Origin of the sequence: Massilia sp. (assembly GCF_032106685.1) — a bacterium.
Taxonomy (GTDB): Bacteria; Pseudomonadota; Gammaproteobacteria; order Burkholderiales; family Burkholderiaceae_D; genus Telluria.
In genome coordinates, this window is the sequence record NZ_DAMCPG010000038.1 from 7,405 (window position 1) to 59,918 (window position 52,514).

Annotated in this window: 44 protein-coding genes; 20 read left to right on the forward strand and 24 right to left on the reverse strand. The window is 69.1% G+C overall.

The features are described 5' to 3' along the window. Window positions 1–223: 223 nt before the first annotated feature. A complete protein-coding gene (locus tag RT688_RS18260) occupies window positions 224–3,310 on the reverse strand; it encodes an efflux RND transporter permease subunit (protein ID WP_313706269.1) in 3,087 nt (1,028 codons plus the stop codon). Next, the gene (locus RT688_RS18265; RefSeq protein ID WP_313706270.1) at window positions 3,307–4,578 is read right to left on the reverse strand and encodes an efflux RND transporter periplasmic adaptor subunit; all 1,272 of its coding nucleotides are present in this window, start codon (window positions 4,576–4,578) and stop codon (window positions 3,307–3,309) included. The genes RT688_RS18260 and RT688_RS18265 overlap by 4 nt, the downstream gene beginning before the upstream one ends. A gap of 180 nt (window positions 4,579–4,758) precedes the next feature. On the opposite strand from RT688_RS18265, the gene hpnC reads away from it, so the two are divergent. The 6 genes from hpnC (at window position 4,759) to RT688_RS18295 (ending at window position 9,802) form a co-directional block, all read left to right on the forward strand. Next, a complete protein-coding gene (gene hpnC / locus RT688_RS18270) occupies window positions 4,759–5,568 on the forward strand; it encodes a squalene synthase HpnC (protein WP_313706271.1) in 810 nt (269 codons plus the stop codon). 121 nt (window positions 5,569–5,689) lie between these two features. Continuing rightward, complete coding sequence (gene hpnD / locus RT688_RS18275; protein ID WP_313706272.1) at window positions 5,690–6,523, forward strand: presqualene diphosphate synthase HpnD; 834 nt, start codon at window positions 5,690–5,692, stop codon at window positions 6,521–6,523. Beyond that, a complete protein-coding gene (hpnE, locus tag RT688_RS18280; RefSeq protein ID WP_313706273.1) occupies window positions 6,510–7,943 on the forward strand; it encodes a hydroxysqualene dehydroxylase HpnE in 1,434 nt (477 codons plus the stop codon). Before hpnD ends, hpnE begins: the two co-directional genes overlap by 14 nt. 70 nt (window positions 7,944–8,013) lie before the next feature. Next, on the forward strand, window positions 8,014–8,163 hold the full coding sequence (locus RT688_RS18285; RefSeq protein WP_313706274.1) for a hypothetical protein: 150 nt from the start codon (window positions 8,014–8,016) through the stop codon (window positions 8,161–8,163). 10 nt (window positions 8,164–8,173) lie between these two features. Beyond that, a complete protein-coding gene (locus tag RT688_RS18290) occupies window positions 8,174–8,989 on the forward strand; it encodes an HAAS signaling domain-containing protein (protein WP_313706275.1) in 816 nt (271 codons plus the stop codon). 3 nt (window positions 8,990–8,992) lie between these two features. Further along, complete coding sequence (locus RT688_RS18295; protein WP_313706276.1) at window positions 8,993–9,802, forward strand: head GIN domain-containing protein; 810 nt, start codon at window positions 8,993–8,995, stop codon at window positions 9,800–9,802. Between the two features lie 26 nt (window positions 9,803–9,828). On the opposite strand, the gene RT688_RS18300 is transcribed toward RT688_RS18295, so the two are convergent. Together RT688_RS18300 and RT688_RS18305 are read right to left on the reverse strand one after the other, a co-directional pair. Continuing rightward, window positions 9,829–10,164 carry a hypothetical protein gene (locus RT688_RS18300; RefSeq protein WP_313706277.1) on the reverse strand — a complete coding sequence of 112 codons (336 nt, stop codon included), beginning with the start codon at window positions 10,162–10,164 and terminating at the stop codon, window positions 9,829–9,831. A 53-nt stretch (window positions 10,165–10,217) separates the two neighbouring features. After that, on the reverse strand, window positions 10,218–11,459 hold the full coding sequence (locus tag RT688_RS18305) for a TIGR03862 family flavoprotein (RefSeq protein WP_313706278.1): 1,242 nt from the start codon (window positions 11,457–11,459) through the stop codon (window positions 10,218–10,220). Window positions 11,460–11,603: 144 nt separating this feature from the next. Between RT688_RS18305 and RT688_RS18310 the strand changes: the two genes are divergently transcribed. The 5 genes from RT688_RS18310 (at window position 11,604) to dctP (ending at window position 14,655) form a co-directional block, all read left to right on the forward strand. Beyond that, window positions 11,604–11,990 carry a hypothetical protein gene (locus RT688_RS18310; protein WP_313706279.1) on the forward strand — a complete coding sequence of 129 codons (387 nt, stop codon included), beginning with the start codon at window positions 11,604–11,606 and terminating at the stop codon, window positions 11,988–11,990. Then, window positions 11,987–12,190: a helix-turn-helix transcriptional regulator gene (locus RT688_RS18315; RefSeq protein WP_313706280.1), complete on the forward strand. Its 204-nt coding sequence runs from the start codon at window positions 11,987–11,989 to the stop codon at window positions 12,188–12,190. Before RT688_RS18310 ends, RT688_RS18315 begins: the two co-directional genes overlap by 4 nt. After that, window positions 12,187–13,137 (forward strand): alpha/beta hydrolase, encoded by a 951-nt coding sequence (locus tag RT688_RS18320; RefSeq protein WP_313706281.1) that lies wholly within the window; start codon window positions 12,187–12,189, stop codon window positions 13,135–13,137. Before RT688_RS18315 ends, RT688_RS18320 begins: the two co-directional genes overlap by 4 nt. Before the next feature lie 10 nt (window positions 13,138–13,147). Next, entirely contained in the window at window positions 13,148–13,378 is a 231-nt protein-coding gene (locus tag RT688_RS18325; RefSeq protein WP_313706282.1) for a hypothetical protein, read from the forward strand. 305 nt (window positions 13,379–13,683) lie between these two features. After that, the gene (gene dctP, locus RT688_RS18330; RefSeq protein WP_313706283.1) at window positions 13,684–14,655 is read left to right on the forward strand and encodes a TRAP transporter substrate-binding protein DctP; all 972 of its coding nucleotides are present in this window, start codon (window positions 13,684–13,686) and stop codon (window positions 14,653–14,655) included. Between the two features lie 190 nt (window positions 14,656–14,845). Here the strand turns inward: dctP and moaD are convergent, their stop codons facing one another. From moaD to RT688_RS18360, 6 genes are all read right to left on the reverse strand, one after another. Further along, the gene (gene moaD, locus RT688_RS18335; RefSeq protein WP_313706284.1) at window positions 14,846–15,103 is read right to left on the reverse strand and encodes a molybdopterin converting factor subunit 1; all 258 of its coding nucleotides are present in this window, start codon (window positions 15,101–15,103) and stop codon (window positions 14,846–14,848) included. Window positions 15,104–15,109: 6 nt separating this feature from the next. Further along, on the reverse strand, window positions 15,110–16,330 hold the full coding sequence (glp, locus tag RT688_RS18340; RefSeq protein WP_313706312.1) for a gephyrin-like molybdotransferase Glp: 1,221 nt from the start codon (window positions 16,328–16,330) through the stop codon (window positions 15,110–15,112). An 86-nt stretch (window positions 16,331–16,416) separates the two neighbouring features. After that, entirely contained in the window at window positions 16,417–17,892 is a 1,476-nt protein-coding gene (gene thrC / locus RT688_RS18345; protein WP_313706285.1) for a threonine synthase, read from the reverse strand. Between the two features lie 354 nt (window positions 17,893–18,246). Further along, complete coding sequence (locus RT688_RS18350; RefSeq protein ID WP_313706286.1) at window positions 18,247–19,653, reverse strand: L-serine ammonia-lyase; 1,407 nt, start codon at window positions 19,651–19,653, stop codon at window positions 18,247–18,249. A gap of 39 nt (window positions 19,654–19,692) precedes the next feature. Continuing rightward, window positions 19,693–20,649 (reverse strand): NAD-dependent epimerase/dehydratase family protein, encoded by a 957-nt coding sequence (locus RT688_RS18355; protein ID WP_313706287.1) that lies wholly within the window; start codon window positions 20,647–20,649, stop codon window positions 19,693–19,695. Between the two features lie 26 nt (window positions 20,650–20,675). Continuing rightward, window positions 20,676–21,890: a glycine C-acetyltransferase gene (locus RT688_RS18360; RefSeq protein ID WP_313706288.1), complete on the reverse strand. Its 1,215-nt coding sequence runs from the start codon at window positions 21,888–21,890 to the stop codon at window positions 20,676–20,678. 221 nt (window positions 21,891–22,111) lie between these two features. On the opposite strand from RT688_RS18360, the gene RT688_RS18365 reads away from it, so the two are divergent. Next, entirely contained in the window at window positions 22,112–22,690 is a 579-nt protein-coding gene (locus tag RT688_RS18365; RefSeq protein ID WP_313706289.1) for an XRE family transcriptional regulator, read from the forward strand. A 414-nt stretch (window positions 22,691–23,104) separates the two neighbouring features. On the opposite strand, the gene RT688_RS18370 is transcribed toward RT688_RS18365, so the two are convergent. The 8 genes from RT688_RS18370 to RT688_RS18405 form a co-directional block, all read right to left on the reverse strand. Further along, window positions 23,105–25,237 carry a prolyl oligopeptidase family serine peptidase gene (locus RT688_RS18370; protein WP_313706290.1) on the reverse strand — a complete coding sequence of 711 codons (2,133 nt, stop codon included), beginning with the start codon at window positions 25,235–25,237 and terminating at the stop codon, window positions 23,105–23,107. Window positions 25,238–25,348: 111 nt separating this feature from the next. Next, window positions 25,349–26,764, reverse strand: a complete 1,416-nt coding sequence (locus RT688_RS18375; RefSeq protein ID WP_313706291.1) for an SEL1-like repeat protein — start codon at window positions 26,762–26,764, stop codon at window positions 25,349–25,351. 220 nt (window positions 26,765–26,984) lie between these two features. Continuing rightward, window positions 26,985–27,746 carry a metal ABC transporter permease gene (locus tag RT688_RS18380; RefSeq protein ID WP_313706292.1) on the reverse strand — a complete coding sequence of 254 codons (762 nt, stop codon included), beginning with the start codon at window positions 27,744–27,746 and terminating at the stop codon, window positions 26,985–26,987. After that, window positions 27,747–28,658 (reverse strand): metal ABC transporter substrate-binding protein, encoded by a 912-nt coding sequence (locus RT688_RS18385; protein ID WP_313706293.1) that lies wholly within the window; start codon window positions 28,656–28,658, stop codon window positions 27,747–27,749. It lies immediately after the preceding gene. Between the two features lie 10 nt (window positions 28,659–28,668). Next, window positions 28,669–30,159, reverse strand: a complete 1,491-nt coding sequence (locus RT688_RS18390) for a hypothetical protein (protein ID WP_313706294.1) — start codon at window positions 30,157–30,159, stop codon at window positions 28,669–28,671. A 75-nt stretch (window positions 30,160–30,234) separates the two neighbouring features. Continuing rightward, entirely contained in the window at window positions 30,235–30,573 is a 339-nt protein-coding gene (locus RT688_RS18395) for a hypothetical protein (RefSeq protein WP_313706295.1), read from the reverse strand. Between the two features lie 21 nt (window positions 30,574–30,594). Then, window positions 30,595–31,242 carry a 3'-5' exonuclease gene (locus RT688_RS18400; protein ID WP_313706296.1) on the reverse strand — a complete coding sequence of 216 codons (648 nt, stop codon included), beginning with the start codon at window positions 31,240–31,242 and terminating at the stop codon, window positions 30,595–30,597. Between the two features lie 22 nt (window positions 31,243–31,264). Then, window positions 31,265–32,533 (reverse strand): Hsp70 family protein, encoded by a 1,269-nt coding sequence (locus RT688_RS18405; RefSeq protein ID WP_313706297.1) that lies wholly within the window; start codon window positions 32,531–32,533, stop codon window positions 31,265–31,267. Between the two features lie 248 nt (window positions 32,534–32,781). Between RT688_RS18405 and RT688_RS18410 the strand changes: the two genes are divergently transcribed. From RT688_RS18410 to cphA (RT688_RS18425), 4 genes are all read left to right on the forward strand, one after another. Further along, window positions 32,782–33,237: a DUF2244 domain-containing protein gene (locus tag RT688_RS18410; RefSeq protein ID WP_313706298.1), complete on the forward strand. Its 456-nt coding sequence runs from the start codon at window positions 32,782–32,784 to the stop codon at window positions 33,235–33,237. A gap of 139 nt (window positions 33,238–33,376) precedes the next feature. Beyond that, window positions 33,377–34,291 (forward strand): isoaspartyl peptidase/L-asparaginase, encoded by a 915-nt coding sequence (locus tag RT688_RS18415; RefSeq protein WP_313706299.1) that lies wholly within the window; start codon window positions 33,377–33,379, stop codon window positions 34,289–34,291. Next, window positions 34,292–35,176, forward strand: a complete 885-nt coding sequence (locus RT688_RS18420; RefSeq protein ID WP_313706300.1) for a cyanophycinase — start codon at window positions 34,292–34,294, stop codon at window positions 35,174–35,176. Next, window positions 35,173–37,764 carry a cyanophycin synthetase gene (gene cphA, locus RT688_RS18425; RefSeq protein WP_313706301.1) on the forward strand — a complete coding sequence of 864 codons (2,592 nt, stop codon included), beginning with the start codon at window positions 35,173–35,175 and terminating at the stop codon, window positions 37,762–37,764. The genes RT688_RS18420 and cphA (RT688_RS18425) overlap by 4 nt, the downstream gene beginning before the upstream one ends. Before the next feature lie 316 nt (window positions 37,765–38,080). Here the strand turns inward: cphA (RT688_RS18425) and cphA (RT688_RS18430) are convergent, their stop codons facing one another. The 3 genes from cphA (RT688_RS18430) to RT688_RS18440 form a co-directional block, all read right to left on the reverse strand. Beyond that, on the reverse strand, window positions 38,081–40,714 hold the full coding sequence (gene cphA / locus RT688_RS18430; protein WP_313706302.1) for a cyanophycin synthetase: 2,634 nt from the start codon (window positions 40,712–40,714) through the stop codon (window positions 38,081–38,083). 140 nt (window positions 40,715–40,854) lie between these two features. Continuing rightward, window positions 40,855–42,339, reverse strand: coding sequence for an iron-containing redox enzyme family protein (locus RT688_RS18435; RefSeq protein ID WP_313706303.1), 1,485 nt, complete (start codon window positions 42,337–42,339; stop codon window positions 40,855–40,857). Window positions 42,340–42,494: 155 nt separating this feature from the next. Further along, window positions 42,495–43,640: an ATP-dependent 6-phosphofructokinase gene (locus RT688_RS18440; RefSeq protein WP_313706304.1), complete on the reverse strand. Its 1,146-nt coding sequence runs from the start codon at window positions 43,638–43,640 to the stop codon at window positions 42,495–42,497. 250 nt (window positions 43,641–43,890) lie between these two features. Between RT688_RS18440 and RT688_RS18445 the strand changes: the two genes are divergently transcribed. Further along, on the forward strand, window positions 43,891–45,411 hold the full coding sequence (locus RT688_RS18445; RefSeq protein ID WP_313706305.1) for an FAD-dependent monooxygenase: 1,521 nt from the start codon (window positions 43,891–43,893) through the stop codon (window positions 45,409–45,411). A gap of 48 nt (window positions 45,412–45,459) precedes the next feature. Here RT688_RS18445 and RT688_RS18450 read toward each other — a convergent pair whose 3' ends face one another. Next, window positions 45,460–45,618 (reverse strand): hypothetical protein, encoded by a 159-nt coding sequence (locus RT688_RS18450; RefSeq protein ID WP_313706306.1) that lies wholly within the window; start codon window positions 45,616–45,618, stop codon window positions 45,460–45,462. A 250-nt stretch (window positions 45,619–45,868) separates the two neighbouring features. Between RT688_RS18450 and RT688_RS18455 the strand changes: the two genes are divergently transcribed. Together RT688_RS18455 and RT688_RS18460 are read left to right on the forward strand one after the other, a co-directional pair. Beyond that, window positions 45,869–46,147, forward strand: coding sequence for a hypothetical protein (locus tag RT688_RS18455; RefSeq protein ID WP_313706307.1), 279 nt, complete (start codon window positions 45,869–45,871; stop codon window positions 46,145–46,147). A 14-nt stretch (window positions 46,148–46,161) separates the two neighbouring features. Further along, window positions 46,162–47,712, forward strand: coding sequence for an FAD-dependent oxidoreductase (locus RT688_RS18460; RefSeq protein ID WP_313706308.1), 1,551 nt, complete (start codon window positions 46,162–46,164; stop codon window positions 47,710–47,712). A gap of 85 nt (window positions 47,713–47,797) precedes the next feature. Here the strand turns inward: RT688_RS18460 and RT688_RS18465 are convergent, their stop codons facing one another. Continuing rightward, window positions 47,798–49,351 (reverse strand): TerC family protein, encoded by a 1,554-nt coding sequence (locus tag RT688_RS18465; RefSeq protein WP_313706309.1) that lies wholly within the window; start codon window positions 49,349–49,351, stop codon window positions 47,798–47,800. Window positions 49,352–49,514: 163 nt separating this feature from the next. On the opposite strand from RT688_RS18465, the gene RT688_RS18470 reads away from it, so the two are divergent. Then, entirely contained in the window at window positions 49,515–51,944 is a 2,430-nt protein-coding gene (locus RT688_RS18470; RefSeq protein WP_313706310.1) for an ATP-binding protein, read from the forward strand. Here RT688_RS18470 and RT688_RS18475 read toward each other — a convergent pair. Further along, on the reverse strand, window positions 51,945–52,514 hold a 570-nt coding region (locus RT688_RS18475; protein WP_313706311.1), incomplete at its 5' end, for a DNA polymerase domain-containing protein. It lies immediately after the preceding gene.

Consider the following 52,514-nt stretch of genomic DNA (forward strand, 5'->3'; position numbering starts at 1 on the left):
GTTTTGCCTTTGTTCTGGCGATGAAACCGCGTGGACACGGGTGTCCACCCTACCAGAGCGGCGGTTCGTAGGTGGGTTCGAGAACCCACCCTACGTTTTGCCTTTGTTCTGGCGATGAAACCGCGTGGACACGGGTGTCCACCCTACCAAGGCGGGTTCGTAGGGTGGGTTCTCGAACCCACCGCATGCGCGCCCGAATCGACAAGGCGCGCCCTCCCTGCAGTCACGCCACCGGCTTCTTGACCCGGAACCACGCCGCATACAGCGCCGGCAGGAACAGCAGCGTCAAGGCCGTCGCCACCAGCAGCCCGCCCATGATCGCCACCGCCATCGGCCCCCAGAACACCGAGCGCGACAGCGGGATCATGGCCAGCGCCGCGGCGGCGGCCGTCAGCAGGATCGGGCGGCAGCGCCGCACCGCGGCTTCGACGATCGCGTCCCAGGCCTCGGCCCCGCCCTTGATGTCCTGTTCGATCTGGTCGACCAGGATCACCGAGTTCCGGATGATCATGCCGAACAGCGCGATCACGCCGAGATTCGCCACGAAACCGAAAGGCCGGTCGAGGATCAGGAGCGCCATCGCCGCGCCGGCCACGCCCAGCGGGCCGGTCAGGAACACCAGCAGCGAACGCGAGAAGCTGTGCAGCTGCAGCATCAGCAGCGTGAAGACGATGAACAGCACCAGCGGCACGTTGGCCGAGATCGAGGCCTCGGCTTCCGAGCTGTCGGCAGCCGCGCCTTCGAGCGTGATGCGGTAGCCGGCCGGCAGCTTGGCGCGCAGGGCCGCCAGCTGTTCGCCGACCTGGCTTGAGACGGTCGGTCCCTGGATGCCGTCGACCACGTCCGACTGGACCATGATCGCCCACTCGCGGCCCTCGCGCCAGACCACGCCCGGTTCCCACACGAACTCGACGCGCGCCACCTGGCCGATCGTCACCGAACGGCCCGAGGCGGTCGGGATGTTCGTATCGCGCAGCACCGTGATGGTGGAACGCTCCTCGACCGGCTGGCGCACCACGATGTCGATCAATTCGTTGGTCTCGCGGAACTGGCCGACGGTGGTGCCCGACAGGACGGTGTTCACGGCGCGCCGCACCGACTGCGAGGTCACGCCCAGGGCGCGCAATTTATCCTGGTCGAGGTCGAGGCGCAGCACCTTGACCGATTCGTTCCAGTTGTCGTTCACGCCGACCGCGTTCGGGTTCGCGCGCAGCACGTCCTTGACCTGGTCGGCCAGGCCGCGCACCACGCCGATGTCGGGACCGGCCACCTGGAACTGCACCGGGTACGGCACCGGCGGCCCGTTCGGCAGCAGCTTGACGCGGCCGCGCACTTCGGGGAATGCATTCTTGAAGACGTCCTGGATCTTCACGCGCAGGGCTTCGCGCTGGGCGACGTCCTTCGGCAGCACCACGAACTGCGAGACGTTCGACTGCGGGAAGATCTGGTCCAGCGGCAGGTAGAAGCGCGGGCTGCCGGTACCGACGTAGCTCGTGATGCTCTCGGTTTCCGGCTGCTTGCGGACGAATGCCTCGAACTTCTTCACCAATGCCTCGTTGGCGGCGAAGCTGGTCCCTTCCGGCAGCCACATCTCGACCATCAGCTCGGGGCGGCTCGAATCGGGGAAGAACTGCTTCTCGATGAACTTGAAGCCGAACACGCCCAGGAAGAACACCGCGAGGCTCAGCACGATGGTGGTCCAGCGGAACTCGACGCACCAACTGACCAGGCGGCGGAAACGGCGAAAGCCCGGGGTGTCGAACACGTCGTGCGAGGACTGCCCATGGCCGTGCGGCGTCACCTTCAGCAGCAGGAAACCGATGTAGGGCGTGAAGGTCACCGCCACCACCCACGACACGATGAGGGCGATCGCGTTCACCGAGAACATCGAGAAGGTGTATTCGCCGGCCGCCGATTTCGCCAGGCCGATCGGCAGGAAGCCGGCGGCCGTGATCAGGGTCCCGGTCAGCATCGGGATCGCGGTCGAGGTATAGGCGAAGGTGGCCGCCTCGAAGCGCGACAGGCCCTCTTCCATCTTCCTGACCATCATCTCGACCGCGATGATGGCGTCGTCCACCAGCAGGCCAAGGGCGATGATCAGGGCGCCCAGCGAGACCTTGTGCAGCGAGATGTCGAGCATGCGCATGAAGAGGAAGGTGATCGCCAGCACCAGCGGGATGGTCAGCGCCACCACCATGCCGGGCCGGACGTCGATCCGCAGCGTCGGCTTGGTATGCAGGCCGAGCGCCAGGAAGCTCACCGCCAGCACGATCACCACGGCCTCGACCAGCACGTGCATGAATTCGTCGACCGAGGCGGTGACGGCCTGGGGCTGGTTCGACACGCGTTCGAGCTCGATGCCGACCGGAAGCTGGGCGCGGATGCGCGCCACGGTCTCGTCCAGCGACTCGCCGAGCGCGATGATGTTCCCGCCCTTTTCCATCGACACGCCCAGGCCGATCACCTCCTTGCCGTTGAAGCGCATCTTGTCCGTCGGCGGGTCCTGGTACTCGCGCTTCACTTGCGCGAAGTCGCCCAGGCGGAAGGTCGTGTTCCCGGCGCGCAGCTGCAGGTCTTCCAGCTCGCGCGTGGTGCGGATCGCGCCGCTGACGCGTACCTGCAGATTGTCGGTCGGCGTGACCAGCACGCCGGCCGCCTCGACCCCGTTCTGGGTCGCGATCTGGTTGACGATCTGCTCGAACGGCACGCCCAGCTGGGCGAACTTCTTGTTCGAGAACAGGATGTTGACCTTCTCGTTCTGCACCCCGAACTGCTCGACTTTCGCCACCAGCGGTACGCCGAGCAGCTGCTGGCGCACGAAGTCGGCGTAATCCTTCATCTCGGCATAGGTGAAGCCGTCGCCCGAGAGCGCGAAGATCGAGCCGTAGGTGTCGCCGAATTCGTCGTTGAAGAAGGGACCGATCACGCCCTGCGGCAGGGTGCCGGCGATGTCGCCGATCTTCTTTCTCACCTGGTACCAGGACTCCGGCACCTCCTGCGGAGGCGTCGACTCGCGCAGCGCGACCAGGATCGTGGTTTCGCCGGGCTTGGAGAAGCTGCGGATCTTGTCGATGTGGGGCGTTTCCTGCAGCTTGCGCTCGAGCTTGTCGGTGACCTGCTCGGCCATCTGCACCGCCGTCGCGCCCGGCCAGATGGCGCGCACCACCATCACGCGGAAGGTGAATGGCGGGTCCTCGTCCTGGCCCAGGTTCTGGTAACTGAAGATCCCGCCGAGCAAGAGTGCGGCAATCAGGAAGCGCGTCAGCGGGATGTTCTCGAGCGCCCAGCGCGACAGGTTGAAGCCCCTCATTTGGCGCCCCCGCCGTCAGCGGGAGCGGAAGACGCGGGGGACGCCGGCGCAGGCGTCGGGGCAGGCGTCGGGGCAGGCGTCGGCGCAGGCGTCGGGGCAGGCGTCGGCGCAGGCGTCGGCGCACCTACGGGCACCGGCGCAGGCGCACCCGCCGCGGCGGCCTCGGTGTCGCCGCGGCGCGCCACGTCGGCCGTCAGGATGCGCACCTTCTGGCCGTTCCGAAGCAGGTTGACGCCGGCCGTCACCACCGTCTGGCCGGGCTGGACGCCGGCGCCGAGCAGCACGTCGTTGCCGGCCTGGCCGGCGATCTGCACGGGCACCAGCTTGACCGCGCCGTTCTCGACGATCCAGACGCTGGTCACGCCTTTCTCGTGGTGCAGCGCGGTGAGCGGCGCGCGCAGGCCGCCCGTGCCCGAGCGTCCGGCGAACTGCACGGCGGCCGTCATCCCCAGGCGCACCTCGGGGCGCGGCGGGATCGCCACCTTGGCGGTATAGGTGCGGGTCGCCGGATCGGCGACCGGCGACACCTCGCGCACGCGGCCGGGAATCGCCTCGCCTGGATTGGCCCACAGACGCACGTTGACCGACGCGATGCGACGGATCTCGTCGACCCGGTCTTCGGGAATGCCGATCACGACCTCCATCTCGTCGGTGCGCGCCACCCGCACCACCGGGGTGCCGGCGTTCACCACCTGGCCGACCTCGGCATCGATGCCGGTGACGACGCCGTCGATGTCCGACACCAGATTGCTGTAGCCGGCCTGGTTGGCCTGGCCGCGGAAGGCGGCGCGCGCGGCGTCGGCTTCGGCCTGGGCCGCGCGCAGGGCGGCGCGCTTGGAATCGAGCACCGACTGGCTGACGAAGTTCTTGGCGCGCAGTTCCTGGTAGCGCTTGTAGTCGGAGCTGGCCAGGTCGCGGTTGGTCTCGGCCGCGCGCAGGCTGGCCTGGGCCTGGCTGGCGGCCAGCTTCAGGTCCTGGGGGTCGAGCTGCATCAGCACGTCGCCCTTCCTGACGACCGCGCCGACGTCGACCTTGCGCTCGACGATCTTGCCGGCCACCCGGAAGCCCAGGCGCGACTCGATGCGCGGGCGCACTTCGCCCGAGAACTCGGCGTTCACGCCCAGTTCGTCCTGGGCCAGGACGATGGCGCGCACCGGACGCACGTCTTCGGGTTTCTTTTCGTCCTTCGAGCAGGACGACAGGAGCAGCGCGCAGAATGGCAGGGCAAGCACGGCCAGCGGCCGGCGCAGTCGGATCGGGGCGAACACGGGTGGTTATTCCTCTTTATTTCGTTCTTGGATACGGACGGCTGTCGAGCGAGCGCTAAGCCGTGCGCCATATCTCGTCGGGAAGCCCTGCATTATTCCACGCAAAGGGGCTGCCTCAAGGCCCGGCAATTATAATCATGCAAATAATTAGCGTAAATGACCTACGAGTCATTGATTTGCATGCCAGTCGACCATTACGAAAACTTCCCCGTCGCCTCCATCCTCATGCCGCGCCGCCTGGTGCCGGCCGTCGAAGCCATCTACGCCTTTGCCCGCGGCGCCGACGACGTCGCCGACGAAGGCGACGCCGCACCCGAGGAACGCCTGGCCGGCCTGGCCGAGTACGCCGCGGCGCTGGACGCCATCGTACGCGGGGAAACGCCCGCGCGCCCGATGTTCGCGCGCCTGGCCGGCGTGGCGAGAACGTTCGCCCTGCCCCTGCAACCGCTGCGCGACCTGCTGTCGGCCTTCCGCCAGGACGTGGTCACCACCCGCTACCCGGACTACGCCTCGCTGCTCGACTATTGCCGGCGCTCGGCCGATCCGGTCGGACACCTGATGCTGGCCCTCTATGGCGCGGTCGACGCGCGCAACCTGGCGGACTCGCATGCGATCTGCACCGCCCTGCAGCTGATCAACTTCTGGCAGGACGTGGCGATCGATATCCGGAAAGGCCGCATCTACCTGCCGCAGGAAGACCTGGCGCGGTTCGGGGTCGGCGAGCACGACCTGCTTAGCGGCGCGGACACCCCGGCCTGGCGCGCGCTGATGGCCTTCGAGGTCGAGCGGGCGCGCGCGCTGATGCACAGCGGCGCGCCGCTGGCCAGGCGCCTGCCGGGACGCATCGGCTGGGAACTGCGCCTGATCGTCCAGGGCGGCCTGCGCATCCTGGAGCGCATCGAGCGCGCCGACTACGACGTGTTCCGGCGCCGGCCGGAGCTCGGCAAGGGCGATTACCTGGTCATGGCCTGGCGCGCACTGCGGATGTAGATGCGGCGCCTCATGCCCTGCCTGGACCCGAATACGGCCGAGAAACACCGATTGACGGCCCCTGCCGTGCGCGCTTCGGCTAAGATAGCGGATTCGCATCGCCTAACATTGCAATTTTTACATGTCTCCTGACGAATACTGCCAGCAAAAGACTGTCCAGAGCGGTTCCAGCTTCTACTACAGCTTCCTGTTCCTCGAACCGGCGCGCCGGCGCGCGATCACCGCGCTGTACGCCTTCTGCCGCGAGGTCGACGACACCGTCGACGAGGCGACCGACGGCTCGGTCGCACGCATCAAGCTGGCCTGGTGGCGCACCGAGGTGTCGACCATGTACAAGGGTACGCCGACCCATCCGGTGACCCAGGCCCTGCAACCCCACATCGCGACCTACCGCCTGGAAGAGCAGCACCTGCAGGCGATCATCGACGGCATGGAGATGGACCTGGACCAGAGCCGCTACCTCGACTACGCGGGCTTGACGCGCTACTGCTGGCACGTGGCCGGCGTGGTCGGCATCCTCTCGGCCAGCATCTTCGGCTACACCCAGCCCCAGACCCTGGCCTATGCCGAGAAGCTGGGCCTGGCCTTCCAGCTGACCAACATCATCCGCGACGTCGGCGAGGACGCGCGCAAGGGCCGCATCTACCTGCCGGTCAACGAGCTGCAGCAGTTCGGGGTGACGGCCGCCGACCTGCTCAATTCGCGCCACAGCGAGAAGTTCGAGGCGCTGATGCGCTTCCAGACCGAGCGCGCGCAGAAGATGTACGACGAGGCCCTGGCCCTGCTGCCGAAGGAGGACCGGCGCGCCCAGCGGCCCGGCCTGATGATGGCGGCGATCTACCGCACCCTGCTCGACGAGATCGCGCGCGACGGTTACCACGTCCTGAGCCAGCGCATCTCGCTCACGCCGCTGCGCAAGCTCTGGCTGGCGTGGAAGACCTATGTGCGCAGCTAAAGCGGGCAAAGGCGCCGGTCTCGATGTCGCCGTCGTCGGCGGCGGCTGGGCCGGCTGCGCCGCCGCCGTCGAATTGGCCGACAAGCGCGCGCGCGTCACGCTGTTCGAAGCGGCGCGCACCCTCGGCGGGCGCGCCCGCGGCGTCGAACTTCAGGGCAAGATGCTCGACAACGGCCAGCACATCCTGCTCGGCGCCTACGACCAGACCCTGAAGCTCATCAAGCGCGTCGGCGTCGATCCGGCCGCGGCCCTGCTGCGCCTGCCGCTGCAGATGCGCTATCCGGCGGGCGCCGGCGGCATGGACTTTGTCGCCCCGCGCCTGCCCGCGCCCTGGCACATGATCGTCGCCCTGTGGCGCGCGAAGGGCCTGGGGCGCGAGGACAAGATGGCGCTGGCGCGCTTCACCACCAGCGCGCGCTGGATGGGCTGGCGCCTGAACGACGACGTGCCGGTGAGCGTGCTGCTGGCGCGCTTCGACCAGACCCCGCGCTTGAACCGCCTGATGTGGCAGCCGCTGTGCCTGGCGGCGCTGAACACTCCGCCAGAGCGCGCCTCCAGCAACGTCTTCCTGGCGGTGCTGCGCGACAGCCTGGGCGCCCACCGCGCCGCCTCCGACATGCTGGTCCCGCGCCTGGAACTGGGCGCCCTGTTCCCGCGGGCCGCCGCGCGCCACATCGAGCAGCGCGGCGGCGCCGTGCATGCTGGCGCCAAGGTCGGCGCCATCGCCCGCACCGCGGCCGGCTGGGAAGTGCAGGCCAGCGGCCAGGCGTGCGGCGGCGACCGGCAGCGTTTCGACGCGCTGGTGCTGGCCACGCCGCCGGCCGCCGCCGCGGGCCTGATTGCCGCGCTGCCCGGCGCCGGCGACCTCGCGGCCCGGCTCGACGCCTTCGACTACGAGCCGATCTCGACCTGCTACCTGCAGTACGACGCGGCGCTGCGCCTGCCGCTGCCCTTCTGCGCCCTGCTGGAAGACCCGGCGGCGCGGCGCTTCGGCCAGTTCGTGTTCGACCGCGGCCAGCTCGACCCCGGCCAGGGCGGCCTGCTGGCGGTCGTGATCAGCGCCGCCGGCGCCGCCGCCGCGCTCGACCAGGACACCCTGGCGAGCCTGGTGGCAAACCAGCTGGCGCAGGCCTTCGGCCAGCCGGCCCTGGCCACGCCGCGCTGGAGCCGGGTCATCACCGACAAGCGCGCCACCTTCGCCTGTGTCCCCGGCCTGTCCCGTCCGGGCAACGCCACCGATCTGCCGGGCCTGGTCCTGGCCGGCGACTACACGGCCAGCGACTACCCCGCCACCCTCGAGTCGGCGGTGCGCAGCGGCCAGGGCGCCGCGACGGCCATCCTCGCCCATGGCCGGCTGGCCCGCGAAAACGGCAGCCTGTCGCACGGCGGTGGCGCCACGCCGGCCGGATCCGTACAGTAGCACCATCGCGCAGTGACACCGCGCGGTGACATCGCGTAGTTACATGGAAAACCGGATCGTGGACATGGACATGACTTACCAACTTGGATTTCGCTTGCTGGGCCTGCTTGCCCTGGTTGCCGCCAGCACGGCGGTGCTGGTCGCCCCCGAACTGATCGGCGGGCACCCCGGCGCCACGGTGCCGGCGCTCGGCTCGATGTTATCGTTCGGGCACCCCTGAGGCGGTCCGGATGGGCAAACTGGAATACCTCGACGCGCTCAAGCGGGCCATGCTCGGCCTGCCGCCGGAGCTGCAGGCGAAGACCCTGGCCTGGTACGAGCAGCGCTTCGTCGACGGCACGGCCACCGGTCGGCAGGAAGCCGACATCGCGCGCGAACTCGACGACCCGAAGAAGGTCGCGCTGACCCTGCGCGCTAACAGCCACATGGCCGCCTTCGCCGAACAGAAGAATCCCGCCAACCTGCTGCGCGTGTGCGCCTCGGCCATCGGGCTGCTGGTCTTCAACCTGTTCATGGCGATCCCGGCCGCCGTCTTCGGCTCGCTGCTGGCCGCGCTCTACGTCGCCGCGCTGGGCTTCTACGTGAGCGGGATCGCGATCACCGCCAGCGGCCTGTCGGGCGCCAACGAACTCGTGCTCGACGGTCCGCTGCGCCACGTCAGCATCGGCGACGGCGCGCCCGAACGCGTGCGCGCGCGCATCTCGATCAGCGAGACCGGCATCACGATCGACGAAGGCGACGACACCCTGGACCGGCCCGCGACCGATGCCGGCACGGCAATCGATGCCGGCCCCGAGGCAGGCGTGGAGGCCGATCCTGACGACAGCTCGCGCGTGGTGCGCGGCGCCGAACGCATGGCCGGCAGCAGCGTGCGCATCTCGACCGAGATGGACGAGGATTCGCGCATGACCCAGGCCGTGCTCGGACTGGGCATGGTGCTGGGCGGGATCGTGCTGTTCCTGGTCTCGATCGTGGTCACGCGCTACGCCGCCCTCGGCGTGAAGCGCTACCTGCAGATGAACCTGTCGCTGCTGCGGGGAGCCTGAACGATGTCGATGCGCGCCCTGATCCGGATCGGCCTGAGCCTGCTGATCCTCGCTTTCGTGTTGATCGGCCTGTCCTACACCATGCTGCGCGCCCAGGGCACGGCCGCGCGCCCGGAAGGCCGGATGGTCACCACGGAGACCCGCCCGCTCGAGCGCCGCGTGCGCGCGATCGAACTGAACGCCCCGGTCGACCTGAACGTGCGCTACGGCCCCCAGCCCGCGCTGGTGGTGCGCGGCGAGCAGCGCCTGCTGCAGAACATCGAGACCGTCGCCAGCGGCGACACCCTGCGTATCGCCACCCGCGGCCTCATGCTGCGCCACCGCCAGCCGCTGGAAGTGGAAGTGACGCTGCCGATGCTCGATTCCCTGAGCGTCGACGGAAGCGGCGCCACGCGGGTCAACGGCTTCTCGGGCGAGCGTATCGCCCTGTCGCTGAACGGCTCGGGCAGCCTGCAGTTCGTCGGCCGCTACCGCGAGGCGCGGGCGACGCTGCACGGCAGCGGCGAACTGAGCCTCGACGCCGGCAACAGCGACAGCATCGAGGCGGAGCTGATGGGATCGGGCGCGATGCGCCTGGCCGGCGCCACGCGCCAGCTCAAGCTCGAGGCCAGCGGCTCGGGCATGCTCGACGCCCAGCGCCTGCGCGCCGACCAGGCGCAACTGCGCCAGACCGGCTCGGGCAACGCCACCATCACCGTCCGGGAGAAGGTGACGGCCTCGGTCAGCGGCAGCGGCGACATCGAGGTGCACGGCGAGCCGTCGCAGCGCAGCGTCAACCGCACCGGCAGCGGCGCCGTGCACTTCGTCGACTAAGCGCCGCCAGCGGCGCAGCGGTCCGGTCAGCCCTGGGCGGGCGTGCGCGGCGCCTGCGCGATCAGGCGCTCCAGGCGCTCGCTCGGCGAGGGCCGGATGGTCGCAGCCGAGGAGCGCAGGCAGTCGATCACCTCGGCGCGGACCGGCTCGCGGTCGACCACGTTGCAAGTGAGGGCCAGCTCGACGAGCAGGTTGCGGTCGTCCTGCGGAATGGTCTCGATGGCGGGCCAGACCACCGCCAGCTGGCTCATGGTGGACGCGGAATGCCGGTTGAGCATGAACTTCGCGCCGACGGCGCCGAACAGCGCGAGGACCACCAGGATCACGACCAGTAGAAGGATGCTCGGTTGTTGCTTGGACATGGTATTCCCTTGGTATTTCCAGTTGCGGCGCAAGGCCGGTCTTATGTAAACAATCAGGCGCGGCCGAGCCAGCGCAGCACGCCCGCCCCGGCCGCGCGCCCGCTGCCGAAGCAGGCGGTGAGCAGGTAGCCGCCGGTGGGCGCTTCCCAGTCGATCATCTCGCCGGCGGCGAACACGCCGGGGAGCACCTTGATCATGGCGTTGCCGTCGAGCGCCTCGAAGCGCAGGCCGCCGGCGCTGCTGATGGCCTCGTCGATGGGACGAGTCCGCTTCAGGACCAGCGGCAGCGCCTTGATCGCCGCCGCCAGCCGCTCGGGGTCGTTGTAGGCCGCGGCGTCGAGGCATTCGCGCAGCAGCCCCGCCTTCACGCCCTTGATGCCGAGCCGGCTTTGCAGGTGGCTGGACATCGAGCGCGAGCCGCGCGGGCGCAGCACCTCGGCCCGCACCCGCTCGCCGTCGTGGTCGGGCGCCAGGTCGAGCCAGATGGTGGTCTCACCGCGCGCGGCGATCTGGTCGCGCAGCGGCGCCGACAAGGCATACACCAGGCTGCCCTCGATGCCGGTGGCGGTGACCACGAACTGGCCCTGGCGCCGCGCGCGGCGGCCGTCGCGGTCCTCGTAGCCGATGGCCACGGTGGTGAGCGGCGCGCCCGCGTGTTTCTCGCTGAAGTGGGCGCTCCAGCCGGTATCGAAGCCGCAGTTCGAGGGCACCAGCGGCGCGACCTCGGCGCCGCGCGCGGCCAGCAAGGGCGCCCAGGCGCCGTCCGAACCGAGCCTGGCCCAGCTGGCGCCGCCCAGGGCCAGGACGGTGGCGTCGGCCTCGACGGCCAGCTCGCCCTCGGGCGTGGCGAACAGCAGCTGTCCGTCGCGCCAGCCCTGCCAGCGGTGGCGCATGTGGAAGCGCACGCCGGCTTCGCGCAGGCGGTGCAGCCAGGCGCGCAGCAGCGGCGCGGCCTTCATGTCGGTCGGGAACACGCGCCCCGAGGTGCCGACGAAGGTGTCGATGCCCAGACCGTGGATCCAGTCGCGCACCTGCCCCGGCGTGAAGTCCCCGAGCCAGCGCGCCACGTCGCCGCTGCGCGCGCCGTAGCGCGCCACGAAGGCATCGATGGGCTCGGAATGCGTGATGTTCATGCCGCCCTTCCCGGCCAGCAGGAACTTGCGCCCGACCGAGGCCATGGCGTCGTAGACGTCGACCGCCGCGCCACCCGCGGCCAGGACTTCGGCCGCCATCAGGCCGGCGGGGCCGCCTCCGATGATGGCGACGCGGGGCTGGGACGGGCTGGATGCGGACATGCTGGCTGGCTGGTGGAATCGAAGAGCGGCATTGTAGCCGGGATTGGGTCCGGCCGGACAATGTAAAGGGTGCTTGACATCGCCGGGGCGCGGGCATAGCATGTAAAGGCTACTTTACATTGCAGTCCAACCGGGGAGCATGAGATGCACGAAAAACGCGTCACCAGGGCCTACCACCGCGAGCTGTTCGGCGCGCTGGCGCTCTACACGGCCTTGCTGTTTGCCGCCATCCATTACGGCCGGCCGATGCCGGACGGCGTCCTGCGCACCCTGGTGCTGGTCAGCCCGATGATCGGCTTCGGCGCCGGTATCTGGGCCATCGCGCGCCACCTGGCGCGCATCGACGAATACCTGCGCCGTCAGATGCTGGAGAACATCGCGCTCGCCGCGGCCATCACCGCCGGCCTGAGCTTCACCTACGGCTTCCTCGAGAACGCGGGCTTTCCGCGCGTGTCGATGTTCACCGTCTGGTGCGTGCTCTGCGGCGCGACCGGCGTTGTCGCGCTCGTGCGCAAGTTGATCGATCAATGAAGAACCTGATCCGCGACCTGCGCGCCGAGCGCGGCTGGAGCCAGGCCCACCTGGCCGAACTGCTCGACGTTTCGCGCCAGACCGTGATCGCGATCGAGAACGGGCGCTACGATCCCAGCCTGCCGCTCGCCTTCGCCATCGCGAAACTGTTCCAGCAACCGATAGAAGCCATCTTCACCCCCGACCAGGAGCCCGCATGAAAGCCTCGTTATTGTTCGCATTGACCTTCGCGCTTACCATTCCCATCGCCGCGCCCGCATCGGCCCAGCAGCCGCCGGGGCCGGCACCCGGAACGGCCAACCGTTTCGCCGCCACCATCGCCCCCGCCGAGCGCTTCGAGGTGCAGGGCATGCTGGTCGAGCGCCACGGCCAGGGCGGCCGTCCGCTCATCCTGATTCCCGGCCTGGGCGGCGGCAGCTGGGTCTGGCAAGAAACGGTGCGCGAGTTCGCCGGCGGCCAGGCCGTGTATGTGGTCACCCTGCCCGGCTTCGACGGCCGCCCGGCGCCGGCCGGCGACCCGATCGAGGGCGCGCGGCGCGCCCTGCTGGAGCTGATCGCGACGCGCAAGCTCGACAAGCCGGTGCTGGTCGGACACAGCATCGGCGGCACGCTGGCCCTGGCGCTGGCGGAGATGCAGCCGGCGCGCATCGGCGGCGTGGTGTCGATCGACGGCCTGCCGGTCTTCCCCGGCACCGAGGAGGTGCCGGCGGAGCAGCGCCTGCGCGTGGCCGAAGGCATGGGCGCGCGCATGGCCGCCGTCAGCGGCGCCGCGTTCGCCGAGCAGCAGAAGCGCTACATGCGCAGCATCGGCGTGGTCGACATGAACAAGGCCGACGAACTGGCGAAGCTGGGCGCGCACAGCGACCCGCAGGCGATGGCGGCCTACGTTTCCGGCATCGTCGCGCTCGACCTGCGCCCGAACCTGGCGGCGATCAGCGCGCCGGTGCTGGTGCTGGCTCCCTATTTCGCCCTCGATTCGATGCAGACCGGGGTGACCGCGGAGCAGAAGCTCGCGTATTATCGTGCGCTGATGAAGGGCACGCCGCGCCTCGAAGTGATCGCGGTCGACAACGCGCGCCACTTCGCCATGTTCGACCAGCCGCGCGCCGTCAGCGACGCCCTGCGCGCCTTCCTCAAGCACCTGTAAGGAGCAGACCATGCCCAGCACCACCCACTGGATCGGCCAGTACCTGTTCGCCGTCGTCTCGATGTTCGCGCTGCTGCTGGCGGTCGACGTGCTGATGCGCGGCGAAGCCTTCGCCCGCGCCTGGCCCTCGGCCCTGGCCTGGTCGGCGATCGCCTCGGCGCTGTTCGTCGGCCGGCGCTACTACATCATGCGCAAGGGGCTGGACTGCGCGGTCTGCGAGCGCCTCGACAAGAAGAAATAAGCGCTTTTCCTCCTTGATGTGCGTCAGCGCCGCCCAGTCGGGTGACGCCGATACTGCCCCCTCCAGGCGCCCGTCCGCCGCATTATTCACCATGCATTTGTCAAGAAAATAATATTCTTCTTGACAAGCATGTTCATGGGAATATTCTTATACGCACGAAAGTGAACGATGCGCTCCCTCGATGGAGGCACGATTCGCCGGGTACGTCGGTTTCATCATCTTGGAGGATGAGTATGTCGGAAATGTCACGGCCGTCATTGGCCCGCAGGACAGTGCTGAGCGCAATCGCGTCCAGTCCCCTTTGGATGCACGGCGCTTGGGCCGCTTCCCAGGCGATGCGGATCTCGCACCAGTTCCCCGGCGGCAGTATCACGGAAGGTGACTTCCGCGATCGCCTGTGCCGCATGTTCGCGACGCAAGTCGAAAAACGCACGCGCGGCAGCCTGAAGTTCTCGATCTACCCCAACTCGGCGCTGATGGCCCCGAACGCCCAGTTCGGCGCCCTGCGCAAGGGCGGACTCGACCTGGCCCTGGTGCCGCTGTCCTACGCCGGCGCCGAGGCGCCCGAAGCCAACATCGGCCTGATGCCGGGCCTGGTCACGTCCTACCAGCAGGGCTATGGCTGGAAGAACGCCGAGGTCGGCAAGGAACTCACACGCATCCTCGACGAGCAGGGCCTGGTCGTGGTCAGCTGGATCTGGCAGGCCGGCGGCGTCGCCTCGCGCGGCGCGGAGCCGATCCTGCGTCCGGAACAGGTGCAGGGCCTGAAGGCGCGCGGCGGCTCGCGCGAAATGGACATGATCCTGCAGGACGCCGGCGCCAGCATCGTCAACGTGCCGTCCAACGAGATCCACAACGCCATGAAGAGCGGCGCGCTCGACGCCGCCTTCACCTCGTCGACCTCGCTGATCACCTTCCGCCTGCACGACGTGGCGCGCTCGCTGACCACCGCGCGCGGCGGCGGCTACTGGTTCATGTTCGAGCCGCTCCTGATGTCGAAGACAGTGTTCGCGCGCCTGACGAAGCAGCAGCAGGCGGCCGTGATGGAAGTGGGCGCCGACCTCGAGAAATTCGCGCTGCGCATGGCGATGGCCGACGACCAGCAGGTCGCGGGCTATTACGCGCGCGCCGGCGCCCGCGTGGCCGACATGGATGCGGAATCGCTGCGCCAGTGGCAGGAAGTGGCGCGCACCACGGCCTGGCGCGACTTCGGCGCGCGCAGCGACAGCTGCGCCAGGTTGCTCGCGCTGGCGGAGAAGCAGATCGCGGCCTTGTAGGCCAAGCGACCCGCCCAGGCTGTTTGAACGCGTGGACGGGAGACCCGTCCACCCTGCGCCCTGCTGCACGCCTTCCCTGGTCCCGGACCTTATTGGTCACCCGTAGGGTGGACGGGTTCCCCGTCCACGCGTTCAAGTATCACGTGCGATGTCGATCAACGTCAACGCAGTGCTACCCACGCGCCTCGCATCACCCCCCCGTCACCGGCGGGAAAAACGCCACCTCGCCACCTTCCTGGATGGCCGTCTCCGGCGCGCACATGACGTGGTTGAACGCCATGCGCAGCGCACGCTGCTGCCCCAGGGCCTCGGCCCAGGCGCCGCCGCGCGCGACCAGGTGTTCGCGCACCTGGCCGACGGTGCGCACGGTCTCGGGCAGTTCGATGCGTTCCTGGGCGAGGCCGAGGGCCTCGCGCACGGACGCGAAAAATCGCAGTTCGATGTGCATAATTTCCTAGTACTGGAGTTCGGCGAAGGGAATGAAGCGCACGATGTCGCCCTCGTTGATGACGCGTCCCGGCGGGTTGTCGACCAGGCCGTCGCCCCACACGGTGGAGGTCAGCACGCCCGAACCCTGGTTCGAAAACAGCTCCAGGCCGCCGCCGGCGTTTACGCGCACGCGCAGGAACTCGTTGCGGCGGTCGGCCTTCGGCAGGCTGAAGTCGGCGCGCATCTGGTAGGCGCGCGGCTCGACCGGCCCGCTCACGCCCTGCAGGCGCAGCAGGAAAGGCCGAACGAACAGCAGGAAGGTGATGAAGCTCGACACCGGATTGCCCGGCAGCCCGATGAAGTGGGCAGCCCCCGCTTCCCTGCGCACCTGGCCGAAGGCGAGCGGCTTGCCCGGCTTGACCGCGATCTGCCACATGTTCAGCTGCCCTTCCGCTTCCACCGCCGGCTTGACGTGGTCTTCTTCGCCGACCGAGACACCGCCCGAGGTGATGATCAGGTCGTGCTCGCGCGCCGCCTCGCGCAGGGTGGCGCGGGTCGCGTCCAGCGAATCGGGCACGATGCCGTAGTCGGTGATCGCGCAGCCGAAATTCTCCAGCAGGCCGCGCAGGGTGAAGCGGTTCGAGTTGTAGATCGCGCCCGGCGCCAGCTGGCCGCCCGGCGCTTCACCCGGCATGGTCAGCTCGTCGCCGGTGAAGAACACGGCCACGCGCAGGCGCCGGCGCACCGGCAGGCTCGCCAGGCCGACCGAGGCAGCCAGCCCCAGTTCCTGGCTGCGCAGGCGCGTGCCGGCCGCCAGGATGGTCGCGCCGGCGACAATGTCTTCGCCGGTGCGGCGGATCCATTCGCCCGCCTTCGGGGTGTGGCGGATGACGACGTTGTCGCCCTGGACCTCGCACTGCTCCTGCATCACCACCGCGTCCGCGCCGGGCGGAATCATGGCGCCGGTGAAGATGCGGGCGGCGGTGCCGGCCTCCAGCGGCGCGCCGACCGTGCCGGCCGGGATCCGCTGGGCGACGCGCAGGCTGGCGCCGCCGTTGACGCAGTCGGCCGCGCGCACCGCGTAGCCGTCCATCTGGGTGTTGTCGGCGGAAGGGACGTCGATGGTCGACGCCTGGTCGAGGGCCAGCACGCGGCCGTTGGCCTCGAGCGTCGGCACCTGTTCGACGTCGGCCACCGGCGCGGCCGAGGCCAGCAGGGTGTCGAGCGCCTCGCGCACGCTGAGCATGGGGCGCGGCGCCGGCCTCTCGTTCGCATTCTTGTCGTTCGCGTTCTTTTCGGTCGCGATCTGGTCTTTTGTTGCGGTCATGGTTCTTACAATCCGGTATGCGCGGCGATGAAGGCCTTCATCTCGTCGACGTTGGGGCGCATCACCACGAATTTCTGGGGCAGCGCCTCGAGCTCCTCGAAACCGGCCGGGCGCGGCGCGTCCGTGCCCAGCGCCTCCAGGATGGTCTCGTTGAACTTCGCCGCCAGCGCGGTTTCCAGCACGATCATCGGCACGCCGGTCTCGATGTGTTCGCGCGCGACCTTGATGCCGTCGGCGGTGTGGGTGTCGATCGTGATGCCGTAGTCGTCGTAGGCCATGCGGATGGTCTCGAGGCGGTCGGCATGCGTCGACTTGCCCGAGACGAAGCCGTACTCGCCCACGCGCGCGAATTCGTCGCCGTCGCTGCCCGGGGCGCCCGACAGGTCGAAGCCGCCCTCGGTCTCGACCTTGCGGAACAGCGCGTGGACGCGTTCGCTGTCGCGTCCGAGCAGGTCGTAGACGAAGCGCTCGAAGTTCGAGGCCTTCGAGATGTCCATCGACGGGCTGCTGGTGTGGAAGGTTTCGGCGCTCTTCCTGACGCGGTAGACGCCGGTGCGGAAGAATTCATCGAGCACGTCGTTCTCGTTGGTGGCGACCACCAGCTTGGCGATCGGCAGACCCATCATGCGGGCGATGTGACCGGCGCAGATGTTGCCGAAGTTCCCCGAGGGGACGGTGAACGAGACCTTCTGGTCGTTGCTGGTGGTGGCCGCCAGGTAGCCGCGGAAGTAGTACACGACCTGGGCCACCACGCGCACCCAGTTGATCGAGTTGACGGTGCCGATCTTGTGGCGCGCCTTGAAGGCCAGGTCGTTCGAGACGGCCTTCACCATGTCCTGGCAGTCGTCGAACACGCCTTCGACGGCGATGTTGAAGATGTTCGGGTCCTGCAGGCTGAACATCTGGGCGGTCTGGAAGGCGCTCATCTTGTTTGCCGGCGACAGCATGAACACGCGCACGCCGCGCTTGCCGCGCATCGCGTACTCGGCGGCGCTGCCGGTGTCGCCCGAGGTGGCCCCAAAAATATTCAGCTCGTCGTCGTTCTTCGCCAGCGCGTATTCGAACAGGTTGCCGAGCAGCTGCATGGCCATGTCCTTGAAGGCCAGGGTCGGGCCGTTCGACAGCGCCTGCAGCACCAGCTTGCGGCCGCCCTCGTCTTCCAGCACGCGCAAGGGCGTGATGTCCTTCGCGGACTCGTCCGCGCGCGCGTTACGGTAGACCTCAGGCGTGTAGGTCCTGGCGGTCAGCGCCTTCAGGTCGGCGTCCGGAATGTCGGTCGCGAATTTGCGCAGGATCTCGTAGGCCAGCTCGGCGTAGGACAGCTTGCGCCAGGCGTCGAGCTCCTCGCCGCTGACGCGCGGGTACTCGGCCGGCATGAACAGGCCGCCATCGGGCGCCAGGCCGCCGAGCAGGATCGAGGAAAAGGTTTCCGGATTACGGGAAGCGGACGCGCTCGTTGCGCGGGTAGACACATATTGCATACGTTAATGGATCCGGTTGGCTGGCGTTGATCCATTTATTATAGTGCGGCCCGGCCGATCCCGTCTGTGCGGCCGAGATTGGCGTGGCGGGGATAGAAACGGAACAGCATCGGCGCTGTCGAGGACCGTAGGGTGGGCACGCCGTGCCCACGCGGACGTTCGCGTCGTGTCGGACGACTTCAAATCGAAAAAGACGCGTCGCGGCGGCGCCATGGAAGCGTACCGGCAACGCGCCGGCTTCGATGATTCCATACGCCGCGGATCTGCAGACATCCGGTGGGCACGGGGCGCCCACCCTACGGTTCAGGTCACGTCCCAAACACCGTCATGGGAACGCGGCCTGTGGCGCGTATGTCAGCAAGCCGCGTGATTCACCGTCACCACGTGCACCGCCAGCCCGCCCAGCGAGGTCTCCTTGTACTTCGCCTGCATGTCCGCCCCGGTCTGGCGCATGGTCTCGATCACGTTGTCGAGGCTGACGAAATGGGTGCCGTCGCCCTTCAACGCCAGCGAGGCGGCGGTGATGGCCTTGATCGCGCCCATGCCGTTGCGTTCGATGCAGGGGATCTGCACCAGGCCGCCGATCGGGTCGCAGGTCATGCCGAGGTGGTGCTCGATGCCGATCTCGGCGGCGTTCTCGATGCGTTCGTTCGAACCGCCGAGCGCCGCCACCAGGCCGGCCGCCGCCATCGCGCAGGCCACGCCGACTTCGCCCTGGCAGCCGATCTCGGCGCCCGAGATCGAGGCGTTCTTCTTGCACAGCATGCCGATCGCGCTCGAGGTCAGCAGGAAGTCGCGGATGCCGCCCACCGGGTCGCTCGGGCGGCAGTCCTCGGCGTAGTAGCGCAGCACCGCCGGGATGATGCCGGCCGCGCCGTTGGTCGGCGCCGTCACCACGCGCCCGCCGGCCGCGTTCTCCTCGTTGACCGCCATCGCGTACAGGGTCACGTGGTGGGTGGCGTCGTGCGGCAGCTCGTTGACGCGCTTTCCTTCGGTACAGTGGGCCTGCTTCCACAGGCGCGCCGCGCGGCGCTTGACGTTCAGGCCGCCCGGCAGCTGGCCTTCGGTGACCAGGCCGTGGGCGATGCAGTCGCGCATCGTGGTCCAGATGCGGTCCAGGCCGGCGTCGAGTTCCGCCTCGCTCATGCGCGCCAATTCGTTCGCGCGCAGCATGTGCGGGATCGACAGGCCGTGCTTGCGGCCCTGCTCCAGCAGTTCGTTCATGGTGTCGAACGGATAAGGCACCGCGAGCGCCGGCGCGCTGGCCGTCTCCGCCGCCTCGGCCATCCGCGCCTGCGCTTCGCCGGCCGCGGTGATGAAGCCGCCGCCGACCGAATAATAGATGCGCTCGATGACGCTGCCGTCGCGCAGCTGCAGCACGAAGCGCATGCCGTTCGGGTGCTCGGGCAGGGTCGACGACTTGTGCCAGACGAGATTGGTGCGCGCCGAGAACGGCACCTCTTTCGTTCCCAGGAGGCGCAGCACGCCGTCCAGTTCCGCTTCGGCCAGCTTGTCCTCGACGCTGTCGGGATCGATGTCCTGCGGGGTCTCGCCCATCAGGCCCAGGATCACCGCCTTGTCGGTCGCGTGGCCGACGCCGGTCAGCGCCAGCGAACCGTAAAGGTGGGCCTCGACGCCGACCGCCTCGTCGAGAGTGCCGCATTCGAGCAGGAAGCGGCGCGCCGCCACCATCGGGCCCACCGTGTGGGAGCTCGATGGGCCGATACCGATCTTGAAAAGATCGAAAACGCTCATGTCCATCTATGTGTCTCGCTATTCTCTTTTTTTCTTATTGTGTGTTTACGCGGTGGCGCCGACGTCGATGTTCTCGAGCATGCTGGCGACCATCTCCTCGATGCCGATCTCGGCCTTCCAGCCCCAGTCGCTCGCGGCGCGGCTGTCGTCCAGGCTCTTCGGCCAGGTGTCGGCGATCGCCTGGCGGCTGTCCGGCTTGTAGGCGATCTCGAATGCCGGCACGGCCTGCTTGATCGCCGCCGCCAGTTCGCGCGGGTTGAAGGACACGCCGGCGACGTTGTACGAGGAGCGGATCGCCACTTTGTCGGCCGGGGCTTCCATCAGCTCGATGGTAGCGCGGATCGCGTCCGGCATGTAGATCATCGGCAGCGTGGTTTCCGGTCCCAGGAAGCACTCGTAGGTTTCGCCCTTCAAAGCCGAATGGAAGATGGCGATCGCGTAGTCGGTGGTGCCGCCGCCCGGAGGCGACTTGTAGCTGATGATGCCCGGGTAGCGGATCGAGCGCACGTCCACGCCGTACTTGGTGTGGTAGTACTCGCAGAGGCGTTCGCCGGCGAGTTTACTGATGCCGTAGATCGTGGTCGGGTCCATGATCGTGTACTGGGCGGTGTTTTCGCTCGGGGTGTTCGGGCCGAAGGCGGCGATCGACGATGGCCAGAACACCTTCAAGGGCTTGCCCGCCTCGCCGCGTTCGCGCGCGACTTCCAGGATGTTCAGCAGGCCGTCCATGTTCAGGGTCCAGGCCTTCAGGGGCGCCTTTTCGCCGGTGGCCGACAGCAGCGCCGCCAGCTGGTAGACCTGGGTCACGCCTTCGTCGGCAATGACGGCCGCCAGGCGTTCCTTGTCCAGCACGTCGAGCTGGGCGTAGCGCGCGGCGCCGTAGACGTTGTTGCTGCCGATGTCGGTGGCGAGGACGTTATCGACGCCGTGTTTTTCCGCCAGTGCGGTGACCAGTTCGCTGCCGATCTGGCCGTTGGCGCCGATGATGAGAATGCGTTCCATGTACTCTAGTTCCTTGAAGCCGGTGATTAGTTATTCTTGAGGATGCCCAGTTCGCGGCCGGCCTGTTCGAAGGCGGCCAGCACCTTGTCGAGCTGTTCGCGGGTATGCGCGGCGGAGAGCTGGACGCGCACGCGCGCCTGGCCCATCGGCACCACGGGGTAGAAGAAGCCCGACAGCAGCACGCCCAGTTCGAACATGCGCGCCGCGAATTGTTGCGCCACCGGCGCGTCGAACAGCATCACCGGCACCACCGGGTGGGTGCCCGGCTTGATGGTGAAGCCGATGCGCTCGATCTCGCTGCGGAAGTAAGCGGTGTTTTCCATCAGGCGGTCGCGCAATTCGGTCGACTTGCCGATGCGCTCCAGCACCGCCAGCGAGGCGCCGGCGATCATCGGCGCCAGGGTGTTCGAGAACAGGTAAGGCCGCGACTTCTGGCGCAGGGTCTCGATGACTTCCTTGCGGCCCGAGGTGAAGCCGCCCATCGCGCCGCCCAGGGCCTTGCCCAGGGTGCCGGTGATGATGTCGATTCTACCCAGCACGCCGCAGTGTTCGTGGGTGCCACGGCCGGTCGCGCCCATGAAGCCGGAGGCGTGCGATTCGTCGACCAGGGTCAGCGCGCCGTACTTCTCGGCCAGTTCCACGATCTTGTCGAGCTGGGCGATGGTGCCGTCCATCGAGAACACGCCGTCGGTGACGATCACCTTGTGGCGCTTGCCCGCCTCGGTCGCGGCGACCAGCTGCTTCTCGAGGTCGGCCATGTCGTTGTTGGCGTAGCGGTAGCGCGCCGCCTTGCACAGGCGCACGCCGTCGATGATCGAGGCGTGGTTCAGGGCGTCCGAGATGATGGCGTCGTTCTCGTCGAACAGCGGCTCGAACACGCCGCCGTTGGCGTCGAAGGCGGCCGCGTACAGGATGGTGTCCTCGGTACCGAGGAACTTCGACAGCGCCTGCTCCAGCTCCTTGTGCACGGTCTGGGTGCCGCAGATGAAGCGCACCGACGACAGGCCGTAGCCGTACTTGGCCAGCGCGGCCTCGGCCGCCTTTTGCGTTTCCGGATCGCCCGACAGGCCCAGGTAGTTGTTGGCGCACATGTTGATCAGGGTGCGGCCGTCGTCGGCCACGACTTCGGCGCCCTGGCGCGAGGCCAGCACGCGCTCGGGTTTGAACAGGCCCTGGTCGCGCAGCGTGGAGAGGTTCTGCTGCAGGCCGGTGTAAAACGCGTTCTTCCCTTGTTCGCTCATGTCATTTCCCTGTCGGTGATGCCGGCTTGACCGGCTGTTGGACTATGCTGTACCGTTGACCGCTCTTCGTACCGATTCGCTGCCCTGCCTCGTTTTCGGTATTTCGAACTGAAATTCAATATAATGAATATTACGCCGACCTGCCGAACTTGGCAAGATCGCTTGGCAAGGGCACTTGGCAAGGTCGGGCGGTCCAACAATTACCAGAGCTGTCTGTCGAGATGAAAACCGTGGTCACGACCCATAATGCCCCGCCGGAAGTCGGCGCCACCCTGCAGCGCCTGCGCCTGGCGCGCGGCCTGACGCTGGAAGACCTGTCGCGCATCGCGGGGGTGTCGAAGTCGATGCTGTCGCAGATCGAGCGCGAAAAGGCCAATCCTACCATCGCCATCACCTGGCGTCTGGCCAATGCCCTGGGCGTGCAGATCGGCGAGCTGCTGGCGTCGGAAACGCGCGACGTCGAGGCGATCCGCGTGCTGGACGCCCACGAGACCCCGACCCTGCCCGGCACCCATGCCGGCTATACCCTGCGCATCCTGGGGCCGATGGAGCTGGCCGGGCAGTACGAATGGTACGAGCTGACCCTGGCGCCGGGCGGCGAGCTGGCCTCGCAGGCCCACGATCCGGGGACCAAGGAGCACATGACCGTGCTGAACGGCTCGCTCGAGGTGGAAGTCGGGACGTCGAAGCGCAAGGTGAAGGCCGGCGGAACGGCGAGGTATCCGGCGGACCAGGATCATGTGATCCGGAACGTGGGGAAGACCGAGGCGAAGGCCTTGCTGGTGGTGGTGCATCGGTAGCTTGCGCCGCTGGCGGATCTCGCTCGATACGACATTTGTTTTTTTGGCATAACAAATGTTTGCACGAGCTGCCACGGCACCTCCGCCGTACCGCGTGGACACAGGTGTCCACCCTACGCACTTCAGGCGCCGGCAATGGAACCCGCAAGGCAGATTTCATCAGCCGTAGCGCGTGGGTACGAGTACCCACCCTACGCCACTGCAAGCGCCAACAATAGAAGCACTGCATCGGGTTTCGTAGGGTGGGCTCCCGAGCCCACGCGGTCGTACTCGTGATCTGCCCCACCTTCACGGCCCACCCTCGCTGCCGCAACAATCGATACACAAAAAAATCGGGCCAGCCGAATCAAACGATTCGCTGGCCCGATCTCTTGCACGAACCAGGCAGCGGAAAGCCACCCGATACCCACACCATTACATCTTCAACGCGCGGCTCAGGAAGCCCCAGCGATCCGCCACTTCCTCGATCTGCTTGGCGGTCGGCTTGCCGGCGCCGTGCCCGGCCTTGGTGTCGATGCGGATGATCATCGGGTTGCAGCCGGCTTGGGCCGCCTGGGCGGCGGCGGCGAACTTGAAGCTGTGGGCCGGCACCACGCGGTCGTCGTGATCGGCGGTGGTGACCATGGTCGCCGGATAGCTCGTCCCCGGCTTCAGGTTATGCAGCGGCGAGTACTTGACCAGGGCCTTGAACTCGTCCGGGTTCTCCGACGAGCCGTAGTCCGAGGTCCAGGCCCAGCCGATGGTGAACTTGTGGAAGCGCAGCATGTCGAGCACGCCGACCATCGGGATCGCGGCGCCGAACAGGTCCGGACGCTGGGTCATCGCCGCGCCGACCAGCAGGCCGCCGTTGCTGCCGCCGCCGATCGCCAGCTTCGAAGGCTGGGTCACCTTGTTGGCGACCAGCCACTCGGCCGCGCCGATGAAGTCGTCGAACACGTTCTGCTTCTGCAGCTTGGTGCCGGCCTGGTGCCAGGACTCGCCGTATTCGCCGCCGCCGCGCAGGTTGGCCACGACGTAGACGCCGCCCATTTCCATCCAGGCCAGGTTGGCCGGCGAGAAGCCCGGCAGCATCGAGATGTTGAAGCCGCCGTAGCCGTAGAGGTAGGTCGGGTTGTTGCCGTCGAGTTTCAGACCCTTCTTCGACACGATGAACATCGGCACCTTGGTGCCGTCGCGGCTGGTGAAGAACTGCTGCCGGGTCTCATAGGCGTTCGGGTCGAAGTCGACCTTCGGCTGGCGGAACACGCTGGTTGTGCCGCTCTTCATGTCGAGACGGTAGATCGTCGTCGGGGTGGTGAAGCCGGTGAAGGAGAAGAAGGTCTCCTTGTCGCCGCGCTTGCCGGTGAAGCCCGAGACCGAACCGATGCCGGGCAGCGCGATCTCGCGCACCAGCTTGCCGTTGAGGTCGCTCACGCGCACGACGCTGCGCGCATCCTTCAGGTATTCGGCGATGATGCGATCGCCCACGATGTGGGCGGCGTTCAGGGTCTCCGCGGTTTCGGGAACGATCTCCTTCCAGTTCGCTTCAGCCGGTTTGCGCACGTCGATGGCGACGATGCGCTGGCGCGGCGCCTTGCGGTCGGTGCTGAAGTAGAACACGTCGCCGACGTTGTCGATGAAGTCGTAGGCGGCGTCGAAGTTGTCGATCAGCGGCACGACCTGCGAGTCGGGCTTCGACAGATCCTTGTAGAAGATGCGGTACTTGTGGGCGGTGCCCTTGGTCGCCGTGATCAGCAGGTACTTGCCGTCGTCGGTGGTCTGGGCGCGGAAGCCCCATTCCTTCTGGTCGGGACGGTCGTAGACCAGGGTGTCGGCGCTCTGCGGCGTGCCGATCTTGTGATAGTAGAGCTTCTGGTGGTAGTTGACGGCGGCCAGTTTCGTTTCTTCCGTCGGCTCGTCATAGCGGCTGTAGAAGAAGCCCTTGCCATCCTTGGTCCAGGCGGTCTGCGAGAACTTCACCCACTTCAGGTGGTCCTCGAGATCCTTGCCGGTCTCGATGTCGCGCACCTTCCACTCGTTCCAGTCCGAGCCCGAGGCGGCGGTGCCGTAGGCGAGCAGCTTGCCGTCCGGACTGACTTCGGCGCCGGCCAGGGCGACCGTGCGGTCGGCGGCCAGGGTGTTCGGGTCGAGCAGCATGCGCGGCTGGTCGTCCAGGTTCTTCATGGTGTACAGCACCGACTGGTTCTGCAGGCCGTCGTTGCGGCTGTAGAAGTAGCGTCCGCCTTCTTTCGACGGCACCGAGTAACGCTCGTAGTTCCACAGCTTGGTCAGGCGCTGGCGGATCGCCTCGCGCTGCGGGATCTGGCCCAGGTAAGCCTGGGTCACCGCGTTCTGGGCGTCGACCCACTGCTTGGTCTCGGCGCTGTTGGCGTCTTCCAGCCAGCGGTAAGGGTCGGCGATGGTGGTGCCGTGGTAGTTGTCCGTCTGGTCGACCTTCTGGGTGACCGGATACTTCATTGGACTGCCCGGGCAGGATGCCGGGTCGGCAGCCTGGACGCCGAAGGCCATCATCAGGGCCGCGGCGAGCGTTGCGTGTCTCATGTGCATATTGTTCTCGAAACGTGGTGTCATGAAGGCGGATGTGCCGGAGGGCATCATAACGCGAAACCCATCGGGATGCGACCTGCGGGCGGCGCGGCCGAATGAGCCGGACCGTCATCAGTCCGGCAGCGGCCGCTGCGGCCGGCGCCCGCCCGCCTCGCGGTGGCTGAGCTGCCACTTGTGCGACAGGTCGATCGCATGCCCGATCTCGGATGGGCTCAGGCGCCGCGCGGCGATGGTCTTGTTGACGTTGGCGGTGGCGTCGCCGCCCTCGGCCGCGAGCAGCATCCACATGTAGCCGCGCACCGGGTCGCGCGCCACGCCGCGGCCGCTGTTGTACATGCCGCCCAGGTTGAACTGGGCCAGGGCGTGCCCCTGCTCGGCGGCCTGGCCGTACCAGTAGACGGCGCGCCGGTCGTCCTGTTCGACGCCCTGGCCGAGGGCGTACATCACGCCCAGGTTGTTCTGGGCGCTGGCGTCGCCCTGGTTGGCGGCGAGCTGGTACCAGTGGGCGGCGCGCGCCGCGTCGCGCTCCACGCCCTGGCCGTTGGCATAGATGACGCCGAGGCTGAACTGGGCGTTCGCCGCGCCCTGCTCGGCCGCGCGCCGGTACCATTCGATCGCGCGCTCCGGCGCGCAGGCCGTGCCACGCCCGTGGGCATACATGTTCGCCAGGTTGTACTGCGCGGCCACGTGCCCCTGGCTGGCCGCGCGGCTGTACCACTCGAAGGCGCAGGCGTCGTCGCGGTCGACCTGCAGACCCGCGCGGCCGTTGGCGTACACGCTGCCGAGGATGAACTGGGCCTCGCGGTCGCCATGGCCGGCCGCGCGCTGCAGCCAGGCCAGGGCGCGGCGCGGATCGGGTTTCCCGCCCAGCCCTTCGGCGTAGGCGAGGCCGAGCTGGCGCTGGGCGCCGCGTTCGCCCGCGGCGGCGGCCTGGCGGAACCAGTACAGCGCCTGCTTGCCGCTGGCGTCCACGCCCTGGCCGCGCTTGTACATCAGGCCGAGGTTGAGCTGGGCCGCGCAATCGCCCTGCAGCGCGGCCTTGCGGAACCAGGCCATCGCCAGCGGATGGTTGACCGCCGCGCCGAGCCCGTGCAGGTAGCATTCGCCGAGCAGGTTCTGGGCGCTGGCCATGCCCTGCTCGGCCGCGCGGTAGTACCAGGACAGGGCGCGCTCGTGGTCCTGGCCCACGCCCCGGCCCTTGCGGTACATGTGGCCCAGGTTCTGCTGGGCCGAGGCGTCGCCCTGGTCGGCGGCGAGGCGGAACCAGCGCGCCGCCTCGGCGTCGCAGGCCTCGACGCCGCGCCCGTGGTAGTACATGGCGCCGAGGTGGTTCTGGGCGAACGCCAGCCCCTGCAGGGCGGCGCGGCGCAGCCAGCGGAAAGCGGCGGCGTCGTCGCGCTCGACGCCCTCGCCCTTCTTGTAGAGCAGCGCGAGGTTGAACTGGGCGTAGGGATTGCCGCGCTCGGCGGCTTCGCGGAACCACGCATAGGTCTGATGGCTCGCGCGTTGGAGCTGTTGGCGGTTCATGCTGGCCTCGAGGTGGACGTGTGTTCGCGCGGCGTGCCGGTGCGCGCGCCTGGCTCGGGGAGAGCTCGGTGTGCGCCTGGCAGCCTCATAAGTATTAACAAAATTTTAATGCCGGCCGGCGACGGGAGTTTGACTCGGAACAATCGTGACCATCCGCGCGCCCACAAAAAAGCCCGCCGGGCAGGCGCGCGGCGGGCTGGCCGGGAGGCGCGACGCGCGCTCAGGCGAGGGCCGGGCGGCGCGGGCCGAGGGCGTACACGAGCATCGCCAGCAGCGCCAGGCACCAGACGATCAGCGCGCCCGACGGCAGGTCGAGCAGCACCGACAGCACCAGCCCGGCGGCGTAGCCGCCGACGCCGATCAGGTAGGCGAAGGGCAGCTTGCGCGCCTCGCGGTAATGGCGCACGGCCAGGCTCGGCACGATCAGGCTGGCGAACACCAGGTAGACCCCGACCAGCTGGACCGAAGCCGTCACCGCCAGCGCGAACACCAGGTAGAAGCCGAGCCGCCCAAGACGGTTGCGCAGCAGCGCCAGCAGCGCCAGGATCAGCACCGCGCCGGCCGCCGGCATCACCAGCTGGTCGTAGCTTACCCACAGGATCTGCCCGGCCAGCAGGTCCTGCAGGTGTTCGCCGCCGTGCGGGTTGTGGGCGACCAGCAGCAGGCCGGCGGTGGCGGCCAGCACGAACAGCACGCCGATCTGCGCTTCCTGCACGTCGGGCCAGCGCCTTTCGGTCCAGGTCAGCAGCAAGGCGCCCAGCACGGCGGCGACGCCGGCGGCGGCCTGCATGGTCCAGCCATGCGGGTCCATGTCGAGCGCGCTGGCGATGATCACGCCGAGCGCGGCGATCTGGGCAATCGCCAGGTCGATGAAGACGATCCCGCGCTTGAGCACCTGAGCGCCGAGCGGGATGTGGGTGGCCAGTACCAGGATGCCCGCCAGGAAGGCCGGGAGGACGATCAGGAAGTCGACGTTCTCCACTTACTTCACCGCTTCCGCCAGGCGTTGCACCGTGGTGTCGAACAGCGCGAACAGGTCGCGGCTCTGGGCGTCGGCGCCGACCGTGTAGGGAATCACCACCGCCGGGATGCCGGCGCGCTGCGACAGCCACTGCGAGGCGCGCTCGTCCTGGTAGGCCGCGCGCAGCACCATCTTCGCCGGCTGCGTCTTCAGTTGGGCCAGCAGCTGGCCCAGCTGGGCCGCGCTCGGCTCGACGCCCGGCTTCGGCTCCAGGGAGCCGACCTGGCGCATGCCGAGCCAGGAGAGCAGGTACTCCATGTTGCGGTGGTGCTCGACCACGGTCACGCCGCGCAGCGGCGCCGCCTGCGCTTCCCACTTGCGCATGGCTGTCGCCCAGCGCGCGCTGAAGTCGGTCTGGCGCGCGGCGTAGAAGGCCGCGTTGGCCGGGTCGATCGCCGCCAGGCGCTTGGCCAGCTGGGCGCTGACCAGGGCGATGTTGTGCGGGTTCAGGTGCACGTGCGGATTGCCGTAGGCATGCACGTCGCCCTCGGCGCGGTCCAGGCGGTTCGGGATGTCCAGGCGCGGAACGAAAGTGCCGGCCTCGAAGAAGCCCGGCTGGCCGCGCGCGATCTTCGCATTACCCGACTGCTGGACCAGCAGCGGCAGCCAGCCCGCCTCCAGGTCGAGGCCGGTGCAGACCAGCAGGTCGGCGTTGCGGGTGCGGGCGATCAGGCCGGGACGGGCCTCGACCCGGTGCGGGTCCTGCAGCGCATTGGTCGCGCTCGAGACATTGACCTTGTCGCCGCCCAGCTCCTGGGTAAGGGCCTGCCACTCCGGTTCGCAGGTGAGGACGTTGATGGCCGCCTGGGCCGGAACGATGGCGGCGAAGGCCAACGCGCAGCCCGCCAACAGGATGGAAGGATGGAATTTCATGTGCTTCTCCTTAGAACGCGTGCGCCGCGTGGGCGCCCAGGCTCATGATGTACTGAAGGTAGAGCTGGTTGTCGCCGACGCCGGGCCGGGCTTCGTCGCGCGCGAACTGCAGGCGCAGGCGCGAGAACTCGGACGGGCTGTAGTCGACCATCACGCTGGTGCGTTTCGGTGCGTAGCTGGCCAGCGACGGAAAGGCGTCCAGGCCCAGGGCCCCGCTTTCCACCAGGCCGATGTACGGCGTGCCCGAGGACAGGCGGTCGTGGCGCAGGCCGGCGCGCCAGTTCGGCATGAACTGGTAGACGCCTTGCAGGTACCAGCCGGACTGGGTGCTGGCAAACGCGTCGGCCAGTTCGCCCGAAGCCAGGCTGCCGCTTTCCTTGCGGCGCATGTATTCGCCCTGCAGCTTGAAGTTGCGCTGGGTCGGGTTGCCGTTCGGCGCCCACTTGTACACGGCGTCCGCCACCCACATCGTCGAGCGGCCGGAGAAGGCGTTGACGATGCCCTCCTCGTCCCATGCGCGGTCGACGGCGCGCGTGCGCAGGTAGGACAGCCCCGCGCGCCAGCTCGACGAGTCGCCGATGTCGTCGCCGACGTGGGCGAACACGCTGGTCGCGCCGACGCCGTTCTTGTTGCGGTCGTTGCCCGGGAAGGCATGGCCGTTGCCCAGCTCCAGGCCGAGTTCGAGGAAGGTGTTCAGCGGCGCCAGCCAGCGCGCCTGGACGCCATCAAGCTTGTATTGGCCGCCGAAGAAGGCCTGGTAGGCCAGCGGCGCGTCGGCGAAGTCCCAGGTGTGGCTGTGCAGGCCGTTCAGGTAGCCGACGCCGGACAGGAAGCGGCCGGCCTTGCCGTTGATGCCGCCGCCCAGCTCGCGGGTGCGGACATAGGCTTCCTCGACCTCGACCTCGTTCTCGCCGCTCAGCGCGAAGGTGACCTGGCCGGCGAAGGTCGGGTCGATGTTGGCCGACATGGTCAGCTCGGATTCGCCCAGGTTGAAGCTGCGGCTGCCCGGACCGACCTCGCCGTCGGGCGGCATGAAGCCGCCCAGGCGCCAGGTTTCGGGATCGCGCTGCAGGTTGTTCCAGGTGCCGCCGAGGACCAGGCCGATGCTGGGGTTGAAACTGCTGGGGTTAAAACTGTCGCTGCGTTGGGCGACGCCGCCGCTGGCGGCTGGGGCAACCGGGGCAACCGGGGCGGCCGCGGCGAGTTGCGGCGCCGCAGCTTGCTCGCCGGCCGGTGCCTGCGCAGGCGTAGGAGCGGGCGCAGCGGCAGCTGCCTGCTGCTGCGCCGCGGCGGCCGCATTCTGGGCCTCGGCCACGGCGGCCTGGGCATCCTGCAGGCGCTGTTCGAGCGCCTGCAGGCGCGCCTCGTAGGATTGTTTCATCTGGCGGATCTGTTCGCGGATTGCCTCGAGCTCCTTGGCGTCGACAGGCGCGGCATGGGCGGACAGGGGCAAGGCAAAGGCGGCAGCGATCGCCGCCGACAGAACGGTATTCTTTGACATCGTGTTCTTCCGGTTCGAATGGAGATGGACGGACGGCATCCGCCGAGGCGGACGATCCGGTGGGGTCGGAAATCTCTAGACGAAGGAAGGCGGCGCGCGCGAACGGAAGGCGCAGACCGTGCGCGGCGCGGCCCCGCGCATGACGCTTGACGCGGCCAGCTCGGTGCGCAGGTCCGGCGCCACGAACTGGCGCACGGTACTGCCGACGGGGGACGCCAGCTGGGCCAGGGCCAGGCACTGGTTGCAGCTCTGGTCCTGGGCCAGCGCCTTGGCCAGCTCGCGGTCTTCGCCGGCGGCGACCGGGGCGTAGACCAGGCGCCCGGTCCAGTGCGACATCGCATGCGCGAACGCCAGCTGCTGGGATGCCAGCAGGAGCAGCGAGAGCAGCACATGGACAATACAGCGGCGCGTCATGGTGCCGGCATTGTAATGCGATCAGTCAGCTTGAGTGGCTTTTTTTTCGGCCGCGTATTTATCCAGCCAGCCCGGCACCTTGGCCGCGGCCAGGCGGTTCAGGCTGACCAGCAGGTCCGGCGCGACCTGGGGCAAGCCGTAGGACGAACCGAGGTGGCGGCCGATATGGATCAGGACCTCGGCCGCCACCTCGGCGTCGGCCTCGGCGCGGTGGGCGGCGCTGCGAAAGGCGATGCCGAGCTGGCGCGAGAGCTGGCCCAGCTTGTAGCTGGCCATGCCGGGGAAGACGCGGCGCGACAGCTTGAGCGAGCACACCAGGGCGGCGTGAGCGCAGGCCCGGTCCAGGCGCGCGCTTTCGGCCAGCAGGAATTTCTCGTCGAAGCTGGCGTTGTGGGCCGACAGCGTGTCGGCGCCGATGAAGTCGAGCAGCTCGGGCACCACCCTGGACGCCGGCGGCGCGGTGTCGACCATCTCCTGGGTAATCCCGGTCAGCCCGGTGATGAAGGACGGAATGCGCACGCCGCAGTTGACCAGCGAGACGTAGCGTTCGGTGATGCGGCCGCCCTCGATGCGCAGGGCCGCGACCTCGGTGATGCGGTCGCCCATGGCCGGCGACAGGCCGGTGGTCTCGAAGTCGAGCATCACGATGGGGCGTTCGAAGATGTGCATGGTCTGTCCTTGTCCGTTCCTGTTAACCGAATTTGCGCAGCGCGTCGAGCGCCAGGCCGGCGCCGATGCTGCCGAACAGGTCGCCCTCGACCGCGCGCGCCCCCGGCACCAGCGCTTTGACGCGCGCGCGCAGCAGGCCGACGCCGCTCGAACCGCCGGTGAAGAACACGGTGTCGACCGCCTCCGGCGCCACCCCGGCATCGTCCAGCAAGCGCAGGACGGTGGCGTCGATGTTGTCGAGCAGGCCGCCGATCGCCGCCTCGAACTGCACCCGTTGAACGGCCAGGGTCTCGGGCGGCGAAAGACGCTCGAGTTCCAGGGCGACCGTGTCGTGATCGGACAAACCGATCTTGGCGCCCTCGACCTGCATCGCCAGCCAGTGGCCGGCGCGCTCGTCGATCAGGTGCTGCAGGCGCTGCAGCTTGGCCGGCTCGCGCGCGTCGCGCACCAGGTCGGCCAGCTGGGCGATGCTCTTCCTCGTATACGCCTGGTTGATCGTGTGCCAGGTCGCCAGGTTGAAATAATAGCTCGACGGGATGTCGGCGCCCGAGCGCAGCAAGCTGCCGTAGCCGAGCAGCGGCATCACGGCCGCGAGGCTGAGGTACTTGTCGAAGTCGGTGCCGCCGATGTGCACGCCGCCGGTGGCCAGGATGTCGTCGCGGCGCTCCTTGCGGCCGGCGCGGCCTGGCCCCAGGCGCACCAGCGAGAAGTCCGAGGTGCCGCCGCCGATGTCGGCGATCAGGACCAGTTCCTCGCGGTCGATCTGCGACTCGTAGTCGAAGGCGGCGGCGATCGGCTCGTACTGGAAGGCGATCTCCTTGAACCCCACGCTCCTCGCCACCTCGGCCAGGGTGTCCTCGGCCAGCTGGTCGGCGGCGCGGTTGTCGTCGATGAAGAACACCGGGCGGCCGAACACGGCGCTGTCGAAGGCGCGTCCGGCCTGCCGCTCGGCACGGCGCTTGACCTCGCCGATGAACTGGGCCAGCAGCACGCGGAAGGGCAAGGCGCGCCCCGCCACTTCGGTCTGGCCGTCCATCAGGCTGGTGCCGAGCAGGCTCTTGAGCGAGCGCATCAGGCGGCCTTCGTAGCCGGACAGGTAGTCCGCCAGGGCCGCGCGGCCGTAGCGCACTTCCTCGTCGTCGGCATTGAAGAAAACCACCGAGGGCAGGGTCGGCTTGCCGTCCTCGAGGGCGAGCAGCGTGCGTTGCGCCGCTGTTTGCTGGGTTCCCGTGCCGACCCAGCCCACCGTGGAATTCGAGGTGCCGAAGTCGACGCCGCATGCGTTCGTCATGTCTGTCTTTCTTTGGAAGGGGCGGTATTCTATCAGACCTGGCAGGCAAGCGGGCCCAAGCGGCGAACCGGGGCGCGCAAGCGTTGCACGGCGGACACGCGCTAGCCCTGCGCCGCCATCGAGCCCGTCCTGCCTATAATCGAGGCAACCGGAGGACCCATCATGACCGCCGCATCCGCCCGCCGCTTGCCACGCCCCGCCTGCCGCCGCGCGCGGCCGGCCCGCGCGCCGGCAAGGAGCTGAACGCCATGGCCCGCCACTGGACGCTCAAGCGCAACTGCTCGCTGACGCCGCGCCAGTCGCTGGCCGCCTACGCCCTGCTCTGCGGGGCTTCCTTCGTCGTTGCCTTCGTCTTCCTGCTGCAGGGCTTCTGGATGGTGTTCGGCTTCGCCCTGGTGGAGATGACGGCCGTCGGCCTGGCGCTGCTGCACTACGCGCGCCATGCCCTCGACGTCGAGACCATCGCCCTCACCGAGCATTGCCTCCTGATCGAACGCATCGATGCCGGCCGGCGCGAGGTGATCCGGCTCGATCCCACCTGGCTGCGCGTGCTGCCGCCCGAGCCGCGCACCCGCAAGCTGATCCATCTCGAGTCGCACGGCGCCCAGGTGGCGGTCGGCGCCTACGTGTCGGAAGCGACGCGCCTGCAGGTGGCCCAGGAACTGAAGCAGGCCATGCGCGCGGGCTCGGGCCGGAGCCGCTGAAAAAGTTGTCTTCGATGTAAGTTTCTTCTTACATCCGCACGGCTGTGCAACCGATAGGGATTTTCTATCCCGTTTTGCATAATCCTCAATTAACTATGCCACGCGTCACATGCGCAAAGGCGACAATAAAGAGGGGAAGATGCAGAAGAATCACAAGCCGCAGGGCTTTGCCATCGTGACGCACGGTGGCGTCGGCGAACCGCTGGCGTACACCGACGGCTGCGCACGCGCCGCCCGCGGCGGACACGACAAGTTCCGCGAGACCGGCGACCCGCTCGACGCGGCGGTCGCCGCCGTCACGGTGTTCGAGGAAGACGAACGCTTCAACGCCGGCACCGGCTCGGTGCTCGGCCTGGACGGCGCCACCATCGAAATGGACGCCTCGATCATGGACACGCGCGGACGCCTGGGCGCGGTCGCCACCGTGCGCAACGTGCGCAACCCGGTCGTCCTGGCGCGCGCCGTGGCCGACACCCCGCACGTGCTGCTGGCCGGCGAAGGCGCCGAGCGCTTCGCGCGCGCCATCGGCCTGCCGCCCTCGCGCCCCATCCTCGAACGCCAGCGCGAGAAGCACCGCAAGCTGCTCGAGGAACTGGCCGGCTCGGTGCCGGTCATGCCCGGCATCGACAACCGCCTGTTCGAACGCTTCTGGAACTACAAGACGCCGCTGCAGCTGCCGGCCTCGAAGTCCTGCGACACCGTCGGCGCCGTGGTGCGCGCGCCCGACGGCCACTTCGCCGTGGCCGGCTCGACCGGCGGCTCCTCCCCTTCCCTGCTCGGCCGCGTGGGCGACACCGCCATCGTCGGCGCCGGCTTCTACGCCGGCACGGCCGGTGCGGTCGCCGCCACCGGCATCGGCGAACACATCGTGCGCCACATGCTGGCGCGCGCCGTCTATGGCTGGATCGAGGAAGGCATGCCGCTGCAGCAGGCGCTGCAACGCGGCATCGCCTTGTTCGACAAGGACGTCGACGTCGGCCTGATCGCCGTCAGCCGCCACGAGGCTGGCGCTTGCGCCAACAAGAACATGCCCACCGCAAGGATCGAAGAATAAATGAAAACCGAACCGCATCGCACCGCGTCGCACGGCCACCTCGTCATCATCGGCGGCCACGAGGACCGCAGGCACGACAAGGAAATCCTGACCCGCTTCGTCGAACTGTCCGGCGGAGAAAACGCCCGCATCGTCGTGATCACGGCCGCCAGCAAGGTCGCCGACGAGATGTGGGAAGTCTACGACAAGGCCTTCGGCGACCTCGGGGTCCGGCAGTGCACCCACCTGTCGCTGGAATCGCGCCAGGACGCGAACGACGAAGAGAAAGTGCGCATGGTGGCCGAGGCCGACGGCATCTTCATGACTGGCGGCGACCAGAAGCGCCTGCTCGCCATCATCGGCGGCACCACGCTGGACGCCGAGATGCACACGGCGCTGAAGGTGCGCGGCGCCTGCATCGGCGGCACCAGCGCCGGCGCCTCGGCCATGTCGGGCCACATGCTGGCCCAGGGCAAGACCGACCTGCTGCCGGAAAAAGGCGCGGTCAGCCTCGGCGCAGGCCTGGGCTTCCTGCACAAGGTCGTGATCGACCAGCACTTCTCGGAGCGCCAGCGCCTGGCGCGCCTGCTGTCGGTGGTGGCCCAGAACCCCTACCTGATGGGCATCGGCATCGACGAGGACACGGCCCTGGTGGTCGAGCGCGGCCGCGGCATCGAGGTGCTGGGCGAAGGCTCGGTCACGGTGGTCGACGGCCGCACGATGAACACCAACATGGCCGACATCCGCGAACACGCGACGCCGGAGCTGATCGACGTGCGCCTGCACCTTCTGCCCGCCGGCAGCCGCTACTACCTGCCCGAGGAAGGCGACACGAACGCGAAGCCGCTGCCGCGCTCGCTGCAAGATTTTTTGGAAAATGTGACGAAACGGAACCCGATCTCATGAGAATCATCGAAAAACGCTTCCTGCGCGGCCCCAACCTGTACAGCGCAACCCCGTGCCTGATGGCCGTTGTCGACAGCGCCGGCGCCGAGCCCGCGCCCGGCCTGGCTTCGCGCCTGGTCGCCCTCCTGCCCGGACTGTCGCCCGAGGCCTCGGCGCGCCTCGCCGCACTCGCTTCGCCGGCCGATGCGGTCGAAGCGGTCGTGATGGAACTGCAGCGCCTGGCGGGCGCGCCTGGCGCCTTCAGCCAGACCATGGAAGTTCCGCGTAAGCCCGGCGCGCGCCGCGCCGTCTGCGGCTACCGCACCGAACAGGTCGCGGGCCAGGCCCTGGGCGTGGCGCTGGACCTGGTCGCCGCCCTGCAGCGCGGCGAGGACTTCGACGTCGCCGCCGCCGTCACCGAACTGCACGAGACCGCCGAAGACTATGCGATCGGCACCAGCACCGGCGCCGTGGTGTCGGCCGCCGAGCGCCGCGGCATTCCGTCGCTGCGCATCACCGACGAGGCCAACCTGTTCCAGCTGGGCTGGGGCAGCCGCCAGAAGCGCCTGCAGGCGACCATCACCGGCGCCACCAATTCGATCGCGGTCGGCATCGCCAGCGACAAGCAGCTGACCAAGGCCCTGCTCGAGCAGGCCGGCTGCCCGGTGCCGGACGGCGCCACCGTCACCCGCCTCGACGAAGCCCAGCGCGTCGCGCGCCGCCTGTCCGGCCCGGCCACCATCAAGCCGCTCGACGCCAACCAGGGCAAGGGCGTCACCACCGTCTGCACCACGCCCGAGGAAGTCGAGCGCGCCTTCGAACACGCGCGCAAGTACAGCCGCCACGTGATCGTCGAGGAATACCTGGAAGGCCGCGACTACCGCGTGCTGGTCACCGGCGACCGTGTCGCCGCCGCTTCCTGGCGCCGTCCGCCCGGCGTGACGGGCGACGGCCATTCCACCGTGCGCGAGCTGGTCGAGATCGAGAACCGCAACCCGGCGCGCGGCGAAGGCCACACCAACATCCTCACGAAGATCCCGATGGACGCCCTGGCCGAAGCCATCCTCGCCAGGCAGGGCTACGGCTTCGACTCGGTGCTGCCGAGCGGCGTCGGCGTCGACCTGCGCGGCAACGCCAACCTGTCCACCGGCGGCACCGCCGAGGATGTGACCGATTCTCTTCCGGAGGAAACCCGCGACATCTGCATCCGCGCCGCGCGCACCATCGGCCTGGACGTGGCCGGCATCGACATCATCTGCCGCGACATCGCGCAGCCGCTGCGCGAGCAGAACGGCGGCATCATCGAGGTGAACGCCGCGCCCGGCATCCGCATGCACCAGTACCCGAGCCGCGGCACCCCGCGCGACGCCGGCGCCGCCATCGTCGAGGCCCTGTTCGGCCAGGACGACGGCCGCATCCCGACCGTCGCCGTGACCGGCACCAACGGCAAGACCACGACCTCGCTCCTGATCGCCCATGCGGCCCGCCTGACCGGCCAGCGCACCGGCCTGACCACCACCGAAGGCGTCTACATCGACGGCCGGCGCATCATGGCCGGCGACTGCACGGGCTACCGCTCGGCGCGCGCGGTCCTGACCTCGCCGGAAGTCGACTTCGCGGTGCTGGAAACGGCGCGCGGCGGCATCCTCAAACGCGGCCTGGCCTACGACCGTTGCGACGTCTCGGTGGTGCTGAACGTCTCGAGCGACCACCTGGGCCTGGACGGCGTCGACACCATCGAGGACCTGGCCAGGGTGAAAGCCGTGGTCGCCCAGCGCGCCTCGCGCGCCGTGGTGCTCAACGCCGAGGACGACTATTGCGTGACGATGGCCAAGGACCTGCGGGACAACGTCGAGGTGCTGTACTTCGCGCTGGACGCGGACAATCCGGTCCTGCTGCGCCACCTCGAATCGGGCGGGCGCGGCGTCTACCTGGAAGACACCACCCTGGTGCTGGCCACCGGCGCGCGCCACGAGGCCCTGCTCGACGTGCGCGAGATGCCGGTGTCGCTCGGCGGCTGCGCGCGCTACAACATCGCCAATGCCCTGGCGGCGACGGCGGCGCTGGCCGCCAGCGGCTTCGGCAACCCGGAGATCGCGGCCGGCCTGCGCAGCTTCGTCTCCGACAGCAAGCACAACCCCCTGCGCTCGAACCTGTTCGACGTCGACGGCGTGACCGTGATCGTCGACTACGCCCACAACTGCGCCGCCTACGCCGCGCTGGCCGAGACCGCGCGCGCCATGACGCCGGGCCGGGTTGTCGGCGTGGTCGCCGCGCCGGGCGACCGGCGCGACGCCGACCTGGTCGACATCGGCCGCACCTGCGCCGCCGGCTTCGACGAACTGGTGGTGTACGAGACCGAGAACCGCGGCCGCAAGACCGGCGAGGTCGCCGCCCTGCTGGTCCAGGGCGCGCGCCTGGGCCGCATCGCCGCCGACCGCCTGCAGTGCGAGCTGGACGTGCACCAGGCCATCCGCGCGGGGCTGGCCCTGTGCCAGCAGGGCGACGTGCTGGTATTCGGCTGCGGCTCCTCGATTTCCGAGCTGAGCGAGGCGCTGCGGCCGACCCGGCCGGAGCTTGCGCAGCGGATCGCGGCGGAAGCGGTATAAGTATTGATGTGAGAGTGGAGGCGGCCCTGCGGGGCCGCTTTTTTATTCCGGGCTCGCGGCTGGGCGCCGGGTTTCATGCCGTCAGACCGCGTGGGTACAAGTACCCACCCTACGCAAGCGCAGGCTCGCGGCCGGGGCGCCACGTTGCCGGCCGTGAAACAGCGTGGACACGGGTGTCCACCCTACGGTGCGACGCCTTTGTAGGGTGGGTACTTGTACCCACGCGGTCGTACTTGTCAACACCCTGGCGTTTCCGCCAGTGAAAAAAAATGGCCCCGATCACCGGGGCCATTCCAATCGAACCTTTACCGAACCGTTACGCCGCCTGCGCCTCGATCCGGTCCGCGCTCTCCGGGTCGTCCACCCGCAGCGCATCGATGAACACCTGCAGCGAGGACCCGCAGGCAAACACCAGCACGTCCCCCGGGCTGCACAGCGACAGGCCGAGGCGGATCGCCTTGTCGACCTCGATCTCGCGGTGCAGGGTGTCCGACGGCCCGACCACGTTCTCGGCGCCTTCCAGTATCAGGTCGACCGCGCCGCCCACCGGCCGGCCGCGGCTCTGCGATTCGTAGACCACCAGTTCGTCGAAGCGCTCGCCGCAGATCTCGCCGATCTGGACCAGGTCGCTGTCGCGGCGGTCGCCCGGGGCGGTGACGATGCCCACCAGTTGCCCCGGCAGCAGGGCGCGCGCCATCTCGGCCAGGGCGGCGTAGGCGGCCGCGTTGTGGGCGTAGTCGACGATCACCGTGACCCCGCGCACGTCGAACACGTTGGTGCGCAGCGGGTTGGTCTTGCCGTCCGAGACGAAGGTCGACAGGCCGGCGGCGATCTGCATGTGCGAGAAGCCGGAGGCCATCAGCGCGGCAGCCGCCGCGAGGGCGTTGGCGATGTTGTAGCGCGCCCGGCCGCCATAGGTGGAGGGCATGCTCTCGACGCGCATCAGTTCCTGCTGGCGCATGCCGTCGGCCAGGACGATGGCGTTGTCCTGGAAATAGGCGCCCCGTCCGCCGTCCTCCAGGTGCTTGAGCAGCACCGGGTTCTCGGCCTCCATCGAGAAGAACAGCACTTCCGCGCCCGGCCTGGCGCGCCGCACCATGGACACGCAGAGCGCATCCTCGGCGTTGAGCACGACCGCGCGCGAGCTCGATGCCGCCACCACCGCCTTGACCTGGGCCAGGTCCTCGATGGTGTCGACGCCGTCCAGGCCCAGGTGGTCCGGCGAGACGTTCAGGACCACGCCGACGTCGCACTGGTCGAAGGCCAGGCCGCGCTTGAGGATGCCGCCGCGCGCGGTTTCGAGCACCGCGAAATCGACGTCCGGCGCCGACAGCACGGTGCGCGCCGACCAGTAGCCGGTGCAGTCGCCCTTCACCAGGCGCTTGCCGTTGACGAACACGCCCTCGGTGGTGGTCACCCCGGTGCCCAGGCCGGCCACGCGCGCGGCATGGGCGATCATCAGGGTGGTGGTGGTCTTGCCGTTGGTGCCGGTGACCGCCACCAACGGGATGCGGCCGTTCGAGTCGCCCATCAGGCCGTCGATGATGGCCTCGCCGGCGTCGCGCGGTTCGCCCTTGCTCGGGTGCTGGTGCATGCGGATGCCGGGCGCGGCGTTGACCTCGATGACGGCGCCGCCCTGCTCGTCCAGCGGCAACGCGATGTCGCGGCAGACGATGTCGATGCCGGCCACGTCCAGGCCGATCTTGCTTGCCGCGCGCACGCACAGCTGGCGGGTCGATTCGGGCAGCAGGTCGGTCACGTCCTCGGCGGTGCCGCCGGTGGACAGGTTGGCGTTGCTGCGCAGTTCGACGCAGGCGCCCGGCGGCGGCACCGCGTCCGGCGTGTAACCCTGGCGGCGCAGCATGTCCTCGGCGTGGGCGTCGAGCGCGATGCGGGTCAGGACGTTGCTGTGGCCATTGCCGCGCGCGGGATTGCGGTTCTCGATCTCGACCAGCTCGACGATGGTGCTGACGCCGTCGCCGAGCACGTGGGCCGGACGGCGGAACGAGGCCGCCGCGATGCGCCCGCCGGCCACCAGCACGCGGTAGTCGCGCCCTTCGACGAAGCGCTCGACGATGATGCGGCGGCCGTAGTTGCGCGCGAACTCGTAGGCGCGCGCCACCTCTTCCGGCGTGGCGCAGTTGGTGGTCACGCCCTTGCCCTGGTTGCCGTCCAGCGGCTTGACCGTGACCGGGACGCGCAGGCGGCGCGCCACGCGCTGGGCTTCCTCGACCGAAGTCACGGTCGCGCCTTCCGGCACCGGCACGCCCGCTTCCTGCAGCAGGGCCTTGGTCAGCTGCTTGTCGCTGGCGATCTTCACCGCCACGTAGCTGGTGTCGCCGGTGGTGGTCGCCTGCAGGCGCTTCTGGCGCGCGCCCCAGCCGAGCTGGAACAGGTTGGCGTCCTCGGTGATGCGCTGGGTCGGGATGCCGCGCTCGTGGGCGGCGGCGAGCACGGCGGCGGTGCTGGTGCCGATCGCATAGCGCGCGCCGAGCCCGCGCAGCTCCTGCAGCCGGGGCGCGACGTCGAACTCCTCGCCGTGGGCCAGCGCCGTGACCAGGTCGACCGCGAGCTGGAAGGCCGGCTCGGCCAGCTTTTCGATCTGGTACTGGACCACGATGCGGAACTGGCCCGGGCGTCCGCTGGCCGGACGGGTGCGGCCGTAGCCGACCGTCGGGCCGGCCATCGACTGCAGGGTCAGCGTCACGTGCTCGACCACGCGCGCCAGGTAGGTGCCGGCGCGCAGGCGCTGGGCGAAGCCGCCGGGCTGGCCGGTGGGCAGCAGTTGGCCGTGCAGCGAGGGCAGCAGGTTCAACAGCGCATCGTTGAAGCCGGGGATGTCCTTCGAGGAGACGCCGTACAGGTCCTCCAGGTCGATGACGGAAAGCAGGCAGGGGGTGTCGGCGTGGAGGTTGGGTCCACGCAGGAAGCGTTGTTCGAGGATGTGCACGAGAATTTCCCTATCGTTCTTTGGTTCTTTGTATCGTTGTTTTATGTGGCGGTCATGCGTGGACAGCCGCTGCGCTGGCCAGGGCGCACCGGCTGTCCGGAACTGCTTGCGAGGCGGGATGCGAAGCGCAAATGCGCGTCTCAGATCTCGAGCAGCTTGGTGTACATGCGGGTCGCCATCAGGCCCGCCGCACCGTGGTGGTGGGCCGGCGACATCAGTTCGCCCAGCAGCTGCATCGCTTCCTGCTTGCCGGCGGCGCTCGCCACGCGCTGCTCGAGCAGGCCGAGCTCGTTGTCGCTTTCGGTGTCGTTCTCGGTCGCGCGGGCCGCGCGGCGGCGGATCAGGCCGCGCTCGGGATAGCTGCTGCTGCGGTCGAGGTGCTGGCCGAGGTTGTCCAACGTGCGCTGGCGCGCGCGGTGGGTCAGCATGCGGCCCTCCTTCGCCGTGCCGTTGCCGCTCGGGCCGGTCGCGATCCAGTCGCGCAGCACCTGCTGCTCGTAGGCGCTGAAGACGCCGAACATCTCGGCGCGCTCGCCGTGGATCAGGCGCCAGAAGCGGCTGTTCTCGACGTCCTCGCCGCGCTTGATCCAGCCGGCGCTCTCCAGTGCCGACAGGAAGCCCGGGATCTGTTCGGGCTGGGCCAGCCAGTCGTTCACCGAGCGGCCGGCGACGCGGCAGTAATCCGAGTGCATGTTCTTGCCGACCACGCTCTTCTGGGCCAGGATGTCGACCAGCTCGTCCTGCAGGTCGAACTCGGCGATCACCGCGGTGGTGCCGGCGCCCAGCTCGTTCAGGCGATAACCGTCGATCACGCGGCGGTAGAAGGCGGCGCGGTCGCCCACGCGCGGCATCAGGTCGTTCAGCGCCTGGACCGCCTTCTGGGCGTGGCCGCTGGCGGCGTTGTCGACCGTGACGTGCAGCGTGAAGTAATACGGGTCGATGCCGAACTCGTTCAGCTCGTACGAGGTGATCAGGAGGTGCAGCGGCAGCTGCTCGTAGCCCAGGTTGTAGCCGATGACCTCGGGCAGGAAGCGATCGGCGTTGTGGCCGAGCGCGAGCTGGATCGCCCCTTGCAGGAAATGGCGCTCGCCCAGGTGTTCCCAGCCCTCGCAGCCGTGGGTGGCGAGCAGCTTGCGGTAGATGGTGACGTGGTTCTTGCTTGGCGCACCCTCGCCGAGCTCCTCGAGATAGGTCTTGATCAGGGGGTGGTAGTCCGGGTTGTCCCAGTGGCGCAGCAGGCCGTAGAGCCAGGCGCCGTCGACCAGCTTGGTCGGCGCGACCGTTTTCAGGAAGTTCAGCGCATGCGAGCGGTTGCCGAAATATCGGCGCGGCGCGCCTGCCTTGCGCGCGTCGAGGTAGTCGCGGTATTCGGCGCCGACCGCGTCGGTGCGGGCCTGGACCCAGCCGGGCAGCTGGGCCAGGGTCGGCGGCAGGTCGGCCGGAATCGCCTGTACGCTGGCGATCTGGGCGCGCAGGAAGTCCTCGGCGGCGCGGCTGTTGCCGAGCGGGTCGGCCAGCAGCGCGAAATACAGGTCCTTGGCAGGCGTGGCCGCCGGGGTCGGAACGGCCGCGGCGTGGGCGAATTCAGGAACATCGGTAACGATCGAGCTCGTCATGGAATGCATGTCCAATCTTGTTGAATAATTACCATAATTATCCAGACTGAACTTGGTGCGGAGAATCGGCACGCGTGCTCCAAGGGTGTAAGACAGGGATTACAAAAGTATCGAAATGTTAATGAATTGCACGAAATTCGTGCACCCGCGCCGTCCGCTCGCGGTCAGTCGCCCAGGCAGATGCCCAGTTCGCGTGCGGTGGCGACCGTATCGCCGTCGACCGGCACCCCTTTGGTGCGCCCGGCAACCTCGTCCAGCGGCACGAGTTCGATCGTTTGCCAGCCCAGCGCGACCATGACGCCGGCATGCCCGCCGGCCAGCGCCCGCACCGCCGCCGCCCCGAAGCGCGAGGCGCAGACGCGGTCGAAGGCCGAGGGACTGCCGCCGCGCAGCAGGTGGCCGAGCACGACGGTGCGGCATTCCTTGCCGGTCGCCCCTGCCAGCGCGGCCTCGACCTCGGCGCCGATCCCGCCCAGGCGCTCGGCGCGGCCCGGTTCCGCCGCCGCCCTGACCCGGCGCGCGCCGGCCGCGGGCGCCGCGCCTTCCGCCACCACCACCACCGAGTGATGGTGGCCGGCGGCGTCGCGCCGGCGCACGGCCTCGGCCAGCGCCTCGATCCGATACGGGATTTCCGGCACCAGGATCGCATGGGCGCCGCCGGCGATGCCCGCGTGGAGCGCGATCCAGCCGGCATAGCGGCCCATGACCTCGACCACCATCACCCGGTGCTGGCTGTGGGCGGTGGTGTGCAGGCGGTCGATGCATTCGGTGGCGAACCCGACGGCGCTGTCGAAGCCGAAGGTGGAGAAGGTGTGGGCCAGGTCGTTGTCGATGGTCTTCGGCACCCCGACCACGGGCAGGCCCTGCCGGTGCAGCGCCTCGGCGATGCCCATCGAGCCGTCGCCGCCAACCACGACCAGGGCGTCCAGCCCGCGCTCGCGGCAGCGCTGCACGACCTCGCGCGTGCGGTCGGTCTCGCGCAGGCTGCCGTCGGGCTGGAGCGTCGGATAGCGCAGGGGACTGCCGCGGTTGGTGCTGCCGAGAATCGTGCCGCCGAGGTGGCCGATCGCATGCACGTCTTCCTCGCCGAGTCGCCGCACCGGTTCGCCGGCGCAGGTTTCCGGCGCCAGCAGGCCGTTGAAGCCGTCGCGGATGCCGTGGCATTCCCAGCCCAGCCGGCCGGCGGCCAGGACGGTCGAACGGATGACGGCGTTCAGGCCGGGCGCGTCGCCGCCGCCGGTCAGGATGCCGATGCGGGCGATGCCAGGCCCGGCCTGCGTGCCAGGTGTTGTCGTTGGATCTGCGCTCACCTGTTTCTCCTTTCCTTTTCCGGTTGCGCCGGCCTGGCGCCACGATAGCACGGCGCCGCCACACGCCCCGCCCCGCTCGTTCGGCATGCCCATTGCGGCGCGCCAGTCATGCTGCGGGAACCGACCGGCGGGCGTAACATGTCTAACCTCGTCATCATGGCGCCCGTTGCGCCGGCGGCCGGTCTCTGCCGGCAATCGCGCCGCGTACCCGGCGCTGCTCCTGTCCTGCTTGCCCCGATGGAGGCGTGCGATGTCGCAAACCCAGGTCCTGATCGTCGGCGCCGGCCCCAGCGGCCTGGTGCTCGCGCTGTGGCTGAACCGCATGGGCGTCGGCGTGCGCATCGTCGACACCACGCCAGGTCCCGGCACCACCTCGCGCGCCCTGGTGGTCCAGGCGCGCACGCTGGAACTCTACCGCGGGCTCGACCTGGCCACGCCCGTGATCGAACAGGGCTACCCGATCGAGGCCTTCAACATCTGGACCGAGGGCGAGCACCGCGCGCGCATCGAGCTCGGCGCGATCGGCGCCGGACTCACGCCCTACCCCTTCCTCCAGATCTATCCGCAGGACAGGCACGAGCGCCTGCTGGTCGAGCGCCTGGAAGCGGCCGGCGTGCGGGTCGAGCGCGAATGCACGCTCGAGGCTTTCGAGGAAGACGGCGACGGCATCGTGGCCCAGCTGCGCGGCGTCCACGGCGGGCGCGAACGGGTCGAGGCCCGCTACATCGCCGGCTGCGACGGCGCGCACTCGACGGTGCGCAAGCTGATCGACGTCGATTTCCCGGGCGGCAGCTACCGCCAGGTGTTCTACGTCGCCGACATCGAGGGCGAGAGCCCGGCCCTGAACGGCGAACTCAACCTCGACCTGGACGAAGCCGACCTGCTGGCGGTGTTCGCCATGGGGCCGGGCGGACACGGGCGGCTGGTCGGCACGGTGCGCGACGAGCGCGCGCAGCGCGCGGACACCCTGCAGTTTTCCGACGTCAGCCAGCGCGCCATCGACAACCTCCTGATCAGCGTGCACAAGCTCAACTGGTTCTCGACCTACCACGTGCACCACCGGGTCGCCGGGCATTTCCGTCGCGGGCGCGCCTTCCTCGTCGGCGACGCCGGCCACATCCACAGCCCGGCCGGCGGCCAGGGCATGAACACCGGCATCGGCGACGCCATCAACCTGGCCTGGAAGCTGGCCGCGGTGCTGCAGGGCCGCGCGCCCGACCTGCTGCTCGACAGCTACGAGGCCGAGCGCCTGCCCTTCGCGCGGCGCCTGGTGGACACCACCGACCGCGTGTTCGGTTTCCTCAGCGCGAACGGTCCGGTCGCCGAGGTCGTGCGCACCGGCCTGGCGCCGCGCATCATGCCGCTGATCGCAAAGCTGCCGGTGACGCGCGAATACCTGTTCCGCACGATCTCGCAGACCCTGCTGCACTACCGCCATGCGCCGCTGAACAGCGGCGCGGCGGGCAGGATCCGCGGCGGCGACCGCCTGCCCTGGGTCGCGTTCGAGGGCGGGGACAATTTCGCCGCGCTGCCCCTGCCCGCCTGGCAAATGCACGTGTACGGCCACGCCAGGCCCGAGATCCAGGCCTGGTGCGACGCCCACCGCGTGCTGCTGCGCAGCTATCCGTGGAGCGAGCGCTGCGCGCACGCGGGCCTGGCCCACAACGCCGTCTACCTGCTGCGTCCCGACACCTACGTCGGGCTGGCGGCCGGATCGCCCTCGGTGCACGTGCTCGACGAGTACCTGCGCGACAACGCCCTGAGCCTGTAATGGCTGCACCCGCTCGGCGCGGCGAACGGAATTACGTTGCCGCGCCCCTCAGTGCTTCTTGCCGCCGCCGGACATCTTGTTTTCCGTGGCCCAGGCGCGGCGCTTGGCCTCGGCCGGCGGCGTGCCGCGCTTCTCGTAGCTTTCCTCGATGTGCTTGGCCTGGCGCTTCTGCTTGTCGGTGTAGGACGACTTGTCTCCCTGTGGCATGGCGAGCTCCTGTCAAGTGAAATGGTGGCGGACCGCCCGGCCCCGGGCGAACAACGCGCCGACGAACTTAGCACTTCGACAGCAGGGGGCGCGCACGTTAGCCGCTGCGCCTGGACGCTGCCGCGGCGGCCCGCAGGGATTTGTCGACCGGCAAAGCTGCGCCACCGAACCCGGATTGGAGCGAAGATCGAGACGGACCGGCCCGCCGCGGCAGGCGGGCGTTTTTCATCTCATTTACCATTGGAGCGTCATGGATCTCACCGTCAACAACAGCACCAACCCCGACGTTCGCGTCACCCTGTTCGCCGAACTGCAGGACGGCAGCTTCAAGGCCAAGGTCATGACCGAGACCGACGTGCCCTACGCCCCCTACTGGGAGGACGAGGTCGAGCAGCTGGTCGTCTACATCGCGCCGAACGAGGAGCAGCTGGGCGCGATCCTGGCCGCCCTTAACGAGCGCCGCCTGCCCTTCAAGCGCCTGCAGGACTACGGCTCGGCGGCCGGCGGCACCTCGACCATCCCGGTCTAGGCGCGGGGACCGCAATGGATACCTCGTCCCTCTGGCAGGGCACGGCCGCCAAGAGCGCCTGCCTGCCGACCCTGCAGACCGACCTCCAGGTCGACGTCGCCATCGTCGGCGGCGGCATCGCCGGCCTGACGGCCGCCATGCTGCTGGTCGAGGCCGGCAAGCGGGTCGCCGTGTTCGAGGCGCGCAAGCTCGGCGCCTGCTCCACCGGCAACTCGACGGGCAACCTGTATCCGACGGTGGACGTCAACCTGCAGGCGATCGCCGCCGAACACGGGCCGGGGGCTACCGCCGCAGTGGCGGCCTCGCGCGGCGCCGCGATCGACCTGGTCGCGCGCACCGTCGAGCGCCTTGGCCTCGACTGCGCGTTCGAGCGCGTCGGCTGGCACCTGATCGCCGCCGACGCCGCCCACGAGCAGCTGGTGCGCGACGAGCATGCCGCCGCCACGGCGGCCGGCCTGGAGGCATCCCTGCTCGACGGCGCGCCGCTGCCCGTGCCCGGCGTGCGCACCCTGCGCGTGGAGGGCGCGGCCCAGTTCCAGCCGCTGGCCTACGTGCGCCAGCTGGCGCAGGCCATCGGCAGCGAGGATTGCCTGATCTTCGAGAACACCGAGGTGCTGGCGGTGGACGACGAGCCGCCGCTGGTGCACACCGCCCACGCCAGGGTCCATTGCAAGCAGGTGATCCTGGCGACCCACACCCCGGCCGGCATCCACCTGGTGCAGTCCTCGATGGACGTGGTGCGCGAATACGGCGTGGCCGCGCCGCTGCACGGGGAGCCGCCGGCGCCCGGCGTGTACTGGCGCATCGGCGCCGAGCGCCATTCGATCCGCACGTTCACGGCCCACGGGCGCGACTACCTGGTCGTGGTCGGCGCCGCCCATCGGCTCGGCAAGACAGTCGTCGGCGGCGAGCGCTTCGACCTGCTGGAGCGCTTCGCGCGCGCGCACTTCACGCTCGGCCCGGTCGAGTACCGCTGGTCGGCCCAGCGCTACCGCATGCCGGACAAGCTGCCATGCATCGGCCGGAACATCGATGCGAAGAATACGTACATCGCCACCGGTTTCTCGGGCGACGGCCTGACCTACGGCACCCTGGCGGCCATGCTGCTGGCCGACGACATCCTCGGGCGCGAGAATCCCTGGCGCGACCTGTACCGGGTCGGCCGCATCGACCGGGGCCAACGCCCGGAAGGCTTCGAGCAGGCATCGACGCGGGCGCCGAGCCCGGCACCGCTGCGCCTGGACGGCGCCGCCGCCCGCGCCCAGCTGGACGGTGTGAAGCCCGGCGAGAGCCGCCAGCTCGAACTGCAGGGCCAGCCGGTGGCGGTGTACCGCTCGCCCGAGGGCGCGCTGCACGTCGTCTCGGGCAAGTGCACCCACATGGGCTGCGCGCTGAAGTGGAACGGCGCCGAGACCAGCTGGGACTGCGAATGCCACGGCAGCCGCTTCGATTGCGCGGGCAAGGTGCTGGAAGGCCCGGCGCTGGCGCCGCTGCCGCGCCTGGATACGGGCGCGCCCGCCGGCGGCAGCGAAGAGCCGGACCCGAACGCGGGCGACGAGGAGTAAGGAAACAAGTGGCCGGGGCAGCCGTAGGGTGGGCACTGCGTGCCTACCCTACGGCTGAACGGCATCAGGAGTAGCCGGACGCCGCTCAGGACGCCCGCGCCGGCCGCTCGGCCGGCGCAATCCGGGTCACCAGCACGGTCGCGATGCGCCGGTCCAGCACTTCGGCCACCTCGTAGCGCAGCCTGTCCAGTTCCACCGCCTGCCCCACCTCGGGCAAGGTGCCGAACTGTTCGAGCATGAAGCCGGCCAGCGAGGTGTACTCGTCGTTCTCGCTGACCAGCGCATCGGTGCCCAGCACCTGCTGCAGGTAGTGCAGGTCGGCGCTGCCGTCCACCCGCCAGCGGCCCGGTCCTTCCTCGCGTACCACGGGCAGCTCGTCCTCGTCGGGGAATTCGCCGGCGATCGCTTCCAGGATGTCGATCGGCGTGACCAGGCCCTGGATGGTGCCGTACTCGTCCGCGATCAGCACCACCTGGCCGTGCGAGCGCTTCAGGGTTTCCATCACCTTCAGCACGCCGCTCGCATCCGGCACGATGATGGGCGGGCGCACGTGGGCCGGGTCGATGCGGCCGGCATGGGTCAGGTCGGCCATCAGGTCCTTGGCGCGCGCCACGCCGACGATTTCGTCGAGTTCTCCCCGGCAGACCGGGAAGAAGCCGTGCGGGGTGTCGAGCAGCTGGGTGCGGATGGTGGCGGCGTCGGCCTCCATGTCGATCCAGGAGATGTCGGCGCGGTTGGTCATGATCGAGCGGATCGAGCGTTGCGACAGGCTCAGCACGCCGCTGACCATGTTGCGCTCCTCCGGCACGAAGGCGGTGTCCGGTGCGGAAGCCGCCCCCGCGGCCGCGGCGGCCTCGCCGCCCTTGGCGCCGAGCAGGCGCAGCACGGCGTCGGCGGTGCGTTCGCGCAGCGGGATGTGGGACTCCTGTTTCGCGAAATTACGCCGCGCCAGCTGGTTCAGGGCCTCGATCATCACCGAGAAACCGATCGCCGCGTACAGGTAGCTCTTCGGAATGTGGAAGCCGAAGCCCTCGGCGATCAGCGACAGGCCGATCATCAGGAGGAAGCTCAGGCACAGCACGACGACGGTCGGGTGGGCGTTCACGAAGCGGGTCAGCGGCTTGGAGGCAAACAGCATCACGCCCATCGACACCACCACGGCCGCCATCATGACGCCCAGCGAATCGACCATGCCGACCGCGGTGATCACCGAATCGAGCGAGAACACGGCGTCGAGCGCGATGATCTGCGCCACGACGACGCCGAAGGACGCGTACTCGACCGGACCGGCATGGGCGTGCGTCTTGCCTTCGACGCGCTCGTGCAGCTCCATCGTCGCCTTGCCCAATAGAAACAGGCCGCCGAGCAGCAGGATCAGGTCGCGTCCCGAGAAATCCAGGCTGCCGACCGAGAACAGCGGCGCGGTCAGCGACACGATCCAGGAAATCATGGTGAGCAGGCCCAGGCGCATCAGCATGGCCAGCGTCAGGCCCAGCAGGCGGGCCTTGTCGCGCTGGTGCGGCGGCAGCTTTTCGGCCAGGATGGCAATGAAGATCAGGTTGTCGATGCCGAGGACGATCTCGAGCACGACCAGGGTCAGGAAGCCCACCCAGATATTCGGATCGGAAAGCCATTCCATGGTTGCCCACTCCGCTTGTGGTTGAATGCTCCATTGTAATGGCCCGCCGCCCTCGAAGTCGCACGCGACCGGCGCCGACGCGGTATGATGCACGGCTTCCCGGGCCTGGCCATGGGGAAGCAGCCCGACCACCCCACGATATCGCAACGACCATCCGACCACCATGGCCGACACCGACGACCAGGATTACCAGAGCAGGCGCCAGTTCGCGGAGCTGTTCCAGGAAGCCCCGATGTTCATGGCGCTCCTGCGCGGCCCCGAGCACCGCTTCGAGTTCGTCAACCCGGGCTACCTGCGCCTGATCGGCCATCGCGCCGTGCTCGGCCATCCAATGGCCGAGGTGCTCGGCGACGTGGCCGCCCAGGGCTACGTCGACATGCTCGACCAGGTCTACCGCACCGGCGCGCCGATTACCGCCACCGGCGCGAGATATGCGATGCAGGCGGGGCCGGATGCGCCGGTCCTCGACCGCTACATCGACTACGTGTTCCAGCCGGTGCGCGCCAGGGACGGCCAGGTCGGCGGCGTGCTGGTGCTCGGCTCGGACGTCACCGACCGCGTGCAGAGCGAGATCCGGCGCGACGCGCTGGCGCGCCTGACCGACGCCCTGCGCGACCTGCGCTCGCCCGAGGAGATCGGCCTGTGCGCCGGGCGCATCCTCGGCGAGACCCTGGGCGCGAGCCGGGCCGGCTTCGGCGTGGTCGGCGCCGCCGGCGACACCCTGCACATCGAGCGCGACTGGTGCGCCGAGGGTGTCGAGAGCATGGCCGGCGCCCTCGACCTGCGCCAGTTCGGCGGCTTCATCGACGAGCTGCGGCGCGGCATGCCGGTGCTGGTGCGCGACGTCCACCTCGATGCCCGCACCGCCGCCTCCGCCGATGCCCTGGCCGCGCTGGGCGCGGCCGCCTTTGTCAACGTGCCGGTGCTGGAAGACGAGCAGCTGGTCGCCATGGTGTTCCTGAATGCCGCCGCGCCGCGCGACTGGTCGCCCCAGGACCTGGCCCTGATGCGCGAAGTGGCCGAACGCGCCCACACCGCCAGCTCGCGCCTGCGCAGCGACGTCGCGCTCGCCGCCAGCGAAGCGATGTTCCGCACCATCGCCAACGCGATGCCGCAGATGGTGTGGTCGACCCTGCCCGACGGCTACCACGACTACTACAACGAGCGCTGGTACGAGTTCACCGGCATGGTTCCCGGCAGCACCGACGGCGTCCACTGGGCCGGCATGTTCCATCCCGAGGACCGCGAGCCGGCCTGGGCCGCCTGGCGCCACAGCCTGGCCACCGGCGAGGCGTACGAGATCCAGTACCGCCTGCGCGAGCGCTGCGGCGACTACCGCTGGGTGCTGGGACGCGCCATGCCGGTGCGCGACGAGGACGGCGTCATCGTGCGCTGGATGGGCACCTGCACCGACATCCACGACCAGAAGCTGGCGGAAAACGCGCTGCGCATGGCGAACCAGCGCAAGGACGACTTCCTGGCCATGCTGGCCCACGAGCTGCGCAACCCGCTGGCGCCGATCAGCACCGCGGCCCAGGTGCTGCGCCTGCGCCAGGGCGACCCGGCCTATGCCCAGCGCGCGGGCGAGATCATCGAGCGCCAGGTGCGCCACATGACCGAGCTGGTCGACGACCTGCTCGACGTCTCGCGCGTGACCCGCGGGCTGGTGCAGATGGAACGCGCGCCGCTCGAACTGCGCGCGGTGCTCGATGCCGCCGTCGAGCAGGTGCGGCCCCTGGTCGAGGCGCGCCACCACGACCTGGACGTGGTCCTGCCCGCCGGCCCGGTCCACGTCGACGGCGACCGCACGCGCCTGGTGCAGGCGGTGTCGAACCTGCTGAACAACGCCGCCAAGTACACCCAGCAGCACGGCAGCGTGCGCCTGGGCCTGGCCGTGCACGGCGGCCAGGCCGTCATTTCGGTACAGGACAACGGCAGCGGCATCGCGCCGGCCCTGCTGCCCCAGGTGTTCGACCTGTTCACCCAGGGCGAGCGCACGCCGGACCGCGCCCAGGGCGGACTCGGCGTCGGCCTGACCCTGGTCAAGAGCATTGCCCAGCTGCACGGCGGCGCGGTGAGCGCCGACAGCCGCGGCCAGGGCCAGGGCAGCACCTTCACGATGTCGCTGCCGACCATCGCCATGCCGGCCGATGCCGCCGCTGGCGCCTGTTCCGGGCAAGCGGCCCCGGCGGCCGCCGCGCGCCCGCTGCGCATCGCCGTGGTCGACGACAACCGCGACGCCGGCGCCTCGCTGGCCGCCGCGCTCGAGGCGCAGGGCCACGCGGTGGCCCTGTTCGACGACGCCGAGGCCTTGCTGGCGGCGCACGCGGCGCCGGCTCCGCAGCCCTGCGAAGTGTATATCCTCGATATCGGCCTGCCGCGCATCGACGGCTACGAGCTGGCGCGGCGCCTGCGCCAATCTCCGGCAAGCCGCGGCGCGCTGCTGGTCGCCCTCACCGGCTATGGCCAGGCGCACGACTTCACGCTGTCGAAGGGCGCCGGCTTCGACCACCACCTGGTGAAGCCCGCCAACCTCGATCAGCTCGGACGCATCCTGGGCGAGCATGGCGCCGGCACGGCGCACGCCGCCTGATCAGAAGAGCGCCCCCTGGCGGCTGGTGAGCCGCCCGAAACTGTCGCCCAGGAAGGGCAGGATGGCGTCGGCGATCGGCTCGAGCTGGCGCGTGAGGTAGTGCTCGTAGTCGATGCCCGACCTGCGCGCCTCCAGCGGTTCCGGGCCGGCCAGGGTCATCACGTAGCGGATCCAGCCGCCGTTGCGGTAGATCGCCGGCCGTCCCTGGCGCAGGTGGAATTCGTCCGCCATGCGCGCGGCGCGCACGTGCGGCGGCACGTTGCGCTCGTACTCCTCGAGCGCGCGGCGCAGGCGCTTGCGGTAGACCAGCAGGTGGTCATGCTCGCCGCGCAGGGTGCGCGCCACGTAGTCGCGCACGTAGTCCTCGTACGGCTCGCCCTTGAACACGCGCAGGTAGAGCGCCTGCTGGAACTGCTGGGCCAGCGGCGTCCAGTCGGTGCGCACCGTTTCCAGGCCCTTGTAGACCATCTCCTCGCCGCCGCCGGGCGTCGACACCAGGCCGGCGTAGCGCTTCTTGCTGCCCTCGTCCGAGCCGCGCACGGTCGGCATCAGGAAGCGCCGGTAATGGGT

Bases quoted from the DNA above. Each gene is read 5' to 3' on its own strand.
- RT688_RS18260 (WP_313706269.1), bottom strand. From the start codon at position 3,310: ATGAGGGGCTTCAACCTGTCGCGCTGGGCGCTCGAGAACATCCCGCTG.
- hpnC (WP_313706271.1), top strand. From the start codon at position 4,759: ATGCCAGTCGACCATTACGAAAACTTCCCCGTCGCCTCCATCCTCATG.
- hpnD (WP_313706272.1), top strand. From the start codon at position 5,690: ATGTCTCCTGACGAATACTGCCAGCAAAAGACTGTCCAGAGCGGTTCC.
- hpnE (WP_313706273.1), top strand. From the start codon at position 6,510: ATGTGCGCAGCTAAAGCGGGCAAAGGCGCCGGTCTCGATGTCGCCGTC.
- RT688_RS18285 (WP_313706274.1), top strand. From the start codon at position 8,014: ATGACTTACCAACTTGGATTTCGCTTGCTGGGCCTGCTTGCCCTGGTT.
- RT688_RS18290 (WP_313706275.1), top strand. From the start codon at position 8,174: ATGGGCAAACTGGAATACCTCGACGCGCTCAAGCGGGCCATGCTCGGC.
- RT688_RS18295 (WP_313706276.1), top strand. From the start codon at position 8,993: ATGTCGATGCGCGCCCTGATCCGGATCGGCCTGAGCCTGCTGATCCTC.
- RT688_RS18300 (WP_313706277.1), bottom strand. From the start codon at position 10,164: ATGTCCAAGCAACAACCGAGCATCCTTCTACTGGTCGTGATCCTGGTG.
- RT688_RS18305 (WP_313706278.1), bottom strand. From the start codon at position 11,459: ATGTCCGCATCCAGCCCGTCCCAGCCCCGCGTCGCCATCATCGGAGGC.
- RT688_RS18310 (WP_313706279.1), top strand. From the start codon at position 11,604: ATGCACGAAAAACGCGTCACCAGGGCCTACCACCGCGAGCTGTTCGGC.
- RT688_RS18315 (WP_313706280.1), top strand. From the start codon at position 11,987: ATGAAGAACCTGATCCGCGACCTGCGCGCCGAGCGCGGCTGGAGCCAG.
- RT688_RS18320 (WP_313706281.1), top strand. From the start codon at position 12,187: ATGAAAGCCTCGTTATTGTTCGCATTGACCTTCGCGCTTACCATTCCC.
- RT688_RS18325 (WP_313706282.1), top strand. From the start codon at position 13,148: ATGCCCAGCACCACCCACTGGATCGGCCAGTACCTGTTCGCCGTCGTC.
- dctP (WP_313706283.1), top strand. From the start codon at position 13,684: ATGCACGGCGCTTGGGCCGCTTCCCAGGCGATGCGGATCTCGCACCAG.
- moaD (WP_313706284.1), bottom strand. From the start codon at position 15,103: ATGCACATCGAACTGCGATTTTTCGCGTCCGTGCGCGAGGCCCTCGGC.
- glp (WP_313706312.1), bottom strand. From the start codon at position 16,330: ATGCTCAGCGTGCGCGAGGCGCTCGACACCCTGCTGGCCTCGGCCGCG.
- thrC (WP_313706285.1), bottom strand. From the start codon at position 17,892: ATGCAATATGTGTCTACCCGCGCAACGAGCGCGTCCGCTTCCCGTAAT.
- RT688_RS18350 (WP_313706286.1), bottom strand. From the start codon at position 19,653: ATGGACATGAGCGTTTTCGATCTTTTCAAGATCGGTATCGGCCCATCG.
- RT688_RS18355 (WP_313706287.1), bottom strand. From the start codon at position 20,649: ATGGAACGCATTCTCATCATCGGCGCCAACGGCCAGATCGGCAGCGAA.
- RT688_RS18360 (WP_313706288.1), bottom strand. From the start codon at position 21,890: ATGAGCGAACAAGGGAAGAACGCGTTTTACACCGGCCTGCAGCAGAAC.
- RT688_RS18365 (WP_313706289.1), top strand. From the start codon at position 22,112: ATGAAAACCGTGGTCACGACCCATAATGCCCCGCCGGAAGTCGGCGCC.
- RT688_RS18370 (WP_313706290.1), bottom strand. From the start codon at position 25,237: ATGCACATGAGACACGCAACGCTCGCCGCGGCCCTGATGATGGCCTTC.
- RT688_RS18375 (WP_313706291.1), bottom strand. From the start codon at position 26,764: ATGAACCGCCAACAGCTCCAACGCGCGAGCCATCAGACCTATGCGTGG.
- RT688_RS18385 (WP_313706293.1), bottom strand. From the start codon at position 28,658: ATGAAATTCCATCCTTCCATCCTGTTGGCGGGCTGCGCGTTGGCCTTC.
- RT688_RS18390 (WP_313706294.1), bottom strand. From the start codon at position 30,159: ATGTCAAAGAATACCGTTCTGTCGGCGGCGATCGCTGCCGCCTTTGCC.
- RT688_RS18395 (WP_313706295.1), bottom strand. From the start codon at position 30,573: ATGACGCGCCGCTGTATTGTCCATGTGCTGCTCTCGCTGCTCCTGCTG.
- RT688_RS18400 (WP_313706296.1), bottom strand. From the start codon at position 31,242: ATGCACATCTTCGAACGCCCCATCGTGATGCTCGACTTCGAGACCACC.
- RT688_RS18405 (WP_313706297.1), bottom strand. From the start codon at position 32,533: ATGACGAACGCATGCGGCGTCGACTTCGGCACCTCGAATTCCACGGTG.
- RT688_RS18410 (WP_313706298.1), top strand. From the start codon at position 32,782: ATGGCCCGCCACTGGACGCTCAAGCGCAACTGCTCGCTGACGCCGCGC.
- RT688_RS18415 (WP_313706299.1), top strand. From the start codon at position 33,377: ATGCAGAAGAATCACAAGCCGCAGGGCTTTGCCATCGTGACGCACGGT.
- RT688_RS18420 (WP_313706300.1), top strand. From the start codon at position 34,292: ATGAAAACCGAACCGCATCGCACCGCGTCGCACGGCCACCTCGTCATC.
- cphA (WP_313706301.1), top strand. From the start codon at position 35,173: ATGAGAATCATCGAAAAACGCTTCCTGCGCGGCCCCAACCTGTACAGC.
- RT688_RS18435 (WP_313706303.1), bottom strand. From the start codon at position 42,339: ATGCATTCCATGACGAGCTCGATCGTTACCGATGTTCCTGAATTCGCC.
- RT688_RS18445 (WP_313706305.1), top strand. From the start codon at position 43,891: ATGTCGCAAACCCAGGTCCTGATCGTCGGCGCCGGCCCCAGCGGCCTG.
- RT688_RS18450 (WP_313706306.1), bottom strand. From the start codon at position 45,618: ATGCCACAGGGAGACAAGTCGTCCTACACCGACAAGCAGAAGCGCCAG.
- RT688_RS18455 (WP_313706307.1), top strand. From the start codon at position 45,869: ATGGATCTCACCGTCAACAACAGCACCAACCCCGACGTTCGCGTCACC.
- RT688_RS18460 (WP_313706308.1), top strand. From the start codon at position 46,162: ATGGATACCTCGTCCCTCTGGCAGGGCACGGCCGCCAAGAGCGCCTGC.
- RT688_RS18465 (WP_313706309.1), bottom strand. From the start codon at position 49,351: ATGGAATGGCTTTCCGATCCGAATATCTGGGTGGGCTTCCTGACCCTG.
- RT688_RS18470 (WP_313706310.1), top strand. From the start codon at position 49,515: ATGGCCGACACCGACGACCAGGATTACCAGAGCAGGCGCCAGTTCGCG.